Source organism: Nonomuraea sp. NPDC050310 (genome assembly GCF_040655795.1).
In the GTDB taxonomy this organism is placed as follows: Bacteria; Actinomycetota; Actinomycetes; order Streptosporangiales; family Streptosporangiaceae; genus Nonomuraea.
Window position 1 is genome coordinate 1 of sequence record NZ_JBFAKP010000023.1, and the last position, 55,671, is coordinate 55,671.

Consider the following 55,671-nt stretch of genomic DNA (forward strand, 5'->3'; position numbering starts at 1 on the left):
ACCGACGAGAGCTCGTTCTACCTGGGCATGAGCTACCAGATCAACACCGAGGGCCTGCTGCTGGCCAGTGTGATCATCGGCTCGCTGGGCGCGCCCCTCAACCTCCCGTCCAACCAATGCGGCGAGGGCCGGCGTCGGTGGGGGATGATCCGGTGCGGTGGAGAAGGGGGGTCGGCGAGCCTCAGGACTCCAACTGCCGCAGAAGGTCACGAGCGGTCGCCACAGCGTCCTCGGCCCCCAAGGCCTCGAACCGTTCCACAGCCTCCCCGCAAACCCGCAGTGCCTCCCCCTCCCGCCCGAGCGCGGCCAGATACCGCGCCCGGTCATATAGGACGACGGCCTGCTCGAAGGGGTCCTCGACCACGACGTTCACCGAAATGGCCAGCGCCCGCTCAGGGTCCCCGCCCCAGAAGGACGACAACGCCGCCCGCCGCGCCATGACCCCCGCGGTCTCGGGGTCGTCCTCGCGATACCGCTCGGCGGCCAGCGCGAAGTACCGCGCCGCCTCCTCGTCCCGGTCGACCTGGTCGAGGAGGCGCGCCGCCATGTCAGCGGCCCGCGCCGACTGGAGGGCGGTCGGGTACAGGGACACGAGCTCCTGGAACCCCTCCAAAGCCACATCGACGTCCCCAAGCTGGTGCAGGGCGTGGGAGCGCGCCCAGCGGGCCTGGTTGAGCGCCTCGGTCTCCTCGGGGTCGATCATCGCCAGCGCCTCCTCGGCGGCGACGGCGGCTTCGGCCGGACGGCCGCTGTCGAGGTAGGCCGAGGCCAGGTCGGCACGGGTGAAAGCGGCCCGCTCACGCTCGCCGACGGCGGTGAAGAGCGCGACGGCCTCGATGAGGTCCTCGGCCGCCTCCTCGCCCCGCCCGATCCCGAGCAGCACCTCGCCCCGGGCCGCGTGCGCCAGCGCCCGCAGCCGCGGCTCGCCGCGGACGGCGAGGGCGTCGCCGTAGGCCGCCAGCAGCTCGTCCAGGTCGCCGCCGTACCCCTTGCCGATCAGGTACGCGAGGAGCATGGCCGCCTCGGCGAGCGGCACCGCCGCCCCCTCGGCCTTGAGCGCCCGGCAGGCCCGGCGGGCGGTCTCCAGCGCCTGCGCGGGCGCGTACTCGCCCTGGACCTGGGCGAGCAGCAGCAGCGCGCCGCCGTCGTCCTGGCCTTCCAGCAGTGCCGCGGCCTCCCGCACCGACCCGTCCTGGGCCAGCATCCGGGCCATCCGGCGCAGCGAGCCGCCGCGCTGGCGGGGCGTGCCGTACTCGCTCAGATACGCGTGCACCCGCTCGGCCAGCTCGCGGTCGCCGGTGAGCTGGGCGACCCGGCCGAGCGACGCCTGCCCTTCGGCGGGGTCCTCGTGCTGCTCGGCCGCCGCGCGCCAGTGCCGCTCGGCCGCCTCACGGTCGCCCTGTACGGCTGCCGCCAGCCCGAGCCCGTCGAGGCGGCGGGCGGTCAGCGGCCCGCCCACGGCGTCGTAGCGCTCCCAGGCGGCCAGCGCGCCCTCCACGTCGCCGCGCTCCCAGGCCTGGTGCGCGGCGTCCATGAGCTCTTGCGGCGACCCGCCGCGCACGACCGGCGCGGGCGGCTGCGGCGTGGGCCGGCGCGCGTGCGGCACCAGCGGCACGTACTCGGCGATCGGCTCGGCGGCCAGCCGCGCCTCCAGCAGCGCGCCCTGCTCGCCGGTGCCGTTGCGGGTGTCGAAACGGGCGGCCAGCTCGCGGGCGCGCGCCTCCAGCCCGGCGGCCCGCGGGTCGGGGTGGCCGAGCTCCGCCAGCCGGCGCAGCAGCAGCGCGGCGCAGCCGGTGAACTCCAGCGCCGCCCTGGGCGAGGGCGCGCGGTCCAGCAGCGGCAGCTCGCGCTCCAGGATCTCCAGCCCGCGCGACTCGTTGCCGGACAGCGCGCAGAACTCCAGGTGCCGCCCGATCTCGGCGAGGTTGTGCACCTTGCCGGCGATGATCCGGTAGGCGCGCTGGTGGGCCGCGGCGGCCTCGGCGTGCCGTCCGGTGCGCAAGTAGGGCAGCAGCAGCTCGGTCAGGATGTCCTGCGGCTGCTCGGTGCAGGTCAGCTCGCCGGCCAGCACCGGGGCGGCCAGCTCGACCGCCTCCTCGTCGCGGCCGAGCCACACCAGGTGGGCGACCTTGCCGCTGGGGTCGCAGCCCACGCAGTCCGACAGCTCGTCGCGGGGCGTCGTGCACCACAGCCGGTAGTGGTGCTCGGCCTGCTCCCGGTCGCCCAGGTGCCGGGCCAGCGCCGAGCGTTGCGCGTGCACCGCGTGCGGGCCGTGCCCGGCCAGGACGTAGCGGCGTTCCATGTCGTCCAGCACGTCCAGGGCGCGGCGCAGCGGCACCTCGGGGAAGCTGCGGGTGTCGCCGGCGATCCACTTGAAGTGCCACAGGAGCGTGTCGGCCGCCTCGCGGCCGTAGCGGCCGGGCTCGGCGTCCAGGGCGGCGACGTTGCGGGAGAAGACCGCGAACGACTTGCCGGGCTCGCCGCCGTGCTGGTAGGCGCCGGTGAGGGCCAGGCGGGCGTCGAAGAGCCGCTCGGGGTCGCCTTCGGCCTCCGCCTCCTTGACCGCGCGCTCCAGCAGGATGGTCCTGGCCTCGCCGTACGGCAGGCCGTAGGCCTCGAAGAGGAGCTCTTCCGAGGTCATGCTCACTTCACCGCCCAGTCGAGGAGGCCGAGGAACGAACGGTTGAGCGCCGCGGTGTCGGCCGGGCGCAGGGGGTGGTGGCCGTGCAGCAGCGCCATGCCGTACAGGGCCTCCACCGCGGTGGCGGCGAGCTCGGGGTCGAGCCCGGCCAGCCGGCGCACCAGCGGGTTGCGGTGGTTGAGGACCAGGCGGGGCCGCTCGGCGGTGCGCTCCAGCGCGCCGAGCACGTCGGCCCACAGCTCGTCGGCCTCCTCGCGCGCCTGGCGCAGTTCGGCGGCCTGGTCGGCGGCGCGGCTGGTGACGTAGAGGGCGGGCAGCGAGGCCGGGTCGTAGTCGCGCAGCACCGCCTCGCAGCCGAGCGGCTCCAGGGCGCGGGCCGCGGCGGCCAGGAACGGGCGGGCGGCGAGCTCGGCGGCGGGGTCCACCGGGGCCAGGCGCGTGGTCAGCTCGGCCGGGTCGAGCGGTTCGATGCGGGCGTCGAGCCTGGCCAGGCCGCGCAGGATGTCGCCGTCGTAGACGTAGCCGCCGTTGACCAGGGCCACGCCCTGGGCCTGGCAGACCGCCGAGAGCTGGCGGAACTCCTCGACGCTGGTGGTGAAGCGGCCGCGCGGGTGCCGGGTGCGGAACTGGGCGAGGGTCATCGGCCCGTCGCTGGTCTCGTACTCCAGCCAGCCGTCCACCAGGCGCAGCAGGTCGTCGTCGTGCAGCGCCAGGGCCTTGACGCCGAGCGCGTGCAGGCGCAGGAAGCCGCGCAGCGCGGCGGGGTCGGTCTCGGCCAGGCGCACCAGCCAGTCGCGCACCTGCCGGCCGAGCTGCTCGCGCACATGCTCCAGCAGGTCGTCCTCGTAGAGGGCCTCGCGGCTGGCGGTCGGGCGCAGCTCGCCGGCGTCCACGACGCAGCGGGCGAAGAAGGCCCATTCGGGCAGCAGGCCCTCGGCGCGCTCGGTGAGGAGCATGCGCTTGAGGTAGACGCGGTGCGCGGCGCGCACGCCGGGGCCGGCTCCGGCGGGCAGGATGAAGGCGACGCCGGTCAGGCCCGCGCCGGGCACGTCCAGGTCGAGCACGTCGAAGGGGGTGAAGCCGAAGGTCTGCCGGCCGTACTCCAGGAGGCGGTGGCGGCGCTCGGCGGGCGACTCGTCGGCCTTGGCCCAGGGCAGGGCGGGCTCCGTGGTGCGGCGGCCGTTGACCGTCACCTCGATCGGCAGCAGCGAGCCGTACAGCCGGGCCAGGTCGGTCACGGTGGCCTCGCTGACCCATTCGTCCGCGCCGGGCCGCACCCGCAGGGTGACCGTGGTGCCCGTCTCCTCGCGGGTGGCGGGCTCGACGCGGTAGGTGCCGTCGTCGCGTCCGGTCCAGCCGACCGCCTGGCCGCCGCGCGCCGAGCGGGTCTCGACCTGGATCTCGTCCGCGACCAGGAATCCGGACAGCAGGCCGATCCCGAACTGGCCGAGGAACTCGTGGCGGGCGAAGCCCAGCTCGTCGCGCTTGGAGGAGCGGCCGATGGTGGCCAGCAGGGTGTGCACCTCGTCCTCGGTGAGCCCGATGCCGCTGTCGTGCACCCCGATCGTCCCGGGGCTCACCTCGATGCGCACCCGCGCCGGCGCGGCCGGGTCGAGCGCGCGCCGGGCGGTGATCGCGTCGGCTCCGTTCTGCAGGAGCTCTCGCAGGTAGACGCGGGGGCTGGAGTACAGGTGCCGGCTCAGCAGGTCGACGACTCCACGCAGGTCGACTTGGAACGCATTCTCCACCCGGGTCACCATAGTTCACATAAGGGACAAGCTCTCGCGTAATTCGGCCGCCCCGAGGAAGTGCACCCCGGTCAGGCCGGCCTTCTCCGCGCCCTCGACGTTCTCCAGCCGGTCGTCGATGAAGACGATCTCCCTGGTCCCGAGCTCGTCCGCCAGGTGGTCGTAGATGGCCCGGTCCGGCTTCACCAGGCCCAGGTGGGCGCTGTAGAAGCGGCGGTCCAGCGCGGAGATCCACGGCAGCCGGTCCCAGGCCTCGGCCAGCTCGGCGGGCGCGTTCGACAGCAGCCCGAGCGGGACGCCCCGGTCCTGGAGCTCCCGCATGATCGCCAGGGTGCCCTCGTTCGGCCTCGACCAGCTCTCGGCGTCGAGTTCCACCAGCCGGGCGTTCTCCTCCTCGTCCACCGGGCGGCCCAGCACCAGCTTCCAGTACTGCGGAGCCGTCAGGTCACCCCGGTCGAAGTCGAGGCGGTGCTCCCAGTAGGCCTGCTCGAAGCTCTCGGGGTCGGCGCCGGCGAGCTCGGCGATGGCGTGGTTGTCGGCTCGCGACTGGTGCAGGGAGATGACGTTGCCGTAGTCGAACACGATCCACTTCATGCCAGATATGGTCGCAGGTGGTCGTTGAGCACGCCGCACCCCAGGTACTTCTCCACCGTGTGGAAGTCGAGCCAGTCGAGGTTGACGAGCTGCTCCAGGTCGACGCCGGTGAAGCAGCCGGCGAGCTGCGGCGGGATGGCGGCGATGTCGTGCCGGTCGGCGATGTTCACCCAGCGCCGCACCCCCTTGGGCCGCTCGCCCCGGCCGTTGATCGGGGCCGGCAGCAGGTGCTCGAAGACGACGTTGCGCATGCCGAGCGGCGAGCCCAGGGTGATCAGCAGGTCGACGTCGAGGTCGGGGTTGGCCCACAGGGTCTCGTAGGTGACGACGCTGCCGAGCGAGTGGGCGATCACGACCTTGGGCCGGTTCCGGCGGATGACCTCGGCGACGGTGGCCTGGCAGTCGGCCCGGCGGGCCTCGTCGGTCAGGTAGGTGGCCACCTCCGGCACGAAGCGCAGGGCGAAGGCGGCGGCGGCCGGGCGGCGCAGGAGCCAGCCGGTGAAGGCCGACAGCGCCCCGGTGAGCTGCTCGCCGAGGCCGGCCTCCTTGGCCCAGCTCACGAAGAAGCGCTGGGTGCCGGCGTCCATGCGCTCCGGCGGCACCGGGGTCTCGTCGTCGCCGTCGTCGCGGCCGTCGCGCAGCAGGTGCGCGAAGTAGGCGACCTCGGTGATGTAGGCGGCCTCGCGGCTGCCGGCCTTGCCCAGGGCGGCGTGCAGGTAGCGGTCCCATTTCAGCCGCATGGCGTCGGCCGCGCCGGTGGCGGAACAACCGGCCGCCTTGTAGTACTTGTACTTGCCGATCCCGTGTACGCCGACGATGGCCCCCACGGCCACTCCCCTCGCCCTGTTCTGGTGTGCCCGTGATCATGGCATCAGCCGATTGCAGCCGGCTTAACACGAAATTTCGTTGCGCGAGGCATAGGTCGCCCGGATACGGTGACACTCGCATTCAGGAGGAGGAACCACGCCATGTCCGGCCCGCTGCACGTCACCGACTCGGTCGTCATCCCCGACGCCGAGCTCGCCTGGCGTTTCTCCCGTTCGTCGGGTCCCGGCGGACAGGGCGTCAACACCACCGACTCCCGCGTCGAGCTCATCTTCGACCTCGCGGCCAGCACCGCCTTCCCCGAGCCGCTCAAGGCCCGGGCGCTGGCCCGGCTCGGCACGCCGGTGCTCACCGTCGTCGCCTCCGAGCACCGCTCGCAGTTGCGCAACCGGGAGGCCGCCGCCATGCGCCTGGCCCAGCGGCTGCGCGAGGCGATCGCCCCGCCGCCCAAGCGCCGCCGCGCCACCAAGCCCAGCAAGGGCTCCGTCGAGCGCCGGCTGACCGCCAAGAAGCACCGCGCCGACCTCAAGCGCCTCCGCGGCGCCCCGTGACGACCGCAAGGTGACCCCGCTCCCCGCCGACAACCACGTGCACAGCGAGTGGTCGTGGGACGCCCCCCCTGGCGTCCATGATCGGCGCCTGTGCTCGCGCGGTGGAGCTGGGCCTGCCGGCGCTCGCCTTCACCGAGCACGTCGACCACACCGTCTGGACGGTCGACCTCGGCGCCCTGCACGGCACTGACCACCTGCTCCGGCTGAGCGGTCCCGACGGGCGGCTGACCCCGCCGGCGTTCGACGCCGAGGGGTATCTGGCGGCGGTGGCCGAGTGCCGTGAGCGGTTTCCGGGACTGCGCATCCTGAGCGGGCTGGAGCTGGGCGAGCCGCACTGGCATGCCGCCGCCATCGCGCCCGTCCTGGCGGCGGGGCGGTTCGATCGGGTGCTGGGCTCGTTGCACTGCCTGCCGGACGGGGACGGCTTCGCCGAACCGCCCGGTCTGTACGGTCACCGGGATCCGCAGGAGGTGGTCCGGGCGTACCTGGCGGAGATTCCGCGGCTGGTGGGCGGGAGCGACGTCTTCGCCGTGCTGGCGCACGTCGACTACCCCCTGCGGTACTGGCCCGGGGAGCCGGTGGAGGCGGGGGCGTTCGAGGAGGAGTTCCGGCACGCCCTGCGGGCCACCGCGCGGGCCGGGCGGGCGATGGAGGTCAACACCTCCCGGCCGTTGCGGCCGGAGCTGGTGCGGTGGTGGCGGGAGGAGGGCGGGCGGGAGGTGTCCTTCGGCAGCGACGCCCACGAGCCCTCGGGGCTGGCGCGGCGCTTCGGCGAGACGGCCGATCTGGTCGAGGCGCACGGGTTCCGGCCGGGGCGGCATCCGCACGATCTGTGGGCCCGCTGACCGGTCAGGGGGCGGTGACGCCGGTGAAGAAGGAGCGCAGGAGCAGGCGGGCGTGCCCGAGCATCGCCGGGTCCCCCTCGCGGCTGCCCTGGAAGGCCAGGCGGAGCGCCACCCCGGTGACCTCGATGGCCAGCCGTACCACCCGGAGCGGGTCGGGCAACGGCGGCAGCCCGGCCTCCTCGACGGCGAAGCCGTACAGCCGCTCGGCCAGGATGTCGCCGCCGCCCTCGCCCTGCCCGGGCGGCAGGAAGGAGGCGCCGCCGGGCCGGGTGTCGGCGAAGTCGACGACGGTGAAGCCGGGCACGGTGCGGCGCATCGCGGCGGTCTCCTCGACGACGATCTCGGCGGCGCGGGGCCAGGTGAGGCCGGGCTCGGCGGCGGCGCGGCGGCGCAGCCGCTCCAGGAGCAGGTCGAGGTTGCGCAGGGCCAGGGCGCGCAGCATGCCGGCCTTGCCGTCGAAGAACTGGTAGACGGTCGCGCCCGGCACGCCGGCGCGGCGGGCGACCTCGGCGGTGGCCAGGGCGTCGAAGCCGACCTCGTCGAGCAGTTCGGCGCAGGCGTCGAGGATGCGCTCGACGCGTTCGATGCTGCGCTGCTGGACCGGTGTCCGCCGTACGCCGGGAATCTCCACCCGGTTAACATAACACCGTTAACATAACACCTTGTCATGTTCTACCGTGGTGCTCCCCGAGGAATGGAGTTCCGGTGTCGCGTGAGTGGTGGCGCAGCGCGGTCGTGTACCAGGTCTACCCGCGCAGCTTCGCGGGCGGCGGCCGGGAGGGCACGCTCGCCGGCCTGCGGGCGCGGCTGGGCCACCTGGCCGGGCTGGGCGTGGACGCGGTGTGGCTCACCCCGTTCTACCCCTCGCCGCTGGCCGACGGCGGCTACGACGTGGCCGATCACTGCGGCGTGGACCCGCGCTACGGCACCCTGGACGACTTCGGCGCGCTGGTGGCCGAGGCCGGGGCGCTGGGCATCCGGGTGATCGTCGACATCGTGCCGAATCACTGCTCGGCCGAGCACCCGTGGTTCCGCCAGGCCCTGGCCGCGCCGCCGGGCAGCCCGGAGCGCGAGCGGTTCGTCTTCCGCGACCGGCCCAACAACTGGATCTCCAAGTTCGGCGGCCCGGCCTGGAGCCAGGCTCCCGACGGGCAGTGGTACCTGCACCTGTTCGACGCCGCCCAGCCGGACTGGAACTGGCGGCACCCGGACGTCGTCGCGCTCTTCGAGCGCACGCTGCGCTTCTGGCTGGATCGCGGGGTGGCGGGCTTCCGCATCGACGTGGCGAACATGCTGTTCAAGCAGGAGGGCCTCCCGGACGTGGCCGCGCCGGGGCTGACCCCGTTGCGGCCGGAGGCGGGGGCGACGCCGTACGAGAACCAGCCGGAGCTGCTGGAGCTGTACCGGTCGTGGCGGAAGATCCTCGACGGCTACCCGGGCGACCGGACGACGGTGGCGGAGATCTGGTTCGACGCGGCGGAGCACGCCGAGCCCTACCTCGGCGGCGACGGCCTGGCGCAGTTGTTCGACTTCCGGCTGATGCCGTGCCCGTGGGAGGCGGCGGCCTTCCGCGCGGTGATCGACGACTCGCACCGGCTGGCCCGGCGCAGCGGCGGGTCGATCCCGTGGGTGCTGGGCAACCACGACGTGCCGCGCATGGTCACCCGCTTCGGGATCGACCAGGACCTGGTCCGGCAGCCGACCGCCGAGGTGCTGCTGGGGCAGGTCGAGGTGGACGTGGCGCTGGGCACGCGGCGGGCGCGGGCGGCGGCGCTGCTGCAACTCGCCCTGCCCGGGTCGGCCTACCTCTACCAGGGCGACGAGCTGGGCCTGCCCGAGCATCTGGCGATCCCGGCGGAGCGGCGGCAGGACCCGATGTTCGAGCGCACCGGGCGGGCCTTCATCGGCCGCGACGGCTGCCGCGTCCCGCTCCCGTGGTCGGGCGAGGCCCCGCCGTACGGCTTCCCGGCCGGCGACTCCCCCGAGCTCGGCACCTGGTTGCCGCAGCCGCCGGGCTGGGGGCCGCTGACCGTGGCCGCGCAGGAGGCCGATCCCGGCTCCACGCTCGCCCTCTACCGGCGCGCGCTGGCCGAGCGCCGCGCCCACCCGGCGCTGGGCGACGGCGACCTGGAGTGGCTGGACCTGGGCCCGGACCTGCTGGCCTTCCGCCGCGAGCCCGGCTTCACCCTGGTCACCAACTTCGGCCCCGGCGCGGCCGAGCTGCCCGCGCACGAGGCGGTCCTGCTGGCCAGCGGCCCGCTCGACGGCTCGCTCCTGCCCGCCGACACCACCGTGTGGCTGCGATGATCGTCTCGGCCGGGCGGCTGTGGCTGCTCACCACCGCGAGCAGCGGCTATGTCGTCCGCCTCGACGCGGACGACACGCCGCGCTGCGCCCACTGGGGCCCGCCCCTCACCCTCGACCAGGCCCGCGACCTGCCGCCGGGCGCGGAGGAGCTGCCGGTGGAGGGCGGCGAGCGCTTCGGCGTGCCGGCCCTGCAGCTCCGGTACGCCGACGGCGTCCGCGGGGCCGAGTGGCGCTTCCTGGGTGAGGAGCTCGACGGCGAGCGCCTGGTCCTGCGGCTGGCCGACCGGCACTACCCGCTGGAGATCGGCCTGCACTACCGGCTGCGCGGCGAGGTGCTGGAACGGCACACCACGCTGGTCAACCACGGCGACACCCCGATCACGCTGCTGCGCTGCGACTCGGCCGCGTGGAGCCCGCCGGGGCGGGAGGCGTGGCGGCTGACGCACGTGAGCGGCGAGTGGGGCGGGGAGTTCCGGCTGCGCCGTACCCCGCTGCCGGTGGCCGAGACGGTGCTGACCAGCCGCCGCGGGCACAGCGGCCACGAGGTCAACCCGTGGCTGATGCTGGACGCGGGCGAGGCCACCGAGGCGCACGGCGAGGTCTGGAGCACCGCGCTGGCCTGGAGCGGAAGCTGGCGGATGACGGTGCGCCGCGAGCACGGCGGCGGCCTGACGTGGAGCGGCGGCCACGGCCACGACGGCCTGACCTGGCGGCTGGAGCCGGGCGGGCGGGCCGAGACGCCGGTGTTCGCCGGCGTCTACTCCCCCGACGGCTTCGGCGGCGCGAGCCACCGCTGGCACGACTACCTGCGCGACGACCGGCTGCGGCCGGTGGTCTACAACTCCTGGGAGGCGACCGGGTTCGCCATCTCCCCCGGCCAGCAGCTCGCGCTGGCCGAGCGGGCCGCCGCGCTCGGCGCCGAGGTCTTCGTGGTGGACGACGGCTGGTTCGCCGGCCGCTCGAGCGACCGCGCCGGGCTGGGCGACTGGCACGCCGACCCCGGACGCTTCCCCGACGGCCTGGAGCCGCTGGCCGACGCGGTGCGGGCGCTCGGCATGGGCTTCGGCCTGTGGGTGGAGCCCGAGTCGGTCAACCCGGACAGCGAGCTGGCCCGCACCCGCCCCGAGTGGATCCTGGGCCAGCCGCACCGCCGCGCCACCCAGGTCCGCAACCAGCTCCTGCTGGACTTCTCCCGCGACGAGGTGGCCGAGTGGGCGCTGGGCCGGCTGGACCACCTGGTCGGCCGGTACGGCGTGGCGTTCCTGAAGTGGGACATGAACCGCCCGGTCACCGAAGCGGGCGACGACGTCTGGATCCCCTACATCCGCAACGTGTACGCCGTCCTCGACCGGCTGCGCGCCGCCCACCCGGGCCTGCTGGTCGAGGGCTGCGCCAGCGGCGGCGGCCGGGCCGACCCGGGCATGCTGGCCCGCACCGACCAGATCTGGACCTCCGACAACACCGACGCCGCCCAGCGCCTGGCCATCCAGCACGGCTACGGCCACCTGTACCCGGCCGCCACCATGGGCGCCTGGGTGACCGACAGCCCGAACGCGCAGACGGCCAGGATCACCCCGCTGGCCTTCCGCTTCCACGTGGCCATGGCCGGCGCGCTCGGCCTGGGCGGCGACCTGCTGCGCTGGAGCGAGCAGGAGCTGGCGGAGGCGGCCGGCCTGGTCGCCCGCTACAAGGAGATCCGCCCGGTGATCCATCGGGGCCGGCTCGACCGGCTCGGCGAGCACGCCGTGCAGTACAGCCACGAGGACCGGGTCGTGGTCCTGATCCGCCGGCCGAGCACGCTGCTGCCCGCCACCGCGCCGGTACGGCCGCGCGGCCTGGAGCCGGGCGCGGCCTACCGGGACGAGGACACCGGCGCCGTGCACCACGGGGCCGTGCTGCTGAGCCACGGCCTGCCCCAGCCCCTGCCCTTCGACGCGACCAGCACGCTGACCCGGCTGCGCCGCCTCCGCTGACCACCCGCCGAGCCAGGAAGGCCGTCATGACCCACGAGCGCGAGATCACCGAGCCCGTCGACCTGTGCCTGCCCGGCGGCCGGCTCAACCCCGAGGCGGTGGGCTGGACGCGCCGGCCGCTGCACCGGGCGAACCTGCGCGGCTGGGGGCGGGGCAAGCGCTGGGAGTACTGGGGTCTGGTCACGCCCACGCACATCGTCGGGCTGGTCGCCTCCTCCCTCGACTACGCCGGCGTGCACGGCCTGTACGTGCTCGACCGGGCGAGCGGGCAGGAGCGTTCGGCCGACGCGGTCGTGCCGCTGGCCGCGGGCACGCGCTTCCCCGACCGCAGCGGCGCGGGCGAGGTGGCGGTGCGGGGCGGCGGGCTGGCGATCGGCATCCGGCAGGACGCGAACGGCACGGCGATCCGGGCCAAGGCGCCGGGCATCGAGCTGTCGGCCGAGGTGCCGCTGCCCGCCGGGCACGAGTCGCTCGGGGTGGTCGTGCCGTGGAGCGCCACTCGCTTCCAGTACACGGTCAAGGACGTCGGGCGGCCCGTGCACGGCGTGTTGCGGCTGGACGGCGTCGAGCACGCCCTGGACGGGTTCGCGGTGCTCGACCACGGGCGGGGACGCTGGCCGTACTCGGTCACCTGGAACTGGGCGGCCGGCGCCGGGGACAGCGTGGCGGTGCAGCTCGGCGGCAAGTGGACCGACGGCACCGGCTCGACGGAGAACGCGGTGTTCGTCGGCGGCCGGCTGCACAAGATCGGCGCCGAGCTGACGTGGGAGTACTCGCGGCGGGACTGGCTGCGGCCGTGGCGCATCCACGGCGAGGGCGTGGAGGTGGACTTCACGCCCTTCCACGAGAAGGTGGCCAGGACCGACCTCGGGATCGTCGCCAGCGAGACGCACCAGTGTTTCGGCACCTTCTCCGGGCGGGTCCGTGCCGATGGGGGCTGGGTGGAGCTCGACGGGCTCACCGGCTGGGCCGAGGAGGCCCGCAACCGCTGGTGAACCCGCCTCCGGGGTCAGCCGCCCTGGGTGTAGATGGTCTTCCAGCGCGAGCACTTGTTCACCGGGCGCTTGGAGGTGCCGCGGCAGGCCATGGCCTTGATCTGCAGCACCCCGCCGACGCTCTTGCGGAAGGTGCCCGAGCCGGTCTGGCAGTTGTAGACGCCGTGCGTGCGCCAGCGGCCGTTCTGCGAGCTCATGTACTTGAGCAGCAGCCAGGAGCAGGTCTTGCCGTAGGAGTCGTCGAGGTTGCCGGTGACGACGAAGCCGGACTGGCCGACCGAGACCTTGCCCCAGGCCGTGGCCCAGCCGTCGGTGGACTGGATCTTGCCCCAGCGCCACACGGTCGGGTCCGCCGAGGCGGCGGGGGCGGACAGGCCGAGGGTGAGCAGGGCGGCGGCGGTCAGGACGCCGAGCGAGCGGGCGCGCATGAGGGGACTCCAGGATGGGACGGGAACGGGACCCGTCCAGGAATACGCCCGCTCGCTTGCGGCCCGCTTGGAGATGACTGCGCGGCAGGTCAGTAGCTGAAGGTGGTGGCCCCCTCGTCGCCGATCCACTCCCACATCGGCACCGTCCCGCCCAGCTCGGCCCCCTCGATCAGGGTGGTGCGGTCGAGCCGGCGCGCGTCGAAGCAGAGCGGGCAGACCAGGTAGGCGCCGCCCGCCTTGGCGTAGCGGGCCAGCAGATCGGCCAGCGGCGGGCAGCCGTCGCAGGCCACGCCGGTCGCGACGCCGGGCAGCGCGAGCCGGGCGGCCTCCTTGGTCAGGAACATCAGCGTCGGGCGGCCCTGCTCGGCCGCGCCGACAGCGACCAGGAAGGCCACGGTGACCTTCTCGGGATCTTCCAGCCCGGTGGTGAGGCTGATGACGGCCTTTCCGGCCATGGGCGTGCTCCTCTCTCCTCGCACTCGTCTCTCCTCGCACTCGTCGTGCTCCGCCCACTGTCCGGGTCCGGCGGGTGAACGACCGTGTGAGAGGTGCGCCACATTCGCGGGGATCCCGTCACGTCCGGCGGCCGGGAGCGCTCTCAGGTGGTGTTCGATGCAGCCGCCGGAAGGGGAACGACATGATCTTGGTGACCGGAGCGACCGGGACCGTCGGGCGCAGCGCCGTGGACCTGCTGCTGGAGGCCGGGCAGGAGGTGCTCGCCGGCACCCGCGACCCGGGACGGGCCGGCTTCCCGGAGGGGGTGCGTCCGGTGGCGGGCGAGGTGGCCGGGCTGAAGGCGGACCTGGCCGGGGTGAGCGGGATCCTGGTCAGCCCGCGGGCGGTGGGGCGCGACCTGCCGGAGCTGCTGGCGCTGGCCGCCGAGCACGGGGTGGCGCGGGTGGTGCTGCTGTCGGCGGCGACCGTCGTGCACCCGGCGGGCCGGCCCGAGTTCGCCGCCGCCTTCCGGGCCGCCGAGGAGGCGGTGCGGGCCTCCGGGGCGGACTGGACCCTGCTGCGCTGCGCCGACTTCGCGGCCAACGCCCTGGCCTGGGCCCCGCAGGTCCGCTCGACCGGCGTGGTCCGCGGCGCGTACGGCGGCGCGGCGACCTCGCCGATCCACGAGCGCGACCTCGCCGAGGTGGCCGTGCGGGCGCTGCTGGCTCCCGGGCACGCGGGCCAGGCCTACCTGCTCACCGGCCCGCAGTCGCTCACCCAGCGGGACAAGGCCCGGATCCTCGGGCAGGCGCTCGGCCGCGAGCTGCCCTTCGAGGAACTGCCGCCCGAGCGGGTACGGCAGGCGATGCTCGCCCAGGGCCTGGCCGAGGAGATCCCCGAGCGGCTGCTCGGCTCGCTGGCCGACCACGCCCGGCAGCCCGGCCCGACCACGGACACCGTGGAGCGGCTCCTGGGCCGGCCCGCGCTCACCTTCGCCGCCTGGGCCGCCGAGCACGCGGCGGCCTTCCGCGGCTGACCCCGGCTCACACTTGTCCGGGCCGCCTCGTCGGATCATCGAGGCCGCCGGGGACCTGCCCGGCGGCCGCTGACGAGAAGGAGAACGTGATGAGTTCGACCGATGCCGCGGTGCGGACGCTGCTGGCGAGCCGGGTCGAGGCCGCCCGGGTGAAGGACATCGATCGCCTGATGGCCCACTATGCCCCCGAGGTCGTCTACTACGACGCGGTTCCCCCGCTGCGGTTCGCGGGCACCGAGGAGGTCCGCCGCAACTTCCTGCGCTGGTTCGACGGCTACGACGGCCCGATCGGCCTGGAGACGCACGAGCTGACCGTCGCGGTCGGCGGCGACGTCGCCTTCGCGCACATGCTGCACCTCGACTCGGGCAAGCGCGCGAACGGGGTCGAGTCCTCGATCTGGGTCCGCTCGACCGTCGGCTGCCGGCGGGTGAACGGCACGTGGCTGATCACGCACGAGCACATCTCGCTGCCGATCGACATGGAGACGCTGCAGGCCTGGTTCGCGCCGGTGGACTGAGGCCGGTCGCCGGTCCCTGCCCGACGGCTCCTAGCCGAGGGCGCTCGAAGCCAGGGCGTCCCATTCGCGGTCGGGCAGGGTCCGGTTGAGCTCCAGCAGCCGGTCGGCCAGGTAGCCGACGGCGTAGCGGGTCTGCGGCCGGGCGGCTTCGGCCGCCTCGCGGATGACCGCGGCGACCTCGCCGGGGTCGGAGGCCGGCGACCCCTCGCCGAGCTGCGTCTCGCTCCTGCGCGCCATCGCCTCGGCCATGGCGCCGTAGGCGGTGCCGCCGGAGATCTCCCGCAGGTCGCCGGCGGTGTGGTCCTCGAACTCGGTCTTGATGATGCCGGGCTGGACGACGACCACGTCGATGCCGAACGGCGCGACCTCCAGCCGCAGCGTGTCGGAGTAGGCCTCCAGCGCGTGCTTGGAGGCGTAGTACCAGCAGCCGAGCGGGAGCGCGATCTCGCCGCCGACGGAGGAGACGTTGACGATCGTGCCGCTCCCCCGCTCCCGCATGTACGGCAGGGCGAGCTGGACCAGCCGGGCCGGGCCGTACAGGTTGACCTCGAACAGGTCGCGGGCCCGGTCCAGGGGGACGTCCTCTGCGGCGCCGTGCAGGACGGCGCCGGCGTTGTTGACCAGGACGTCGATCCGGCCCTGCTCGGCCACGACGGTGTCGATCACACGGGCCGGGTCGTCCGGCTCGCGCAGGTCGAGGGGCAGGATCCGGCCGCCCGCCTCGCTGATCGGGGCCATGTGCCCGAGACGGCGGGCGGCGCCGTAGACGATGTGCCCGGCGCGCAGCAGTTCGAGCGCCGTGGCCTTGCCGATCCCGGACGACGCGCCGGTGACGAGCACAACCTTCATGATCAGACCTCCATCGTGGTTCTCGCGTCGGTGAGCAGGCCGAGCAGGACCGCCTTGCCCGCGGCGAGCTGGTCCTCGTCCCCGGGGGGCAGCGCGCGGTCGATCATCCGCTCCAGCACGGTCAGCACCGCGGCGGGGGAGGGAACCTGCCCGCCGGGCGCGGCGCCGAAGGTGCGCCGGACGGCCGGGGTGAGCGCGTCGAGGACGTAGGCCACGGCCCGCACGTCGACGTCGGGGCCGACGGCTCCCGCCGCCTGCATCGCGCGCAGGAAGTCGTGGCTGCCGCTGATCTCCGGCAGGCGCTCGAAGACGCTGCCGCGCTTGCGCAGGTACTTGCCGAAGACGTCCTCGGCCCGGGCGACGACGGCCGCCGCCAGCGGCAGGTGCTCCAGCGTGCCGATCATGCCCCGGTAGACGGCGGCCACGCTGCCGGCCCGCGGGTCGGCCTCCAGGTGCTCGCGCCAGGCGTCGGCGTAGCGGCGCAGCGCGTCGCGGACCACCGCCTCGACGAGCTCGTCCTTGCTCTTGAAGACCAGGTAGACCAGCCCGCGGTGCAGGGCGACCGCCTCGGCGACGTCGGCCATCGTCAGCTTGTCGTAGCCGAGGCGCAGCAGCAGGTGCTCTGTCGCGTCGAGGATCGCTCGCGTGCGGTCCGGGTCGCTGGTGCTCACGTTCTCCAGATTGACATATTTGGTCAATTTGTCAAAACCCATAACGCTGGAGGCATGAGGACATAGCGATATTCGTCTTGGACGCCATGAAGGGTGCGGCCCGAAGGTGGATCGCATGACGAGAACTCCACCGATCGGGCTGTTCCGCGCGGTCGTGTCCGTGCACACCGTCGCGGCCTTCGCGCAGCCGGCGCTCGCCGGGGTCTACCTGAGCGGGAACATCGACGGGCTGACCTGGCACGCCCGCATCGCCGACGTGGTGTCCTACGCCGGCCTCGCCCAGGTGGTGCTGGCCGTGGTGGTGTCGGCGCGGACGCGGCGGCGGTGGCCGGTCGCGGCGTCGGCGCTGATCGTGGTGGCCGAGTTCGGGCAGTACGTGGTGGGGATGAACGGCCTGCTGTGGGCGCACCTCCCGCTGGGCGTCACCGTCGTCGCCGCGCTCGCCGTCCTGTTCACCGTCGTCTGGGTCCGCCCGCCGGCCCGTGCCCTGGTGGGCGTCGATGGCTGAACGGGCGGGCAGGTGGACGGGCAGGTGGGCGGGGGCCGAGGTGTCGCGCCGTCGCGTGTTCGAGATCGGCGGCAGCCTCGGGCTGGTCGCGGCCGGTGGGCTCACGCTCTCCGGCGGGCTGGCGCACCGGCCCGCGAGCACCGGCCGCGAGCTGCGCAGTGCCGTTCCGCTGCCCGAGCCGTACACCCTGCCCCTGCCGGTCCCCCGCGTCCTCAGCCCGGTCGCCACCGCCGGCGGCGCCGACCGTTACGAGATCACCCAGCGGGCGGTGACGGCGGAGATCGTGCCGGGCGTGCCGACTCCGCTGTGGACCTACGACGGCACCTTCCCCGGTCCGACGATCGAGTCCAGGCGCGGCCGCCCGGTCACCGTGCTGCACCGCAACGAACTGCCGGTGCCGACCGTGGTGCACCTGCACGGCGGCCGCACCCCGGCCGCCTCCGACGGCTACCCGACCGACCTGGTGCTGCCGCACGGTTGGCCGGACACCGGGCAGGAGCAGGAGCACGGGCAGGAGCACGGGCAGGAGCACGGGCAGGAGCACGGGCAGGGGCAGGGGCAGGAGCACGGGCAGGGGCAGGGGCAGGGGCAAGCGCACGGGCAGGGGCACGGCGGCCGGCACCCGGCGATGCACGACCCGCGCGCGGTGACCAGCCGCCTCACCCGCGAGTACACCTTCCCGCTCGACCAGCGGGCCGCGCTGCTGTGGTACCACGACCACCGGATGGACTTCACCGCACCGGCGATCTGGCGCGGCCTGGCCGGCCTGCACGTCGTGCGCGACGACGTCGAGGACGCCCTCGACCTGCCGCGCGGCGACCGCGAGCTGCCACTGATGATCACCGACCGGGCCTTCGCCGCCGACGGCTCGATGCCCTACCCGTCGCTCGACCCGCTGCTGCGCGGCCGGCCCGGGGTGAGCGAGCCCTTCTCGGCCGGGGTGCTCGGCGACGTCATCCTGGTCAACGGCGCCCCGTGGCCGGTGCACGAGGTGGACGCCGCCCGCTACCGGCTGCGGCTGCTCAACGCCTCCAACGCCCGCCACTACGAGCTCGAGGCCGTCGCCGCCGACGGCCGCCGTCTCGACCTCGTGCAGATCGGGGGCGACCAGGGCCTGCTCGCCGCTCCGGTGACGCACGCCCGGCTGCCGATCGCGCCGGCCGAGCGTTACGACGTGCTGGTCGACTTCGCCGGCCTGCCGGTCGGCAGCCTGGTCCGGGTGCTGAACCGGCTCGGCGTCGGGCGCACCCGCGATGTCATGGCCTTCCGCGTCGCCCGGACGGCCCGCGACACCTCCCGCCTCCCCGCGCGGCTCGCCGGGGACCTGCCGGAGTGGCGGCGCGACGAGGCGAGCGTCGTGCGGGACTTCTCCTTCCGCGCCGGGCACCTGGAGCACGGCCGCGGCTGGGTGATCGGCGGCCGGCCGTTCGACCCGGCCCGCACCGACGTCGCCGCCCGGCTCGGCGCGGTCGAGGTGTGGCGGCTGGTCGCCGACGTCCACCACCCGATCCACCTGCACCTGGCCGCCTTCCGGGTGCTCTCGCGCGGCGGCGGGGCGCCGCTGCCGCACGACGCGGGACTGAAGGACACCGTGGCGCTGCGGCCGGGCGAGTCGGCCGAGATCATCACCCGTTTCGACGGCTATCGCGGCCGGTACCTGTTCCACTGCCACAACGCCGAGCACGAGGACATGGGCATGATGGCCAACCTGGAGATCGTCTAGCGCGGAATTGGGCCTTCTCGGCTTGACTGCTTGGCCTCACCGTCGAGTCAGGCCTCATTCACACCCCCCACGAAAGAGACGCCCATGAGACGCCGACTGATCGTCGTGCTGACCGCCCTGCTGGGGCTGGCCCTGCTGGGCGGGATCCCGCCCACCTCGGCCACCTCGGCGACCGCCGAGCCGCCGCCGAACAAGCAGTACCGGGTGGAGGGCCCGGCCGACAACCGCCAGCGCAGCGCCGTCGCCGCCACCGGTGCGGCCATCGACGAGGTGAGCGCGGGCGCGGTGGTGGTCACCGCCAGCGCCGAGGAGATCGCCGCCATCCGCAAGCTCGGCTTCCGGGTACGTGAGCTGCCCCGCTTATCGGCGCCGGACGTGCGGGCCTTCGACTTCCCGCCGGCCGACTCCGGCTACCACAACTACGCGGAGATGAACGCCGACATCAACGCGCTGGTCGCCGCCAAGCCGGCCATCGCCAGCAAGTTCGTCTACGGCAAGTCCTACGAGGGCCGCGACCTGGTCGGCATCAAGATCAGCGACAACGTCGGCACCGACGAGAACGAGACCGAGGTGCTGTTCACCGCGCACCAGCACGCGCGCGAGCACCTCACCGTCGAGATGGCGCTGTACATCATGCACCTGCTGGCCGACAACTACGGCACCGACAGCCGGATCACCAACCTGGTCAACAGCCGCGAGATCTGGATCATGCCCGACCTGAACCCCGACGGCGGCGAGTACGACATCGCCACGGGTTCCTACCGCTCCTGGCGCAAGAACCGCCAGCCCAACCCCGGCTCGGCCAGCGTCGGCACCGACATGAACCGCAACTGGGCCTACAACTGGGGCTGCTGCGGCGGCTCGTCCGGCTCCACCTCCAGCGACACCTACCGCGGCTCGGCCCCCGAGTCGGCGGTCGAGGTCAAGGCGGTGGCCGACTGGGTGCGCAGCCGCGTCGTCGGCGGCGTGCAGCAGATCAAGTCGCACATCGACTGGCACACCTACAGCGAGCTCATCCTGTGGCCCTACGGCTTCACCTACAACGACACCGCGCCCGGCCTGACGCAGGACGACCGCGACGCGCACGCCACCCTCGGCCAGAACATGGCCTCCACCAACAACTACACCCCCGAGCAGGCCAGCGACCTGTACATCACCGACGGCACCATCGACGACTGGATGTGGGGCCAGTTCAAGATCTTCACCTACACCTTCGAGATGTACCCGGCCAGCGGAGGCGGCGGCTTCTACCCGCCGGACGAGCAGATCGTCCCGCAGACCACCCGTAACCGGGAGGCCGTGCTGCGCTTCCTGGAGTACTCCGACTGCGTCTACCGCATCATCGGCAAGGAGGCCCAGTACTGCGGCGGCACGCCCGGCACCACGATCTACTCCGACACCTTCGAGACCGCCACCGGCTGGACGGTCGTGCCCGGCACCGCCACCACCGGCCTGTGGGAGCGCGGCGACCCGGCGGCGACCACCTCCTCCGGGACCAAGCAGCTCGGCACCACGGTCAGCGGCGTCAACGACCTGGTGACCGGCCGGCTGGCCGGGACCGCGGCGGGCGACTACGACGTGGACGGCGGGCTGACCTCGATCCAGTCACCCGCCATCGCGATCCCGGCGACCGGGACGTCCACGCTGAGCTTCTCCTGGTACCTGGCGCACGGCTCGAACTCCTCCACCGCCGACTACTTCCGGGTCAAGGTCAACGGCACGCAGGTCTTCCAGCAGCTCGGCGCGGCGAGCAACCGCAACGGGGCCTGGGCGGTGGCCAGCGTGAACCTGTCGGCCTACGCCGGGCAGAACGTGACGATCACCTTCGAGGCGGCCGACGCCTCGACCGCCTCCCTGCTGGAGGCGGGCGTGGACGACGTCAAGATCGTGCACAACCCGTGACCCCGGTCGGGTGAACTCACCGCCGGGTCGCCGTCAATGGCGGCCCGGCGGGCTCCCGGTCACTGGCGCGGGCGGAAGACCAGGATGAGCACGCGCAGCACCAGGATCACGCTGATCACCAGCAGGTTGTAGCCGATCAGCTCGTACAGCCGCATCACCTGGGGCAGCACCACCGGGCCGCCGGGCGTGCCGATGAGCAGCACGCCCATCAGCCCGGACGTGGCGCCCAGCACGGTCAGCACCACCTGGTGCAGCAGGCCGGTGACGAAGCGGCGGTCGCGCTCGTCGGCCAGCAGCCGCACGTTGACCGACAGCCGCCCGTGCTCGGCGGCGCTGGCGATGCGCTCCAGGCGGCGCGGCAGCCGGCGCACCATCGGCAGCAGCGCCGCCGCCTCCTGCAGCAGGCTCTCCTTGAGCGTGCCGCTCTGCAGCGCCGAGGCCAGGTGCGCGCCGGCGAAGGCGCGGGCCTCGTCGACCAGGTTGAAGCCGGGCGCCAGCCGTACCAGCGTGCCCTCCAGGGTGGCCAGCGCGCGGAAGACCGCGGCCACCTCGGGCGGGATGGACAGCCCGTAGGTCGAGATGATGCGGAACAGATCGGTGAACATCGCGACGCTGTTCAGGCCGGGGCCCAGGTGGCGGGCCATGAACTGGCCGAGCGCGCGCTGCAGGCCGGCCTCGTCGATCTCCTCGGGGCGCGGCACGACCTCCAGCAGCGCGTCGGTGACGGCGAGCGGGTCCTGGCGGTTCATGGCCAGCAGGAAGCGCTGCAGCGCCGAACGCATCGCGCCGTCGAGGCGGCCGACCGAGCCGAAGTCGAGCAGGCCCAGGCCGCCGCCGGTGAGCACCATGATGTTGCCCGGGTGCGGGTCGGCGTGGAAGACGCCGTCGACGAGGATCTGCCGCAGCAGGCAGTCGAGCAGGTCGCGGGCGAGCGCGGGGTCGGCCGGCGCCTGCGCGAGCGGCTTGCCCTCCAGGCGCTGCATCACCAGGACCCGCTCGGTGCAGTGGCGCGGGTAGGGCACCGGGTAGACGATGGGGCCGGGCGGCGCGGCGGCGACCGCGGCCATGTTGGCCGCCTCGATGCGGAAGTCGAGCTCCTCGCGCAGCGCGACGGCGAAGCCCTCGGCCAGGTCGCGCAGGCCCAGCGAGCGGCCCCAGCGGGTGCGGGTCTCCAGGGTGGCGGCCAGCCGGGCGACGATGTCGAGGTCCTTGGCCACCACCGAGCGGATGCCGGGCCGCTGCACCTTGACCACCACGTCCTCGCCGCCCGGCAGGCGCGCGGTGTAGGCCTGCGCGATCGAGGCGGCGGCCAGCGGCACCCGGTCGAAGGCGGCGAACACCTCGTCCACCGGGGCGCCGAGCTCGGCCAGCAGCACGGGCTCGATCTCCGACCAGGGCGCCGGGGTGACCTTGTCCTGCAGGCTGCCCAGTTCCTCGACGAACTCGGCGGGCAGCAGGTCGCGCCGGGTGGACAGCACCTGGCCGAGCTTGACGAAGGTCACCCCGCCCTCGTCGAGGGCCTCGCGCAGCGAGCGGGCCAGCCGGACGCGGCCGCCGCGGTCGTCCACCCGGTCGCCGCGCCCGCGCAGGTAGGGGCCCAGGCCGTGGCGGACGGCGATGCGGGTGATCTGCGAGTAGCGCCGGCCACGCGACAGCCGCCCGCGCAGCGAGCGGAAGAACTCCACCGGTCCCGGCACCGAGCCCGGCGGCACCAGCGCCTCGGCGATCACCAGGACCACCATCATGATCAGCGCGACGACCATCATGAGCAGGAACACGACCCACAGCGGCCCGGTCCCCGGATCGCGCTCCGGATCGGTGGACCGGAACACGCTGAGCACCGGGATCAGCACCGGGCCGGCCAGCCCCAGCGTGACCACCGTCGCCACCAGGATCCGGACCAGGCCGAACCGCACGCCCAGCAGCCGTTGCGCGGCGATGGCCAGCACCGCCACCACGGCCGCGAAGCTCAGCGTGCCGGAGATGATCAGCAAAGGGGATTCGATCACATCGCTACCCTAGGCTGTCGGAATGCGCCCCAGTGTCCGTGGCCTGCTGTTCGACTCCGCCGACCGGCTGATCCTGTTCCGCCGCACAGTTCCGGGCCGTCCCGTTTATTTCAGCGTGCCAGGCGGGCACGTCGAGGACGGCGACGCCGGCCTCGAGGGCACGCTCCGCCGCGAGCTGCTGGAGGAGCTCGGCGCGACCGTCGAGCGCGTCACGCCGCTCACCACGCTGGCCTACCCCTGGCGCGGCCGGATCAAGGTCCAGCACGTGTACGGCTGCCGCCTGCGCACGATGGATCCGGCGCTGCGGCACGGTCCCGAGGTGGACGACCCGGCGCGCGGCGACTACGAGGTGGTGCGGCTGGCGGCCGACCCGGCGGAGATCATCTCGCGCCCGATCGTGCCGCCCGCGCTGGCCGGCTACCTCGCCGCGCGCATCGAGCTGCTGCCCGCGCTCATCGGCTCCGGTCCTGCATCTCCCACAGATGATCCAGGACGTGCCAGGTGACGCGCCGCACCGCGTAGCGCGGCGCCCACTTGCCCAGCGGCGTGCCGTCCCAGGCCCGGCCCAGCACCTCGGCCAGCTCCGCGCGCAACGCGTCGCGGTCGCCGGGCTCGCGGTAGGGCGGGTGCCGGACGCCGACCTGGCGGGCGTAGTTGCGCTCGGCGTCCTCGACGTGGGCGACCATCTTGTCCCGGTCGCGCCCGCCGCCGCGCGGACCCTTGCGCAGTTCCTCCGGGCTGGCGGCCGTGACCTCGTCGAACAGCTCCCAGGCGGCGCGCATCAGCTTCACGTCCCGGGTGGCGACTTTCACCGGGTACGGCTCGGCGTCGGCGTCGGGCTGGGCCTCGGGGGCGCCGAAGTCGGTGGTGGCGCCGCCCTTGACCCGCTCGGTCACGCTGACCTTCCCCGGGCGGAACGCCAGGCCGGCGCGCTCGGCCACCACGGCGTAGCGCGGGGCGTAGTCGAGCAGCCGCTCGACGGCGAGCTCCTCGGACTTGTCCACCCGGCACCAGCCGGGCCAGTCCAGCGAGCAGGCGAACACCCTCTTGCTGCCGAGTTCGAGGTAGATGCGGTGCATGCCTCCAGCGTGCCACGCATACCTGCCAGATCCCGTCAGGTACGGCGTCGCGTCCCCGGCCCGCGGGCGGCCTCGCCGTACGGTGGGATCATGGAACCGCATCCGGCGTGGGCCGAGCACACGCACCTGTTCCCCGGCGCGCAGGTGCGGGTGGACGGGCTGACCGAGCCCGAACCGGCCGCGCTGCACCTGCGCCTGTCCGACGGGACCGAGGTCGAGGCCGAGCTGCTGACCGGCCCGCACGGCGCGCTGGTCGAGGTGGCCGGCTACACCAGCGCCGCCGGCACCCGGCTGCCGGCCCGGGGGTGGCCGGTGCGTTCGTGGGAGCGGGCCGGGGACGGGGTGGTGCTGCGGCTGGGCCGCGCGTCGGGCTAGACGCGGGCTGGAGGCGGGCTAGATGTGGTCGATCAGGTCGGCGACCGAGTTGACCACCAGCGAGGGCCGGTAGGGGTAGCGGTCGATCTGGTCGCGCTGCACCACGCCGGTGAGCACGAGGATGGTGTAGAGCCCGGCCTCCATGCCGCAGACGATGTCGGTGTCCATCCGGTCGCCGATCATCGCGGTGGTGCCGCTGTGCCCGCCGAGCAGGTTCAGCGCGGTGCGCATCATGATCGGGTTGGGCTTGCCGACGAAGTAGGGCTCGACGCCGGTGGCCTTGGTGATGAGCGCGGCGACCGCGCCGGTGGCCGGCAGCGCGCCGTCGATGGACGGGCCGACCGGGTCGGGGTTGGTGGCGATGAAGCGCGCGCCGTTGTCGATCAGCCGGATCGCCTTGGTCACCTGGGTGAAGCTGTAGGTGCGGGTCTCGCCGAGCACCACGTAGTCGGGGTCGAGGTCGGTCAGCACGTAGCCGACCTCGTGCAGCGCGGTGGTGAGCCCGGCCTCGCCGACCACGTAGGCCGAGCCGCCGGGGCGCTGGTCGTCCAGGAACTGGGCGGTGGCCAGGGCGGAGGTCCAGATCGACTCGGGCGGCACATCCAGCCCGGCCGCGCGCAGCCGTACGGCCAGGTCGCGCGGGGTGTAGATCGAGTTGTTGGTCAGCACCCGGAAGGCCTTGCCGGAGTCGCGCAGCCGTTTGATGAACTCGTCGGCCCCCGGGACCGGCCGGCCCTCGTGGACCAGCACGCCGTCCATGTCCGAAAGCCAGCTGTCGATGCGTTCACGCTCCGTCACGGATCAATGGTACAGATCCGTGCACGGCCTCCTACGACAGGAACCCCGGCAGGGTGCCGTTGGCGGTGGCGACGACGCACCAGGCGGCGAAGCCCAGCAGCCCGAGCAGCACGACGACCTGGGTCACGCTGATCTTCTTCTTCATCTCTCGCTCCTCGATCGACCCTGCTCCCGAGCGTACGCACAGGTCAGCGACGGATGGCAGGCGAGCTTAGCCGACCTGCCGCGCGCCCCGCCGAGCTGACCCCCCTCCTCCTCGCAATCGTGACATCCATGGTGATTTCATGTCCTCATGTCGTTCACCGAAGCTGCCCAGGACCTGCGCGAAGAGCTCACCCGCCTGCGTCACTCGCTGCACCAGACCCCGGAGATCGGGCTCCACCTGCCGGTCACCCAGGAGAAGGTGCTGGCCGCCCTCGACGGTCTTCCGCTGGAGATCACCACCGGCCGGGCGCTCAGCTCGGTCACCGCGGTGCTGCGCGGCGGGCGTCCCGGACCCGCCGTGCTCCTGCGCGGCGACATGGACGCCCTGCCGGTCACCGAGCGCAACGCGCTGCCGTACATCTCGCAGTACGAGGGCGCGATGCACGCCTGCGGGCACGACCTGCACACCGCGATGCTGGCCGGGGCGGCGCACCTGCTGGCGGGGCGGCGGGAGGAGCTGGCCGGTGACGTGGTCTTCATGTTCCAGCCCGGCGAGGAGGGCCACGAGGGCGCCAAGTACATGATCGACGAGGGCGTCCTGGACGCGGCCGGCGAGCGGGTGGTGGCGGCGTACGGCATGCACGTGACCTCCTCGCTGTTCCCGCGCGGGCGCTTCAACACCCGCGGCGGGCCGCTCATGGCCGCGGCCGACACCTTCAACGTGGTGGTCAAGGGCCGCGGCGGCCACGGCTCCGCGCCGCACCGCGCGCTCGACCCGATCCCGGCGGCCTGCGAGATGGTCGGCGCGATCCAGGCGCTGGTGACGCGGGAGTTCGACACCTTCGAGCCGGTCGTGGTGAGCGTCTGCAACTTCCACTCCGGGACCACCGACAACGTCATCCCCGACGACGCGATGTTCCAGGCCACCGTGCGCACCTTCAGCGCGGCCAACCGCACCAAGGTCAAGCGGCGGCTGGTGGAGCTGGTCACCGGCATCGGCGCGGCCTACGGCCTGCCGGTCGAGGCGGGCTTCGGCATGGGCTACCCGGTCACCGTCAACGCCCCGGCCGAGGCGGACTTCGCCGGGGAGCGGGTGACCGAGCTGTTCGGCGAGGGCCGGTACATGATCACGCCGCAGCCGATCATGGGGGCCGAGGACTTCTCCTACGTGCTGGAGCAGGTGCCGGGGGCCTTCGTCTTCCTGGGCGCCTGCCCGGCCGACCGCGACCCGGGCAGCGCGCCGTACAACCACTCGCCGGAGGCGGAGTTCGACGACGCGGTGCTGCCGGACGGGGCCGCGCTCTACGCCGACCTGGCCCACACCCGCCTGGCCCAGCTCGCCGCCGCCCAGAACTGATTCCCTGCCCGCCCGGCGGGCGGTCCCGGCGGGGCCGCTCGTCCGGGGCGGTTTCGCCGGGGCGGGCACGTAAGCTGGCCCGGTGACAGAGCGTGCGGTCGTCGACGGCAGGCCCGCGACCGGTGCCGATCTCGGCCTGGCCCTCGCCGCCAGGGCGGGCCACTTCACCGCCATGCAGGTCAGAGGCGGGCGCGTGCGCGGCCTCGACCTCCACCTGCAGCGCCTGGCGCGCGCCACCGAGGAGCTGTACGGCGAGCCCCTCGACCACGACGTCGTGCTCGCCTCGCTGCGGGCCCTGGCCCCGCACGACGCCTCGGTGCGGGTGCACGTGGTCCGCACCGGCGCCCTGCACGTGCTGGCCGTCGCCGACGCCCCGGTCGAGGCCCCGGCCTCGCCGCGCCGGCTGAAGACGGTGCCGTTCGCCCGTTTCCTGCCGCACGTCAAGCACGGCGGCGGCTTCCCCCAGGCGCACCTGGCCCGCCAGGCGGCCCGCGACGGCTTCGACGAGGTGCTGCTGACCGACGCCGGAGGCCGGATCAGCGAGGGCGCGGTGACCAACCTGGGCTGCCTCGACGGCGAGCGGCTGGTCTGGCCCGACGCGCCGATGCTGCCCGGCATCACCATGCTCCTGCTCTCGCGCGCCTGCCCGCACGAGCGCCGCGCCTTACGCGTGCCCGACCTCCAGCACTTCGACGCCGTCTTCGTCTGCAACTCCTGGGGTGTCTCCCCGGTCGGCGCCGTCGACGGCCTGGAGCTGCCCCAGGAGGCCTTCGCCCAGGTCCGGGCCCGGTTCGACGCCCTGCCCTGGGACCCGCTCGGCTGAGTGACGCTCAGCGCCATCGAAGGCGGTCGTGAAGGAAAGTTACATTAACTTCACAACTCCTGGAGATTATTGACGCGGCCCCCACCCGGCCATACGGTCGGGGTCAAATCTCAAGGTCCCCCACTCGGAGCAGAGCATGAAGCGACTAGCAGCCGTTGTGGCGCTGCTCGGTATCGCCGCCGTCTCGGCGTGCAGTAGCACTGATAGCTCGAGCAAGCCCGCGGCCTCGGCCGGCGGCGGCAGCCCGGCCGTCTACACCACGATCGACGTCAACAAGCCCGGCATCGACGTGAACGGCCCCGCCAACCCCTGGGCGCCCAAGGGCAACTCCTTCGTCGGGTTCAACTCGATGAAGCTGGCGTGGACGAAGAACCACCTCACCGACGCGAACGCGTTCTACCCCGGCATCGCGGAGAGCTGGGAGATCGCGCCGGACGGCTCCTCCATCACCATCAAGCTGCAGCCCAACAACAAGTGGTCCGACGGCAAGCCGGTGACCGCCGAGGACGTCAAGCTCTCCCTCGCCATCGCCTACACCCAGGGCAGCACCGCCTTCGCCCTGCAGCCCGGCGCGGCCGGCGCCGCCGCCGAGGTCACGGTGGTGGACGAGAAGACCATCAAGGTCTCGCAGGACATGTCCAACCCGAGCGCCACCTTCGCCCGCGGCGTGCTCGACTGGGCGGTCATCCCGGCGCACATGTGGCAGGGCGTGCTGCCCGCCGACATCTGGGACAAGATCAAGGCCGCGCGCGGCACCGGCCCCGAGGCCGAGGCGGTCCGCACCGAGATCACCGAGCTGGGCAAGAAGGTCATCGCCTTCAACCCCGGCAAGGACGTCTCCGCCGGGCCGTACGTGCTGGAGCGGGTCAACCCGGGCGCGGCGCTGCTGAAGAAGAACCCCACCTTCTACAACGCCGCCAACGTCGGACCCGACGCGGTGCAGCTGCTCAACTACACCGGCAACGAGCAGGTGTGGAACTACCTGATCACCGGCAAGCTGGACAGCTCCGGCTTCGTCGCCGTCCCGGCGGACACGATGGCCAAGATCAAGGGCGCCCCCGGCAACGTGGTCGTCAAGGGCTACTCCCCCGTCGCGGTGGGCCTGGCGTTCAACCAGTCCAAGAAGCCGTACGACAACGTGCACGTGCGTAAGGGCCTGGCCTACCTGATCAACCGCGAAGAGGTCCAGAAGATCGCCTCGCCCGAGGGCGGCATGCCGGCGCTCACCACGACCGGCATCCACCAGACCGCGGCCAAGGAGTGGCTGGGCGCCGAGCTCGACACCCTGGAGAAGTACAACACGGACCTGGCCAAGGCCGAGGAGGAGTTCAAGGCCGCCGGCCTGACCAAGAAGGACGGCAAGTGGCACCTGGCCGACGGCAAGCCGTGGAAGCTCTCCATGCACGCCCCGGCCGGATTCTCCGACTGGCTCGCCGCCCAGGAGAACATCAAGAGCCAGCTCATCGACGCCGGCATCGACGCCGAGATCGTGACCGCGGCCGACTTCCCGCTCTACCAGACCGAGATGGCCGAGGGCAAGTACGACACCGGCTTCTGGCTCATCGCCCTGGGCCCGGCGCCGTACAACATCTTCCAGCGCCTGTACGGCTCGGCCAACGGCTGGGTCAACGTGGCCGGCAAGGTCACGCACAACGCGCCCGGCAAGAACGGCAACTGGATGGGCTCGCCCGAGCAGATCGAGGTCGAGGGCCTGGGCAAGGTCAACCCCGGTGAGCTCACCGCCAAGCTCAACTCGGTCACCGCCGAGGAGCAGAAGCCGCTGATGGCCCAACTCGCCAAGGTCGCCAACCAGGACCTGCCGGTCATCCAGATGTGGGACTACGTCAACACGCAGTTCCAGAACCACAGCCGCTTCACCGGCTTCCCCGGTGACGACCACGACCTGCTGCGCCAGCCGCCCGGCGTCTGGATCCAGCTCGGAATGGTGAAGAAGAAGGCATGACGGTAGTCGTCAGAAAGCTCGCGGGCCACCTGGCCCGCGGGCTCGTCATGATCTTCGTCGTCGCCTCGATCAGCTTCTTCATCATCCGCAACATCCCGGGCGACCCGATGCTGGCCGCCTACGAGAAGTTCGTGGCCTCCGGCATGGACCCGGCGGCCGCCACCCAGCAGGTCAAGGTGATCTACGGCTTCCAGCCGGAGGGCTCGGTCTGGTCGCAGTACCTCGACTACCTGGCCGGCCTGGCCACCCTCGACCTGGGCCAGACGGTGCTCAACCCCGGTGTCGCGGTCACGACGGACCTGTTCGAGGCGGCCAAGTGGACCGTCATCCCGGTCCTCACCGGCACCCTGCTCAGCTTCCTGGTCGGCGTCACGATGGGCGTCTACGCGGCCATCAAGCGCTCGGGCAAGCTCGGCGACATCCTCAACATCTCCGGCTCGCTGCTGCACGGCGTGCCGCAGTACGTGATGGCCCTGCTGCTGGCCGCGATCTTCGCCACCACCCTGCAGGTCCTCCCGCTGGACGGCGTGGCCGACATCCTGGTGGAGCCCGGCTTCAACGGGCCCTACATCGCCTCGCTGGCGCAGCACGCCACCCTTCCGGTGCTGACCTACTGCCTGGCCAGCTACGGCGGCTGGACGCTGGCGATGAAGTCGAGCGTGGTCACCGTGCTGGGCGACGACTTCATCCTCGCCGCCGAGCTGCGCGGCATGAAGCGGTCGATCGTCTTCCGCTACATCGCGCGCAACGCGATCCTGCCGCTGTTCACCATCCTGGCGCTCTCGCTGGGCCTGCTGTTCGCCGGCGCGGTCTTCATCGAGAAGATCTTCAACTACCCCGGGCTCGGCCTGAAGCTGATCGACGCCGTCACCAACCGCGACTACTCGCTGATGGGCGGGGCCTTCCTGCTGATCACCGTCGCGATCGTGGTGGCCAACATCTTCGCCGACCTGCTCTACACCGTCATCGACCCCCGGGTGCGGGCCGGGAAGGAGGGCGCATGAGCACCATCGTCCTGGAGACCTCCAGCGCGTCGATCCGCCGCGACTTCTGGCGTGGCGTGTGGCGCGTGATGAAGCGCAAGCCGAGCCGCATGGTGGGCGTGGTCATCCTGCTGGCCTTCGCCTTCATGGGCATCTTCGGGCCGCTGTTCTACCCCGAGCACCTGCCGCGCGACGTGAGCAACACCTACGGTCCGATGACCTGGGCGCACCCGTTCGGCACCGACGGCCAGGGCAAGGACGTCTTCGCCCAGGTGGTCACCGGCTCGCGGTACGTGCTGCTGAGCGCGCTGGTCACCGCGGTGATCACCGTCGTGCTCGGCGCGGCCATCGGCCTGTTCTCCGGCTTCAAGCGCGGGCGCTGGGACACCGTGCTCATGCGGCTCACCGACATGAAGCTCACCATCCCCGGCCTGCCCCTGCTGCTGGTGCTCACCACCGTCTGGCAGTTCGGCAGCGCGGTGGAGATGGGCCTGGTGCTCGGCCTGCTCGGCTGGGGCTCGGTGGCGCGCGCGGTGCGGGCGCAGACCCTGTCCCTGCGCGAGCGCGGCTTCATCGAGGCGGCGCGCGGGCTCGGCCTGTCCACGACGCACATCGTGGGCAAGGAGCTGCTGCCGTCGATGGCGCCCTACATCGCGATGAACATGCTCATCGCGGTCACCGGCGCGGTCTACGCGCAGGTCGGGCTCTTCTTCCTGGGCGTCCTGCCGTACGAGGCGGACAACTGGGGCGTCATGCTCAACCTCGCCGTGTTCGGCGGCGGCGCGATGACCACCCCGTCGGCTCTGCCGTACCTGCTGGCTCCGCTGCTGGCCATCCTGCTGCTCACCCTGGGCATCGTGCTCGTGGTGGACGCCATGGACGAGATCTTCAACCCCCGGCTGCGCGAGGAGTAACAAGCCGTGTCGAAGCAAGCGCCGGGAGTGCGCATCGACGGGCTGACCGTCACCTACAACAACCTGCCCGCCGTCCGCCAGGTCAGCCTGGAGCTGGCGGCCGGGACGATCACCGGCATCGTCGGCGAGTCCGGATCGGGCAAGTCGACGCTGGCGCTGAGCCTGCTCAACGCGGTCCAGCCACCGGGCAGGATCGCCGGCGGCAGCGTCGAGATCGACGGCCTGGGCGACGTCGTGGCCCTGCGGGGCGAGGACCTGCGCAAGGCGCGGGGCGCGAAGATCGGGTACGTCTTCCAGGCGGCTCAGAACTCGCTGAACCCGCTCAAGACCGTCGGCAAGCAGTTGCTCGACCTGGGCCGCTCGCACGGCGTGGACGACCTGCGCGGCCTGGTGCGCGACGCCAAGGAGCTGCTGGGCCGGATGGGCCTGGACGGCAACCGGGTGCTCGACTCGCACCAGCACGAGCTGTCGGGCGGCATGCGCCAGCGCGTCGGCATCATGCTGGCGCTGGTGCTCAACGCCCACCTGGTCGTCCTGGACGAGCCCACGACCGCCCTCGACATGATCACCCAGGCCAACATCCTGAAGATCATCCGCGAGGTGCACGAGGAGCGCGGCCTCACCACGATGGTCATCACGCACGACATCGGCGTGGTCGCCGAGGTCGCCGACCGGCTGGCCGTCATGTACGGCGGGCGCCTGGTCGAGCAGGGCCCCACCCGCGAGGTGCTCGCCTCGCCCCAGCACCCGTACACGCGCGGCCTGATCCGCGCCATTCCCCGCCTGACCGGCGACATCGACGAGGCCCGCGCGCTGCCCGGCCGCCCGCCCACGCTGGCCACCGTGCCGGCCGAGGGCTGCGTCTTCCGCGAGCGCTGCCCGCTGCGGATGGAGGTCTGCGACACCGTCGACCCCGAGACCCAGTCGATCGGCGGCCGCCTGGTCGCCTGCCACGCCGTCAAGGTCAAGGAGCACGCGTGATCACGGGCGAGAACATCACGAAGACCTTCAAGCAGCGCGGCAACGTGCTGGACAAGCGCGAGGTGCGCGCGCTGCGCGGGGTCGACTTCAGCATCCCCCGCGGCGGCGCGGCCTCCTTCATCGGCGAGTCCGGCTGCGGCAAGACGACGCTCGGCCGCATCCTGGCCGGGCTGGAGAGCTACGACGGCGGCGAGATCACCATCGACGGCGTGCCGATGTCGGGGCTCAAGCCGAAGGCGCGCCAGCCGTACTTCCGCCGGATCCAGATGATCCACCAGGACCCCTACTCGGCGCTCAACCCCACCCGCACCATTCAGCAGACGCTCTTCGCGCCGCTGCAACTGCGGGCCAAGCAGACCGGGCGCGACGCCAAGTGGATCGAGGAGCGCGCCGCCGAGGTGCTGAGCCTGGTCGGGCTCGACCCGGGCACCGTGCTCGGCCGCTATCCGCACCAGCTGTCCGGCGGCATGCGCCAGCGCGTGGTCATCGCCCGCGCGCTCACCGTCGACCCGGAGATGCTGGTCGCCGACGAGGCCACCTCGATGATCGACGTCTCGCTGCGGCTGGGCATCCTCGCCCTGCTGAAGGACCTGCGCGAGCGGCTGAACGTGTCGGTGCTGTTCATCACGCACGACGTGGCCACCGCCCGCTACATCGGCGACGACGGCGACCTGTACGTGATCTACCGCGGCCAGGTCGTCGAGCAGGGCAAGGTGGACACCGTGATCGCCGATCCGGTGCACCCCTACACGCAGGCGCTGCTGTCGGCCATCCCGGTCCTGCACGGGCTGGAGGTGCCCGGCGAGGAGCCGGTCGTGCCCACCTCGGGCCTCGACGAGTCGAAGGAGGACACCGGCTGCCTGTTCGCCCGCCGCTGCCCGTTCGCGACCGAGGCGTGCACCGCCGCGCCGCCGCCGCTGCAGCTCACCGAGGGCGTCCCGCAGCGGCACGCCTGCATCCACCCGCGCCGGCGAAGCGTCGTCGCCCGGGAGGTGTGATGGCGGCCGGCCAGAACGCCGAGGAGATCGCCGAGGCGGCGCTGACGCTCGACCCCGGTGAGGGCGCGGCGCTGGTCCGGCGGCTGTCCAGCCCGCCCAAGGAGCGGGTCTGGACCTCCGTCGAACTGGACGGCGGTGTCGTCTTCGCCTCCGTCTCCGGCAAGGACCCGTCCATCGGGCATCTCGACCTGCTCGCCGTCCATCCGGACGAGCGGGGCCGCGGCCTGGGCAAGGAGCTGGTACGGCAGGCGGAGACCTGGCTGCGCGGCCAGGGCGCCGCCGAGGCGCGCTTCGCCGGCAACCCGCCCTGCTACGCCTGGCCCGGCATCGACGTGCGCTACACCGCCGCCGCCTGCCTGGCCGAGCGGCTCGGCTACGAGCGCTTCCACGTCGCCTGGAACATGACCGCCGACCTGGAACGCGCCGACCTGGACACCGAGGCCGACGTCGAGCGCCTGGCGCGGGCCGGCGTGCGGGTGCGCTCCGGCGTCACCGACGCGGTCGTGGCCTTCGTCGAACGCGAGTGGAACGAGCGCTGGGCGTGGGAGGCCGCCTCGGCGGCCGGGCTGCACTACGCCGAGCGCGACGGCGAGGTCGTCGCCTTCGCCGCCTGGGGCGCCCGGCCGTCCTGGTTCGGGCCCATGGGCACCGCGCCGCACGCCGAGGGCCTCGGCCTGGGCCGCGTGCTGCTGCGCCGGTGCCTGGCCGAGCAACGGGCGGCCGGCCAGGCGCAGGCGCAGATCGGCTGGGTGGGACCGCTCCGGTTCTACTCCAGAGCGGTCGGCGCCCGTGCCGAGCGGGTCTTCTGGCTCTACCGCCGCGAGCTGGGGTAGAGCAGGTGACCGACGGGGCGGGAGGGGTCGGGGCACAGCTCTCGCGGGTCGCGCGGAGCGCCGGTGAGCGTGCCCGAGCCCCACAGGTGTTCCTCGAACCGGTCGGGACCCCACCAGGCGAAGTCGTCCGGGTACAGGGTCCTGGCCAGGTGGAGCACCCAGACGCCGGTGAGCACGGGGCGGAAGGCGGCGGCGTCGGTGACGTGGAGCTGGACGCCGCGCACCGGCACCCCGGCGTGCTTGTGGAAGGTCGGGGTGAACCACGCCTCGCGGAAGCGCACGCCGGGCAGCTCGAGCTCCCGGAGCGCGGGCAGGAACCGCTCGTCGAGGTACGGCGCGCCGATCAGCTCGAACGGGCGGGTCGTGCCGCGGCCCTCCGACAGGTTCGTGCCCTCCAGCAGGCCGGTGCCCGGATAGACCAGGGCGGTGTCGGGAGTGGGCATGTTCACCGAGGGCATGATCCACGGCAGGCCGGTCGCGGCGAAGTCCATGTCGCGGCGCCAGCCGTCCATCTCGATCACCTGGACCGACGGGTCGAAGCTCAGCGCGAGCTCGCCGGCGGTCAGGCCGTGCCGGATCGGGATCGGCGCCTTGCCGACCGGGCTGGCGTAGGCCGGGTCGAGCAGGGGGCCTTCGGCGATCTCGCCGCCGAGCGGGTTGGGGCGGTCGAGCACGACGAAGCGCACGCCGAGCTTGCGGGCCGCGGCGAGGTAGTCGTACATGGTCCAGATGAAGGTGTAGAAGCGGGTGCCGATGTCGGCGATGTCGAAGATCAGGGTGTCGGCCCCGGAGCGCTCCAGCACCTCCACCGGGTCGGCCTCGTAGGTCTCCAGCACCGGCAGGCCGGTCACCGGGTCGGTGGAGTCCTGCTCGGTGAAGCCCGCCTGGGCGGTGCCGCGCAGGCCGTGCTCGGGGCCGAGCAGGACCGCCAGCGGCAGCCCGGCGGCCGTCAGCGCCTGCGCGGTCGGGGTGAGGTCCGGCAACACGCCGGTGGGGTTGGTGATGAGGCCGATGCGTTCCCCCTGCACCAGGGTGGGATCCGCGGCCAGCCGCTCTGCTCCGATTCGCATGGTTAATATTCTCTGAAACTTATTGCCAAAACAAACCCAGAGGGTGGAAATTAGCGTCATGGTTGATCCGCTTCCCGAGATGTCCACGGAGCAGAGCGATCCGCGCTTCAGCCAGATCGATCGGCTGCCGACCGAGCAGATCGCCAGGCTCATGAACGCGGCCGACGCCGCCGTGCCCGTCGCCGTCGCGGTGGCGATCCCGGCGATCTCGGCCGCCATCGACGCGATCGCGAACCAGATGGCCGCCGGAGGACGGCTGCTCTACGTAGGCGCGGGCACCTCAGGGCGGCTGGCCGTCCTGGACGCCTCCGAATGCCCGCCCACCTTCGGCACCGACCCCTCCCTCGTGCAGGGGATCATCGCCGGCGGTCCCGACGCCCTGACCCGCTCGGTCGAAGGCGCCGAGGACGACGCCGACGCCGGCGCGGCCACCATGGCCGAGCTGGAGGTCGGCCCGCTCGACTCCGTCGTCGGCATCTCGGCCAGCGGCCGGGCGCCCTTCGTGCTCGGCGCGGTCACCGAGGCCGGCCGGCGCGGCGCGCTGACCGTCGGCCTGTCGTGCAACAGCGACTCGCCACTGTCGGCGGCCTCCGCGCACGCGATCGAGGTGGTCGTCGGCGCCGAGGTGGTCACCGGCTCCACCCGGCTCAAGGCCGGCACGGCGCAGAAGCTCGTGCTCAACATGATCTCGACCATCTCGATGGTCCGGCTCGGCCGCACCTACGGCAACCGGATGATCGAGGTGTCGGCCATGAACTCCAAGCTCGCCGACCGGGCCGCGCGCATGGTGGGCGACATCACCGGCGCCGACCTCGACACCGCCCGCAAGGCCCTCGACGAGGCGGGCGGGCAGGCCAAGGTGGCCGTGGTGATGATCCAGCACGGCCTGGACGCCGGCGGCGCCCGCGCCCGCCTGGAGGAGCACGGCGAGCGCCTGGGCGACGCCCTGGAGAAGGTGAACGGCACTTGACGGCCGGCCACCTTCCCGGGGCCGGTGCACCTGGGGCGGGAGCGGGCGGCGCGGGTCTTACGAGGGCAGGCCTGACCGAAGCCGCCTCCACGGACCCGACGGACGCCACGCCCCGCACCTCGGACGCCGAGGGCCCCGCTCCGGGCCTCCCGCGCCTCCCATCGGAGACCGCAACCCCCCCGGCGGGCACCCCGCCGGGCGGCGAGGGCTCCGGGGACGGGGTGCAGGGCCGGTTGGAGGACGTGCTGGCGGAGGCCGTGCCGGCGGTCTGCCCGGCGGCGGTGGCGCTGATCGCGGTGGACGGCACGGTCGTGGCCGCCGCCGCGGCCGGCGAGCTCGTCCGCTACACCGACGAGGACGGCACCCTGGCCACCCAGCGCCCGCCCGCCCAGCGGGACTCCCTGTTCGACCTGGCCTCCATCAGCAAGCTGTTCACCACCGCCGCCCTGCTCTCCCTGGCCGAGGAAGGCCGGCTCGACCTCGACGAGCCGGTCGTGCGGTGGCTGCCCGAGCACTACGCCGAGCGCCGCCACATCACCCTTCGCCACCTGCTGTCGCACACCGCCGGCCTGCAGCCCACCCGCCGCCCCGACCTCGAACTGCCCCAGGGCGGTCACGACGAGCGGCTGGAGCTGGTGCTGTCCACCCCGATCACCCAGCCGGTGGGCGGGCCGTACCTCTACACCGACGTGGGCATGGTCACCGCCGGCCGGATCGCCGAACTGGCCGGGCGGGCGCCGCTCGACCGGCTGGTGAGCGAGCGGGTCACCGGCCCGCTCGGGCTGGCCGACACCTGCTACCGGCCCGGACCCGAGCTGCTGCCGCGCGTGGCGGCCACCGAGTGCCGCCCGCACGGCTGCACCCGGGGCGTGGTGCACGACGAGACCGCCGCCTCGCTCGGCGGCGTCGCCGGGCACGCGGGGCTCTTCTCGACCGCGGACGACGTACTCCGCTTCGGCGAGATGCTGCGGCTGGGCGGAGGGCCGGTGCTCAAGCCGGAGACGGTGGCCGAGATGGTGCGCGACCAGGGGGCGACCGGGGCGGCCTTCCGGCAGGGACTGGGCGTGCGGCTCGGCGATCCGGCCATCGTGGGGCCGCTGACCGGGGGGTTCGGGCACTCCGGATTCACCGGGACCTCGCTCGTGGTCGAGCCGTCGCTGCGGCTGACCGTGGTGGTGCTGACCAACGCCGTGCACCCGTTGCGGGGCCGGCCCGGCATCCGCGAGCTTCGCCACGCCGTCGCCACCGTGGCCGCCGTCGCGGCAGTCGCGACGCAGGAGGCGGCCCGCTGACGGCCGCGCCGGGGGCGGGCGTGGAAGCCGCCCACCCCCGGCCTCCGGCCCGCCCCCGGCGTCGGGTCCTCCGCCGACGTCCGATCCTCCCCCGGCCTCCGGTCGCTACGATCCGGGTCCTGGGGGGGCGAGGGCGTCCAGGGTCTCCTCGGCGCGGCGCAGGGCCTCCTGCGGCGCGGCGGTGACCACGTCGGCGTCGAAGTTGAGGTCGTGGAAGACGTCGGTCACGCCCTGGCCGAACAGATCGGCCACGTCCTGCCGGATCTGGTCCGCCGTACCCACGAGAGGCGCGCGCTCGCGCCCGCCGAGCTTGGTGACCCCGCGGACGACGATGCGGAGCGCCTCGGGATCACGCCCGGCCTTCTCGGCCGCCGCCTTTACAATGTAGATTTTTTCCCCGATCCCCGACAGGTCCTCCCGGCTGGAGCTGATCCAGCCGTCGGCGATCCGCCCGGCCCGGCGCAGCGCCCGGTCGGCCGCGCCGCCGAGCAGCACGGGCGGCGGCCCGGGCAGCGGCTTGGGATCGAGGTAGGACTCGGGCACGGAGTAGAACTCCCCCTGGTGCGCGACCACCTCCTGCTCCCAGCAGGCCCGCAGCACCTGCACGAACTCCTCCCCGCGCCGCCCCCGCCCGTCGAAGCCGACGCCGGCCGCGGCGAACTCCTCGGGCAGCCAGCCGAGCCCGATACCCGCCAGGAGCCGCCCGCCGGACAGGGTCTGCAACGTGGCCAGTTGCTTGGCCAGGACGACCGGCTGGACGAAGGCGTTGACCACCGCGACCCCGAGCTCGGCCCGCGAGGTCAGCCCCGACAGGTGGGCCAGGGTGACCACCGGGTCCTGGACGCTGCGGTAGGTGGGGCCCATCGGGTGCCCGACCGGGTAGAGGAGGCGCTGGAAGGTCCACAACGACGCGTAGCCGAGTTCCTCGGCCCGCTGGGCCACCCGGCGCAGGTTCTCCGGCGTGGCCCAGGGACCGGACACCGGGACGGCGAAGCCAGTTCTGCTCATGGCAATAGTCTTGCCCAGTGGGTCAGGAAGCACAGGGTCAGGAAACACTCAGCGTGGGGCGGATGCTGGCCGAGGTGGCCGGCGAGTACGGCGGCACCGGCGAGCCGGTCGCCTTCCCCACCCGCACCGACGTGCTGGTCGTCCGGCGCGGCGAGGTGGTGGCCAAGGCGCACTCGGTGCGCGAGGACCCCGGCGAGCTGCCGCTGCGGCTGCGCGCGGCGGCCCGGCTGGGCGAGGTGATGCTGGCGCCGCTGAGCGAGGAGGTGCTGGTACGGCAGGGCCGCAACGTGACGGTGTGGCCGGCGGGCCGGCCGATCTCCGCTGACGACGATCCGGCCGACGCGCCGTGGGAGGAGGGCGCAAGGCTGCTGGCGCGGCTGCATGCCGTACCCCTCACCTCGCTGCCGCCGCTGCCGCCGGCAGGCGGGCCCGCGCGGGCGGCCCGCGCGGTGGCCCGGCTGACCGGCGACTCCCCCGCCGAGAAGCTGGTACGGCAGGCGCTGGCCGGCCTGCCCGACCCCGATCAGGCGTCCGGGCCGGCCCCGGCCCGGCTGACGCACGGGGACTGGCACCTGGGCCAGCTCGTGCTGCGCGAGCGCTGGCTGCTGATCGACGTGGACGACCTCGGCGCGGGCGACCCGGCCTGGGACCTGGCGCGTCCGGCCGCGTGGTACGCGGCGGGCCTGCTGGAGCCGGCGATCTGGGAGCGGTTCCTGGGCGCCTACCTGGCCGCGGGCGGCCCGGCGCTGGGGACGGGCGACCCCTGGGCCCGGCTGGACGTCCCTGCGCGGGCGCTGACCGCGCAAGTGGCCGCGGTGGCGGTGGACAAGGCTCTGCGCGAGCGCCGGGAACTCGACGAGGCGGAGCAATCGTTGATCGAGGCGTGCGGCAGGATTGTCGGGCTTCAGGAAAGCCTGAGATAGTGGCGCACGCAGTTGGTTCCCCTATTCGGGCAAGGAGAGCAAGATGCAGTGCCCCAAGTGCCGCGGCAATATGCGGACATATGAGCGTAACGGGGTTCACATCGAGCAGTGCGACAACTGTCGGGGCATCTTCCTCGACTATGGCGAGCTCGAGACCCTGACCCGGATGGAGGCGAGCTACAACGCCGCCCCGCCGCCTCCCCCGCCCGCGCACGGCGCGCCCGGCTGGGGCGCCCCGCACCACGGCGGCGGCCACTACGGCCACCACAGGCAGCGCAGCTGGGTGAACATGCTGTTCTCGTCCTGACCTGACGGAAAGGGGCCGCACGGAGCACTCCGTGCGGCCCCTTTCCACGTCCGGGCCCGAAGGTGGCGCGAGGTCAGCCGGGGAAGTCGCCGGGGTCGACCGTGGAGGTCTTGGCGGTGCCGCCGGAGATGGCGTGCAGGGTGATCCGCCAGTCGTGCCACAGGATGCGGGTGGAGGTGTAGGTCGTCTTGAACCGCACCTTGTCCTGGAAGCGCTCGAAACTGCAGTCGCGGGTGAAGGCGCGGGCCTTGGAGTCCCAGTCGACGCCGTGGGTGAAGAAGATGCGGTACGTGCCGTCCCGCACGCCGCGGACCTTGAACTTGGCCTTGCGGCGCACGTAGATGCTGAAGGCCCGGCTGTCGCCGCGCATCAGCGTGACCACCGCGTCCCGGCTCGCGCCGTTGTGGATCTGCAGCGAGCTGCGGCCGTTGAGGGTGCCGGAGCGGACGAAGGAGCCGTTGCCCAGGCGGCGGCTGAGCTTGCCGGCCGCCTTCACCGAGACGACGTCGGCCGGGTAGCCGCCGGCCTTCTGCAGGGCCTGCCCGGCGCTGTCGAGGGCCTTCAGCTTGCCGCCGAGGTCGGTGAAGACCGCCGACGGCGTGCACACCGCGCGGCTGCCGACCTTGCCCAGCGTGGAGCCGAGCGCGGCGGAGAAGTCCCGCATCGCGCTCACGTAGGACTGGTGCTGGGCGGCGACCTCCGCCGGCGGCACCAGCGCGGCCAGGCCGTCGGCGGCCTCGCGCAGCTCGCGCTCGGCACGTTCCACCCGCTGGTCGAGGGTCTTGACGGTCCGGGCCGAGGCGATGCCGTCCAGCGACTCGCGGACCGGGCCGCCCACGCCGCGCAGCTTGCCCTTGTAGTCCTCCGGGGCCAGGGCCGCCGCGCTGGGCGGGGCCGAGGACTGCGGCCCGGCCGGGGAGGAGGAGGGCTGGGCGCCCTGCGCACCTCCCTGACCGGCGACGCCGCTGATCTCCGGGGAGCCGGTCACGGAGACCGGACTGGTACATGCGCTCAGGGTCAGCGCCGCGAGAACGAGCGCTGAGGTTTTCAACCGGGGGCCAGCCATCTGCCACACTATCGCCCGATTGATCCCTGGCCGTCAATTCAGGACTCGGTCAGCCCCCTCTCCCGGTCCTGCTCCAGCCAGCGGGTGATCCCGAGCCCTTCCAGGAACGGCAGATCGTGGCTGACCACGATCAACGCGCCCCGGTAGGCGTTGAGCGCCTGCGAGAGCTGCCGCACGCTGGCCAGGTCGAGGTTGTTGGTCGGCTCGTCCAGCAGGAGCAGTTGTGGCGGCGGCTCGGCGGCCAGCAGCGCGGCCAGGGTGGCGCGGAAGCGCTCCCCGCCCGACAGCAGGCCGGCCCGGCGCATGACGGTCTGCCCGCGGAACAGGAAGCGCGCCAGGCGGGCGCGTACCTCGGTCACCGGGGCCGTCGGAGCCAGGGCGCGCACGTTGTCGAGCACGCTCCGCTCGTCGTCGAGCAGGTCGAGCCGCTGCGGCAGGTAGCGCACGGGCACGTGCGCGCCGTGCTCCAGGATGCGGCGCAGCAGCGTCGTCTTGCCCGAGCCGTTGGCGCCCAGCACCGCGATCCGCTCGGGACCGCGCACGAGCAGCTCGGTCAGGACCCGCACGGCCTCGGCCGGCTCCTCGCCTGGCTCGCCGACGGCCTGCCCGGCCTGCCCGGCCTCCCCTGCCAGCCCGGCCTGCCCGGACTGCCCGGTCTCCCCGGCCGGTACGGCTTGCGCCGGGTCGAGCGGGAGGGTCAGGACCGTGCGGCCGGCCGGGACCTCGGTCTCGGGCAGGTCGACCCGGATCTCCGCGTCCTCCCTGACCGCCGCCTCGGCCTCGGTCAGCCGCTCGCGCGCCTGCTCGAGCTTCTCCCGGTGCGTCGTGCGCAGCCGGCCCGCCGAGACCTGCGCGGCCCTCTTGCGGCTGCCGGCGACGATCTTCGGCACCCGCTTCTGCGCCTGCATCTTGTCGCCGAAGCGCTTGCGGCGGTCGAGCTTGGTCGCGTTCTCGACCAGTTCGCGCCGCTCGCGGCGCACGTCGGCCTCCGCGCTGCGCACGGTGCGCTCGGCGGCCTCGCGTTCGGCGGCCAGCATCTCCTCGTAGTCGGACAGGGTGCCGCCGTAGAGACGGACCCCGCCCTCGTGCAGGTCGGCGATCTGATCGACCAGCTCCAGCAGGAGCCGGTCGTGGCTGATCACGACCAGCACCCCCGGCCACGACTCCACGGCGGCGTACAGCCGCTCGCGGGCCGCGAGGTCGAGGTTGTTGGTCGGCTCGTCGAGCAGCAGCACGTCCGGCCGGCGCAGGAACCGCGCGGCCAGCGCGACCATGACGGCCTCGCCGCCGGAGAGCGTCTCGACCGGCCGGTCGAGGCCCACGTGGGCGAGGCCCAGGCGGTCGAGTTCGGCGCGGGCGCGCTCCTCGACGTCCCAGTTCTCGCCGACCGCGGCGAAGTGCTCCTCGGCGACGTCGCCGGACTCGATGGCGTGCAGCGCCCGCCGTACCTCGGTGAGGCCGAGCAGTCCGGAGACGTCCCGGCCGGCGGCGGGCAGGTGTTGCGGGAGATAGCCGATCTCCCCGGCGACGGCGACCGCGCCCGACCGGGGGCGCAGCTCACCGGCGATGATCTTCAGCAGGGTGGACTTCCCGGCGCCGTTGCGGCCGATCAGGCCGGTACGGCCGGCGGGGAAGGCGGCGTCGAGGCTGCGCAGCACCGTGGTGCCGTCGGGCCAGCCGAAGGACACGCGGTCCACGACGATGGAATATGACATGAGGCGGCTCCCAAGATCACGAATGGTCAGTGATGCTTGGCGGGAACACCGCAGGCGCGCCTGAACAGGCCGAACGGCCGAGACCGGACGTGAGGTGACAGGTGCGCCGAAGACAGGCGCGGTTCCCGCGACCTCAGATCCTCACTCGTGCCCTCCAGGGCTAGGCGATAAGACCTGGTCATGATAGGGGAAGAAGATCCGGCAGGCAACAGGATCGACTCACGGCGGGTAGGCAGCCTAGAGTCGGCACAGCGTCACCCAGAGGGAGGCCCCCCATGTCAAGCATTCCCGCCCTGCTGCGCGACCGGGTCACGTCGACCCCGGACGCCGAGGCGTACCGTTATCCGGGCGAGTCCGGCTGGACCTCGCTGACCTGGAGCGAGGTGGACCGCCGGGTCCGGCCGCTCGCGCTGGGTCTGGCCGCCCTGGGCGCGAACCGCGACCACCGCGTCTCGCTGCTGTGCTCCACCCGGGTGGAGTGGATCATCGCCGACCTCGCGGTCCTGGCGACCGGGGCGGCGACCACCACGATCTACCCGTCGAACACCGCCGACGAGTGCGCGTACGTGATCAACGACTCGGGCACCCGGCTGGTCATCGCGGAGAACGACGAGCAGGTGGCCAAGCTGCTCTCGGTGCGGAAGGACCTGCCCGACGTCGCGCACGTCCTGGTCATCGACGGCTCGGCCAGCGACGACGGCTGGGTGCTGCGGCTCGACGAGGTGAGCGGCGAGGGCGACTACGACGCCCTGGTCGAGGCCATCGCCCCCGAGGACCTCGCCACGCTGATCTACACCTCCGGCACCACCGGCCGGCCCAAGGGCGTGGAGCTGACCCACGCCAACTGGCTGGCGACCGGCGACAGCGTGGCCAAGCTCGACCTGCTCGGCCCCGCCGACCTGCACTTCCTGTGGCTGCCGCTGTCGCACTCCTTCGGCAAGCTGCTGCAGGTCACGATGATCTCCTGCGGCGTCCCGACCGCGGTCGACGGCCGGCTGGACAAGATCGTCGAGAACCTCGGCGAGCTCAAGCCCACCTTCATGGCCGCCGCGCCGCGCATCTTCGAGAAGGTGCACAACACCGTCGCCGCGACCACCGCGCGCGAGGGCGGCGCCAAGGCCAAGATCTTCGACTGGGCCAAGAAGACCGGCCTGCGGGTCAGCCGGGCCCGCCAGCGCGGCCAGTCGGTTCCGCTGACCACCAGGGTCGAGCACGCGATCGCCACCAAGCTGGTCTTCAGCAAGCTCCAGGCGCGCTTCGGCGGCCGGATCCGCTTCTTCATCTCCGGCTCGGCGCCGCTGTCCATCGAGATGGCCGAGTTCTTCGACGCCGCCGGGCTGCCCATCCTGGAGGGCTACGGCCTGACCGAGTCGTCGGCGGGCAGCTTCATGAACCGCCCCGAGTCCAACGCCTTCGGCACCGTCGGGCCGCCGCTGCCCGGCGTCGAGGTGAAGATCGCCGAGGACGGCGAGGTGCTCATCGGCGGGCCCGGCATCATGCGCGGCTACCACAACCTGCCCGAGGCCACCGCCGAGGCGCTGACCGAGGACGGCTGGCTGCGCACCGGCGACATCGGCGAGCTCGACGACCAGGGCCGGCTGCGCATCACCGACCGCAAGAAGGAGCTCATCAAGACCTCCGGCGGCAAGTACGTCGCGCCGACGCACATCGAGGGCAAGATCAAGGCGGCCTGCCCGTACCTGTCGCACGTCTTCGTGCACGGCGACCGGCGCAACTACTGCACCGCGCTGGTCACCCTCGACCCCGACGTGGTCAAGCCCTGGGCGCAGGCCGAGGGGCTGCCCGAGGAGCCGGAGAAGCTGCGCGACCACGAGCGGATGCGGGCCGAGGTGCAGAAGGCGATCGACTCGGTCAACGCCGGGCTGGCCAGCTACGAGACGATCAAGAAGTTCGCCATCCTGCCCGCGGACTTCTCTGTCGAGACCGGCGAGCTCACCGCCTCCCTCAAGGTCAAGCGCAAGGTCGTCGAGACCCACTACGGCGACACCCTGGACGACTTCTACACCGACGCCAACCCCCGCTGACGCGCTACCCCCCCGCGGGTCCCCAGCCCGCGGGGCTTTCCTGCATCTATGCGGCGAGCCCTCGTAAGACGGCCCATGCCCCCGCCGACCGACCAGCCGACGTCGGCGATGGCCAAACCCTCACCGCAACACCTGCAACGCCCGAGCCCGCTTCCCCACCACCAACGGCCCCTCCCCCCGCCACTCCCGCCCGTCGCAGGCCACCACCTCCGCCCCCGCGACGTGCAGCGTGTCGGCCTGCCAGCGCCGATAGTGCCGCGACAACCCGAGCCGCGCCCCCACCAGGCTCACCAGCACCCGCACCCGGGGCAGCGAATCGGCCGCGGTCAGCAGCCTGATGTCCAGCAGCCCGTCCTCCAGCCGCGCCCGATGCCGGGGCACCGGCCCGCCGCCCTCGTGCCGGCAGTTGCCCGCCACCAGCAGCCACGTCCGGTACGGCACGCCGTCGATCACCAGCTCCTCCGGCGCGGCCCCGTCCCGCAGCAGCTTGGCCATCGACCACAGCAGCGCCGGCCAGGTCCCCACCGCCGGCCGCGCCGCCTCGACCCGCCGCGCCAGCTCGGGGTGGAGCGCGAAGGCCGCCTGGTTGACGAACGCCCGCCGCCCGGCGCCGGAGACCACCTCGCCCACGTCCACCGCGACGACGTCGCCGGTCCGGTAGGCGGAGACGGCCTCCTCCACGTCCTCGATGCCGAGCTCGACCGGGAAGCGCGCGCCCGGCGCCGGGACGGTGAGCAGCGGCACGCCGTGCCCGATGGCCAGGCCCGCGGCCTCGGCCACCGCCGCGTCGTCGCCGGCCACGCCGAGCACCTTCACCCCGTCGGGGATCGGCTCGCTGGGCCGTACGTCCTGGTGGGTCCGGGCGGCGGGCAGGGCGGCCAGCAGCGCGGGCGGCGGCGAGCCGAGCACGAGCAGGCCCTCGCCGGCCGGGTCGTGCTGAGCGGCGGGGGCGGTGGTGGCGGCGCGGGCGCGGCCGGGCTCGCCCGGCTCGGGCCAGATGCGGCGGGTGAGCAGGCCGGTGACCACGCCCACCGCCGCCCCGGCGAGCACGTCGCCCGGGTAGTGCACGCCGGTGTAGACGCGCGAGAAGCAGACGCCGGCGGCGGCCAGGCCGACCGGGATCGCGATCCGCGCGGGCGCCTCCAGCGCGACGGCGGTCGCGAAGGCGGCGGCCGAGGCGGAGTGCCCGGAGGGGAAGGAGGCCGACAGCGGCGTCTTGAGCAGCCGGGCCAGCGGCAGGTCGTCGGGCGTGGGCCGGCGCCGGTTGAAGGCCTGCTTGCCGACCAGGTTGACCAAAGGGCTGGCCAGGCCGACGGCGAGCATGCCGCGCGTCGCGGCCCGGCGCAGCCGCCGCCGGCCGCTGAGCGCCAGCACGCCCGAGACGCCCGCCCACAGCAGCGCGTTGTCCGCCGCCCGCGACAGCCGGGGCAGCACGTGCTCCAGGCCCGGCAGGCGCGCCCCGGCCACCGCGGCGAACAGCGTCTTGTCCAGCTTGTTCAGGTGTGATCGCAGCCGCATGCCCGCCACGTACCCGCTCAGATCTCGTGGAAGCCCGCGGCGTAACCCCAGGTGCGGCCCGCCGCCAGGTGGTCGGCCACGGCCCGCTCCAGCGCGGTGCGCCGGGGCAGTTCCTCCGGCGGCAGGTCGCGGCCGTAGATGAAGCCGATCAGCCCGTTGTCCTCGCGGTGGTAGAGCTCGCGGAAGCGGCGCTGGAAGGCGACGATGTTGGACTCGGCCGGCAGGTACTCGGCGAGCTGCCGGTCGAGCAGCCACGAGTAACAGACCGCGAGCACGTGCCGCTCGTCCGGGAAGTGGGCGGGGAAGAACTCCCTGGCCCAGGCGTAGGAGGCGTCGCACGCCTCCGGGCTCATCGGGCCCATGAAGTCGGGGATGTGCACGCTCAGCACCGGATCTCCCTCCCCGTACGGCAGGCCGGCCGCACGCACCCCCTCGGCGGTGGTCTTGCTCATCACCGCGCGCTCGAACTGCAGCCGCCCCAGCGAGTACAGCAGCCCGCGGTGGTGCAGCGAGTGCCACCAGGGGGCGTGCAGCCCCGCCGTGCCGAACTTGCGCCGGTGCACCGCGAGGTGGCGGCCCAGGTCGGTCAGGGTCAGCCAGCTCACCTCGTCCGGGACGCCGTGCTCGCGGTGGTAGGCGCGGGTGTACGGGAGGGCGGCGAGGTAGACGTAGGCGTAGAAGTACGGGCCGTGCTCGGCCGTGGCCTCCTCGGGCAGCGTGATCTCCGACCCTGGGCGGCCCGTCCCGGCCACGAGCTGCCCCGCGTAGCTCTCGACCTGCCGCCACGTCTCGGAGCCCGGCCTGGGCGCTCCGGCGAGCAGGGGGTTGACGTCCTCGTGCGGTACGGCCAGCCGCAGGAGCTCCTCGGCGGTCAGGTGCTTGAGATCCATACGGCCTAGCTTGCCAGCAGCAGCGTGGACGCGGCGTCCCGGATCTCCTGGCTGAACGGGGTGGGGCGGAAGGTCGCCGGGTCGAGGTTCACGTTCACCCGGTGGCCTTCGGCGTGGACCACCGAGCGGTCGGCCGACAGCACGCGGAAGCCGTACACGCCGCTGGTGGTGCCCATGCGGTCCATCCAGAACTCCACCAGCACCTCGCCGACGCCCACGATGGGGGCGTTGTAGAGGATCTTGAACTCGCGCACGGCCATGAACACGTCCTTGAACGCCGAGACCGACGGGTCGAAGGCCCAGCCCTGCTCGGTCCAGAACGTGGTCACCGCCCGCTCCACCAGGAGGGCGTAGCGGGAGTTGTGCAGCAGTCCCATGGCGTCGAGGTCGTCGAAGTGCACCTGGACGGGGCGAATCTGGGTCATCTCAATCCTCCGGTAGCAAAGCGGGGTCGGTGGCCAGCGCGCGCAGGCGCTGGAGCACGGCCTGGCGGCCGTGCCGGAAACTGGGCTCGCACTCGAGCAGCCGGGCGGAGGTGACCACCGCGGCGCCGATCGCGTTGATCTCGAACACCAGCAGCTCGGGGTCGGTCTCGGGGACGAGGTCGCCCTGCGCCACGGCCTCGGAGAGGACGCGCAGCAGCAGCCCGTGCCAGTCGCGCTTGGCCTCGGCGATCCGCTCGCGGACCGGGCCGGGCAGGTCGTCGAACTCGGCCTCGGCGGCGAAGAAGAAGCAGCCGCCCGGGAGCACGCCCTCGGCGTAGAAGCGCAGCCGTTCCTCGTGCAGGGCGAACAGGCGGCGCACGCCCCTGGGGCGGCGCAGCGCGGGCACGACGATCCGGTCGCGCCACTGGGCCGCCGCCCACTCGACCGCGTCGAGCTGCAGCTCGGTCTTGTCGCGCCAGTGCGAGAAGAAGCCCGACTTGCTCATCCCCGCGGCGGCGGCGAGCTTGCTCAGGGACAGGCCGTCGAGCCCGTCCACCGAGGCCAGCTCGACCGCGGTGGCCAGGATCGCCTCCCGGCTGCGCTGCCCGCGCACCTTCCGGCCGTCTGTCATGCCTACGAGGCTAGCAGACAATAAGACCGACCGGTCGCTTATATTTGCCCGGCCGTCAGAGGCGGGCCCGGAGGGCCTCGATGAGCCGGTCGGCGGCCAGGGCCGGGGTGAGCTCGCCCGCCAGGACCGCCCGCTCGATCCCGGCCGCCGCCGGGGCCCGCCGCACCTCGTCCAGCAGGCGATTCTCCACCAGCGTCCACACCCACCGCACCTGCTGCTCGCGGCGCTTGGCGACCAGGTCGAGCCCGTCCTGGTGCGCGACGACCTGCCGCCACACCTCCGCCAGCCCCGCCCCGGTCAGCCCGCTGCAGGTCAGCACCTGGGTCGAGGCGTGCACCATGCGCAACGCCCCGGCCAGCTCGCGCGCCGCCTTGCGCGCGGCCAGCTCGTGCTCGCCGTCGGCCTTGTTGACGGCGATCACGTCGGCCAGTTCCAGCACGCCCTTCTTGATGCCCTGCAACTGGTCGCCGGTGCGGGCGAGGCTGAGCACCAGGAAGCTGTCCACCATGTCCGCCACGGCGGTCTCGCTCTGCCCGACGCCGACCGTCTCGACCAGCACCACGTCGTACCCGGCCGCCTCGACCACGACCATCGCCTCGCGCGTGGCCTTGGTGACCCCGCCGAGCGTCCCCCTGGTCGGCGACGGCCGCACGAACGCCGCCTCGTCCGCCGACAGCCGCGCCATCCGGGTCTTGTCCCCCAGGATGCTCCCGCCGGTCCGCGTCGAGCTCGGATCCACGGCCAGCACGGCCACCCGGCGGCCCTCGCCGGTCAGCATCGAGCCCAGCGCGTCGATGAACGTCGACTTGCCCACGCCGGGCACCCCGCTGATCCCCACCCGCCGCGCCCCGCCCGCCAGCGGCGTCAGCTCGACCAGCATGCGCTGCGCCAGCTCCCGGTGATCGGGCCGGGCCGACTCCACGAGTGTGATCGCCCGGGCGATCCAGGTACGGGAACCCGCCTTCACGCCCTCGACGTAGTCCTCCAGCGAACGCATGGGTTCGATGCTATGCCGCTAGGCTGTCCGCCATGGTCATCGACGGGCGCTTTGAGCTGCTTGAGCAGCTCGGCAGCGGCGGCATGGGCACGGTCTGGCGTGCGCGCGACGTCGCACTCCACCGGGAGGTCGCGCTCAAGGAGGTCCGCGACGGCGGCTCCCCGCAGATGCGGGAGCGCGTGCTGCGCGAGGCTCGGGCGCTGGCGCGGCTGCATCACCCGAACGTGGTGACCATCCACCACATCGTGGACATCCCTGGCGGGCATCCGTGGCTGGTGATGGAGCTGGTCGCCGGGCAGTCGCTGGCGCAGCGGCTCGCCTACGGGCCCATGCCGCCCGCCGAGGCCGCCCGGGTGGGCCGGGGCATCCTCGCCGCCCTGCGCACCGCGCAGGCCGCCGGGATCCTGCACCGGGACGTCAAGCCGGCCAACGTCCTGCTGCGGCCGGACGGCACGCCGGTGCTCACCGACTTCGGGATCGCCTCGCTCGGGGACGCCCCCGGCCTCACCGGGACCGGGGAACTGGTCGGCTCGCCCGAGTACATGGCGCCCGAGCGGCTTCGCGGGCTGGAGGGGCATGCCGCCTCCGACCTGTGGTCGCTGGGGTTGCTGCTGTACGTGGCGGTCGAGGGGCGCAACCCGTTCCGGCGCGACACCACCATGGCCACGCTCGCCGCCGTCCTGGCCGCGAACATCCCGCCCGCCACGAACGCCGGTCCTTTGGAGCCGGTGTTGCGGGCGCTGCTCACGCCCGACCCCGATGCGCGGCCGCCGTTCGAGTGGCTGGAGCGGGAGCTCGCCCGGGTGACCGGCGAGAGCCCTGCCCCGTGGGCGACGTCCGCCTCCGGCCCCCACCCGTCGTACGGCGGAGCACCCCCGGCACCCTCCGGGCAGCCGGCCTTCGGACCCGGAGGGCCACCGGCCTTCGGGGGCACCGGGACCTCGCCCGGGTTCGGCGGGGGCAAGACGTTCGCCTCGGGCGACCCGGGCCGGCACGGCTCGCCGTACAACCAGGCCACGCAGACCGGGTCGAAGTCCAAGGCCCCGGTGGTCGCGGTGCTCGCCGTCGCGGTCGCCGCCACCCTGGTGGTGGGCGGCGTCGTGCTGGTCCCCCGGCTCATCGGCGAGACTCCGGGCACGACCAGCACGCCCCGCGCGGGCTCCTCTCCCGTGACCTCCCGCGACGCCAAGCCCGATGACGACCCCACCCCCGAGCCGAGCGCCGAGCGCGAGACCCCGCGCCAGCCCGCCGACCTGATCACCCCGGAGGGCATCCGGGCCATCACCGCGGCGGTCAAGCAGGAGACCGGCGGCACCAAGGTGTGGGAGCTGACGATCTATCCGGAGTACGCCAGCGTCAACATCCCGGTCCGCGGCCGTCCCAAGGCCTACGACTCCCTCAACTACCGCGACGGGGCCGTCACGCCCGGCGTCCTCGACGGCCCGTGGCCCTACGGCGGCCAGACCTTCGACGTGACGAAGATCGACTGGTCGGTGCTGCCGGTACTGCTCAAGAAGGCCGACCAGACGCTCAAGGTGAAGAAGCCGACCTCGCGCTACGTCATCGTCAAGCCGACCTGGCCCACCTTCTCCACCGCGAGCCGCCCGACGATCATGGTTTACCTGTCCGACAAGTACGGCGGCGGCTACCTCGCCGCCGACGCCAACGGCAAGGTGCACACCACCCACCCCGCCGACTCCTGAGATATCCCCGCAGGTCAGGAGCAATCCGGACGACTTGCCGATCGGCTGAGCGCGGTCCGGGGGCCGTGCCATCCTGGCTCGGACATGGCGGAGCATACGGCCGCGCTCGCGGCGTTCAACCGGGGTGCGGCGCTGGCGGCCGGGTGCCGGGACCGGCTGGATCCAGCCGTCCGGCTCATGAACGGGCACGCGTGGGTGGGCGGCGGCGCTCCGGCGTTCGGCGCGGAGCTGGCCGGGCGGCGGGCCGCCCTCCAGGCCACGCTGGGTGAGGCCCTGGCCGCGCTGGCCACCCAGGTGGTACGGCACGGCGGAGCGGCCCCGGTGGTCCCGCGGCTCGGCACGTCCGTGGCGGTGGCCAACCCGCCATCGGGCGCGTATCGCGGCATCGAGCCGGAGGCGATGACCTCGCTGATCACCGCCCTCGGGACCGGCGGTGAGGCGCTGGCGGCGGCCGGGACCCGGCTGGCGGCCGAACTGTCCGGCGCGGGCGCGGACCCCGGGCCCGGGAGCCGCCTCGGGCAGGTGGCGGCCTGGTGCCACGCCCAGGCGGACGACCTGCGGCGGCGGCTGGCCCGCATCCGGCAGCAGGCGCCCGGCGGGGCGCTGTCCGGGAGCGGGGTGGCGTACGGCCTGTTCGGCGGCTTCGCCCCCGACACCGCCGGGACCCAGGCGCTGCTGGGACGGCTGTCCGGAGGCGACGCCGAGGCGCTGCGGCAGTTGCTGGCCGGGCGCGATCCCGGCCAGGCCGGGCGGGTCAGCGCGTGGTGGCAGACCCTGGACCTGCCCGCCCGTTCCCGGGCTGCTGGGCTCCCCGGCTTCGGGCTGCTCGACGGGCTGCCCTGTGCGGTCCGAGACCGGGCCAACCGGGAGTACCTGGCCGCCGAGAAAGCGCGCCTCCTGCGCGAACGGGACGCCGGGGTGGCCGAGGTGGCGCGGGACCCGCGGCTGCTGGGCGGGTGGGAGCCGCTGAACGACCGGCTCCGGCGGATCGAGCTCATCGAGCGGGTGTTGCGGCCGGTGGCCGGGCACCCGCCCCAGTACCTGCTGGCCTTCGACCTCACCGGGCTGGGGCGGCTGGTCCTGTCATGGGGCGACCCCGACGCGGCCGACATCACCGTCACCAGCGTGTCCGGGCTCAGCTCCTCGCTGGACGGGGCGGCCGGGGAGGTGCAGCGGTCGCGGGCCCTCTGGCAGCAGGCCTCCACCACGTCCGGGGGGCGGGCTGTGGCTTCGATCACCTGGCTGGGGTACGACGCGCCGCAACTCGACCCCGGGGTGTTCCACGCCTCCCGGTCCGTCACCCTGGACCGTGCGGCCGCTCTCGGTGGGGTGGCTTTGGCGGGATTCGTGGACGGGCTCCGCGCCTCGCACCGGCCCTCCGGGACGGCTCGGTCCGTGGTGGTGGGGCACAGCTACGGCTCCTTGACCACGGGCAAGGCCGCCGTCCTCCGGCCCGGGCGGCTGGCGGACACGTTGGTGTTCGTGGGGAGCCCGGGGGTGGGGGTGTCGCATGTGTCCGAGCTGGGGATGCGGGGGTCGCAGGTGTGGGTGGGGGAGGCTGGGACGGATCCGGTGGCGATGCTGGGGCGCTTCGGGCGGGATCCGGGGCGGCCGGAGTTCGGGGCACAGAGCTTTCCGGTGGCGCCGGGGGTCCCACTGGCTTCGCACAGCAGTTATTGGGATCCGTACTCGGCGTCCCTCCGGAACCTCGGCCACATCATCACCGGTAACTGCGACAAGATCACTTACCTTCGCCCGCAGCTTCTCATGCCCCAGCTCGCGCCCGACATCATCCTCCCGGACAAGCAGGTGAGCCCACCGTGCACCGACTCCTCGCCCTCGCTCTACTCGCCGCAGGATGTGCGGTGACACCGATGGGCCAGCAGCAGGCGATCAGCCGAGCCGAGCACCTCGTACGCGACACAGCGGCCGCCCTTACCCCGACACCCCGGCTCGAAATGATCGCCTCGTCAGTCGAGCCCAACGCGTGCCTGGACGGCGACGACGGGGTGGTGATGAGCCGGGCCTACTGGCTGCGGGACGTGCCGAAGGGACGCACCATGGAGCTCTCCCGCCAGGTCCAAGCCCACTGGCGCAAGCGCGGGTACACCGTCACGGCGGTGGGCACCGGCGACAACCCCGAGCTCAGCGGCGAGTCGACCACCGACTCCTTCACCCTCGCCCTGGGATGGGCCGAAGGTGACGACCTCTATCTCGCCGCCACCTCCCCCTGCGTCACCCCCGATGCCCCAACCGCCCCCGCAACTCCTCCAGCAACCCCAGCGCCGCCTCAGCGATGACCGTCCCCGGAGGAAAGATCGCCGAGGCCCCGGCAGCCCGAAGGGCCGGGAAGTCCGCAGGCGGGATGACCCCGCCGACGACCACCATCACCTCCGAAGCGTCCAGCTCAGCCAGCGCCGCCCGCAACGCAGGCACAAGCGTGAGGTGCCCCGCGGCGAGGGTGGAGACGCCGACGATGTGGACGTCGGCCTCGACCGCCTGCCGGGCGACCTCCTCGGGCGTCTGGAAGAGCGGCCCGACGTCGACGTCGAAGCCGAGGTCGGCGAAGGCGGTGGCGATCACCTTCTGCCCGCGGTCGTGCCCGTCCTGTCCCATCTTGGCCACGAGGATGCGCGGCCGGCGTCCCTCGGCCTCCTCGAAGGCGGCGCAGGCCTGCCGTACGCGCTCGATGTTCTCCACCGGTCCTGCCTCGTCGCGATACACCCCGGAGATGGTACGGATCTGCCCGGCATGCCGACCGTACACCTTCTCCAAGGCATCGGAGATCTCTCCCACGGTGGCCTTGGCGCGGGCGGCGCGGATGGCGAGGTCGAGGAGGTTGTCGTCGCCGGCGGCGCCCTTGGTGAGGGCGTCGAGGGCGTCGGCGACCGCCTGGGGGTCGCGTTCGGCGCGCAGGCGGCGCAGCTTGTCGAGCTGCTGGGCGCGGACGGCGCTGTTGTCGACCTTGAGGACTTCGATGGGCTCGTCGGCGTCGGGGCGGTACTTGTTGACGCCGATGACCGGCTGGCGGCCGGAGTCGATCCGGGCCTGGGTGCGGGCGGCGGCCTCCTCGATGCGGAGCTTGGGCAGCCCGGCGTCGATCGCGCGGGCCATGCCGCCGGCCTGCTCGACCTCCTGGATGTGCGCCCAGGCCTTCTCGGCGAGGTCGTGGGTGAGGCGTTCGACGTAGTAGCTGCCGCCCCAGGGGTCGATCGGCCGCGTGGTGCCCGACTCCTGCTGCAGGACGAGCTGGGTGTTGCGGGCGATGCGGGCGGAGAAGTCGCTGGGCAGCGCGAGCGCCTCGTCAAGGGCGTTGGTGTGCAGGGACTGCGTGTGGCCCTGGGTGGCGGCCATGGCCTCGACGCAGGTGCGGGCGACGTTGTTGAAGACGTCCTGGGCGGTGAGAGACCAGCCGGAGGTCTGGCAGTGCGTGCGCAGCGACAGCGACTTGGGGTTCTTGGCCCCGAATCCGGCGACGAGTTTCGCCCAGAGCAGGCGGGCGGCGCGGAGTTTGGCGACTTCCATGAAGAAGTTCATGCCGACGCACCAGAAGAACGACAGCCGCGGCGCGAAGGCGTCGACGTCCAGCCCGGTTTCGACACCGGCGCGCAGGTATTCGACGCCGTCGGCGAGGGTGTAGGCGAGTTCGAGGTCGCAGGTCGCCCCGGCTTCCTGGATGTGGTAGCCGGAGATGCTGATGGAGTTGAACTTCGGCATCTTCGCACTGGTGTAGGCGAAGATGTCGGAGATGATGCGCATGGAGGGCGCGGGCGGATAGATGTAGGTGTTGCGAACCATGAACTCCTTGAGGATGTCGTTCTGGATCGTCCCCGCGAGCTGCTCCGGCGCCACCCCCTGCTCCTCCGCCGCGACGATGTACAGCGCCAGGATCGGCAGCACCGCGCCGTTCATGGTCATCGACACGCTCATCCGGTCGAGCGGGATGCCGTCGAAGAGCTGGCGCATGTCGTAGATCGAGTCGATCGCCACCCCGGCCATGCCGACGTCGCCCGCGACGCGCGGGTGGTCGGAGTCGTAGCCGCGGTGCGTGGCCAGGTCGAAGGCGACGCTCAGGCCCTTCTGCCCGGCGGCGAGGTTGCGGCGGTAGAAGGCGTTCGACTCCTCGGCGGTGGAGAAGCCGGCGTACTGGCGGACCGTCCAGGGCTGGTTGACGTACATCGTGGGATAGGGACCCCGCAGGTACGGCGGAGCTCCCGGGTAGGTGGCCAGGAAGTCCAGCCCGTCGAGGTCGCCGGCGGTGTAGACGGTCTTGACCTCGATACCCTCGGGCGTCTCCCAGGGCTCGCCGGCGACGTCCGGGACGGTCTCCGCGGAGCTGAAGGAGATGCCGGAGAAGTCGGGAATCATCGGGCCACTCCCAGGTCGTCGAAGGTGGTACGGAGCACGTCCAGGGCGTCGCACCCGGCGTGGAGGGTGGCGTCGACGCCCTCGTAGCCGCCCTTGCCGGCCAGCCAGACCCGCCGGGCGCCGGCCTCGCGCAGGGCCTTGGCGACGGCTTCGGCGTGCTCGCCGTACAGCTTGTCGGTGCCGCACAGGCAGGCGACGGCGCAGCCGGAGGCGGTGAAGGCGGCGGCCAGCCCGGCCGGGTCGAGCAGCGGGCCGGAGGTCGTGGTGGCGATGCCGCCGGCGGCGAACAGGTTCGCGGCGAAGGCGGCGCGCGCGGTGTGGGCGGCGACCGGGCCGAGGGTGGCGAGGAAGACCGTGGGCCGCTCGGGCTGGGCGTCGGCGAGGTCACGCAGCGCCTCGAACTCCCGCGCGTACCGCAGCACACCCGCGGACCGGGGCGCCGATGGGGAGCCGGTGGCGATCGGGCCGGCGGGGTCCCCCGCCGAGCCGCCGGGGGATCCCGCCCGGACGGGCTTCTCGGCGAGGTCGGGGAACTCGCTCACACCGGTGATCGGGCGGCGGCGGTGGGCCACGTCGGCGTCGCGCCGCGCTCGGGTGCCCGCGATGCGGTCCGAGACCAGGGGCTCCGCCCGCTCGATCCCGCCCTCGCGCTCGATCTCCTGGAACCACTCCCACCCCCGAACCGCCAGCTCGTGCGTGAGCCGTTCCACGTACCAGGACCCGCCCGCCGCGTCGGCGACCCGGCCGAGCGACGACTCCTCCAGCAGGAGCACCTGCGTGTTGCGCGCGATCCGCCGCGAGAAGCCGTCCGGCAGCCCGAGGGCGGCGTCGAACGGCTGCACGGTCACCGAGTCGGCCCCGCCGACCCCGGCGCCGAAGCAGGCCAGCGTGGTGCGCAGCATGTTCACCCAGGGGTCGCGCCGCGTCATCATGGCCG

Annotated in this window: 51 protein-coding genes (1 of these 51 only partly in view); 28 read left to right on the top strand and 23 right to left on the bottom strand. The window is 73.1% G+C overall.

Features of this window, described 5'->3' with window-relative positions; translation table 11 throughout:
* Positions 1 to 181 precede the first annotated feature (181 nt).
* Genes AB0I67_RS35515 through AB0I67_RS35530 form a run of 4 tightly spaced genes read right to left on the bottom strand, consistent with a single transcriptional unit; the run spans position 182 to position 5,810 of the window.
* Positions 182 to 2,641 (bottom strand): hypothetical protein, encoded by a 2,460-nt coding sequence (locus tag AB0I67_RS35515; RefSeq protein ID WP_357932988.1) that lies wholly within the window; start codon positions 2,639 to 2,641, stop codon positions 182 to 184.
* A 2-nt stretch (positions 2,642 to 2,643) separates the two neighbouring features.
* A complete protein-coding gene (locus tag AB0I67_RS35520; protein ID WP_357932991.1) occupies positions 2,644 to 4,389 on the bottom strand; it encodes an HSP90 family protein in 1,746 nt (581 codons plus the stop codon).
* Between the two features lie 15 nt (positions 4,390 to 4,404).
* Entirely contained in the window at positions 4,405 to 4,983 is a 579-nt protein-coding gene (locus tag AB0I67_RS35525; protein WP_357932994.1) for an HAD family phosphatase, read from the bottom strand.
* Positions 4,980 to 5,810: a hypothetical protein gene (locus AB0I67_RS35530; protein WP_357932997.1), complete on the bottom strand. Its 831-nt coding sequence runs from the start codon at positions 5,808 to 5,810 to the stop codon at positions 4,980 to 4,982. The genes AB0I67_RS35525 and AB0I67_RS35530 overlap by 4 nt, the downstream gene beginning before the upstream one ends.
* A 141-nt stretch (positions 5,811 to 5,951) precedes the next feature.
* On the opposite strand from AB0I67_RS35530, the gene arfB reads away from it, so the two are divergent.
* Together arfB and AB0I67_RS35540 are read left to right on the top strand one after the other, a co-directional pair.
* Positions 5,952 to 6,359, top strand: coding sequence for an alternative ribosome rescue aminoacyl-tRNA hydrolase ArfB (gene arfB, locus AB0I67_RS35535; protein ID WP_357933000.1), 408 nt, complete (start codon positions 5,952 to 5,954; stop codon positions 6,357 to 6,359).
* 77 nt (positions 6,360 to 6,436) lie between these two features.
* Entirely contained in the window at positions 6,437 to 7,204 is a 768-nt protein-coding gene (locus tag AB0I67_RS35540) for a PHP domain-containing protein (protein ID WP_357933002.1), read from the top strand.
* Positions 7,205 to 7,208: 4 nt separating this feature from the next.
* On the opposite strand, the gene AB0I67_RS35545 is transcribed toward AB0I67_RS35540, so the two are convergent.
* Entirely contained in the window at positions 7,209 to 7,835 is a 627-nt protein-coding gene (locus tag AB0I67_RS35545; protein WP_357933005.1) for a TetR/AcrR family transcriptional regulator, read from the bottom strand.
* Positions 7,836 to 7,909: 74 nt separating this feature from the next.
* Here AB0I67_RS35545 and AB0I67_RS35550 point away from each other — a divergent pair, with 74 nt between their 5' ends.
* The 3 genes from AB0I67_RS35550 to AB0I67_RS35560 are packed head-to-tail and all read left to right on the top strand — an operon-like array spanning position 7,910 to position 12,479.
* Positions 7,910 to 9,511, top strand: a complete 1,602-nt coding sequence (locus AB0I67_RS35550) for a glycoside hydrolase family 13 protein (protein WP_357933007.1) — start codon at positions 7,910 to 7,912, stop codon at positions 9,509 to 9,511.
* On the top strand, positions 9,508 to 11,484 hold the full coding sequence (locus tag AB0I67_RS35555) for an alpha-galactosidase (protein WP_357933010.1): 1,977 nt from the start codon (positions 9,508 to 9,510) through the stop codon (positions 11,482 to 11,484). Before AB0I67_RS35550 ends, AB0I67_RS35555 begins: the two co-directional genes overlap by 4 nt.
* A 26-nt stretch (positions 11,485 to 11,510) precedes the next feature.
* A complete protein-coding gene (locus AB0I67_RS35560; RefSeq protein WP_357933012.1) occupies positions 11,511 to 12,479 on the top strand; it encodes a DUF2804 domain-containing protein in 969 nt (322 codons plus the stop codon).
* Between the two features lie 14 nt (positions 12,480 to 12,493).
* Here the strand turns inward: AB0I67_RS35560 and AB0I67_RS35565 are convergent, their stop codons facing one another.
* The gene (locus tag AB0I67_RS35565) at positions 12,494 to 12,907 is read right to left on the bottom strand and encodes a hypothetical protein (RefSeq protein WP_357933014.1); all 414 of its coding nucleotides are present in this window, start codon (positions 12,905 to 12,907) and stop codon (positions 12,494 to 12,496) included.
* Between the two features lie 89 nt (positions 12,908 to 12,996).
* Positions 12,997 to 13,362, bottom strand: a complete 366-nt coding sequence (locus AB0I67_RS35570) for a hypothetical protein (RefSeq protein ID WP_357933017.1) — start codon at positions 13,360 to 13,362, stop codon at positions 12,997 to 12,999.
* A gap of 182 nt (positions 13,363 to 13,544) precedes the next feature.
* On the opposite strand from AB0I67_RS35570, the gene AB0I67_RS35575 reads away from it, so the two are divergent.
* Both AB0I67_RS35575 and AB0I67_RS35580 read left to right on the top strand, forming a co-directional pair.
* Complete coding sequence (locus AB0I67_RS35575; protein ID WP_357933020.1) at positions 13,545 to 14,378, top strand: NAD(P)H-binding protein; 834 nt, start codon at positions 13,545 to 13,547, stop codon at positions 14,376 to 14,378.
* Positions 14,379 to 14,467: 89 nt separating this feature from the next.
* Entirely contained in the window at positions 14,468 to 14,896 is a 429-nt protein-coding gene (locus AB0I67_RS35580) for a nuclear transport factor 2 family protein (RefSeq protein WP_357933023.1), read from the top strand.
* A 30-nt stretch (positions 14,897 to 14,926) separates the two neighbouring features.
* On the opposite strand, the gene AB0I67_RS35585 is transcribed toward AB0I67_RS35580, so the two are convergent.
* On the bottom strand, positions 14,927 to 15,745 hold the full coding sequence (locus AB0I67_RS35585; RefSeq protein WP_357933026.1) for an oxidoreductase: 819 nt from the start codon (positions 15,743 to 15,745) through the stop codon (positions 14,927 to 14,929).
* A 2-nt stretch (positions 15,746 to 15,747) separates the two neighbouring features.
* The gene (locus AB0I67_RS35590; protein WP_357933029.1) at positions 15,748 to 16,416 is read right to left on the bottom strand and encodes a TetR/AcrR family transcriptional regulator; all 669 of its coding nucleotides are present in this window, start codon (positions 16,414 to 16,416) and stop codon (positions 15,748 to 15,750) included.
* A 115-nt stretch (positions 16,417 to 16,531) separates the two neighbouring features.
* Between AB0I67_RS35590 and AB0I67_RS35595 the strand changes: the two genes are divergently transcribed.
* The 3 genes from AB0I67_RS35595 (at position 16,532) to AB0I67_RS35605 (ending at position 20,549) form a co-directional block, all read left to right on the top strand.
* Positions 16,532 to 16,924: a hypothetical protein gene (locus tag AB0I67_RS35595; RefSeq protein WP_357933032.1), complete on the top strand. Its 393-nt coding sequence runs from the start codon at positions 16,532 to 16,534 to the stop codon at positions 16,922 to 16,924.
* The gene (locus AB0I67_RS35600) at positions 16,917 to 18,647 is read left to right on the top strand and encodes a multicopper oxidase domain-containing protein (RefSeq protein ID WP_357933035.1); all 1,731 of its coding nucleotides are present in this window, start codon (positions 16,917 to 16,919) and stop codon (positions 18,645 to 18,647) included. Before AB0I67_RS35595 ends, AB0I67_RS35600 begins: the two co-directional genes overlap by 8 nt.
* An 84-nt stretch (positions 18,648 to 18,731) precedes the next feature.
* A complete protein-coding gene (locus tag AB0I67_RS35605) occupies positions 18,732 to 20,549 on the top strand; it encodes a M14 family zinc carboxypeptidase (protein ID WP_357933038.1) in 1,818 nt (605 codons plus the stop codon).
* A gap of 59 nt (positions 20,550 to 20,608) precedes the next feature.
* On the opposite strand, the gene AB0I67_RS35610 is transcribed toward AB0I67_RS35605, so the two are convergent.
* On the bottom strand, positions 20,609 to 22,558 hold the full coding sequence (locus AB0I67_RS35610) for an AarF/UbiB family protein (RefSeq protein WP_357933041.1): 1,950 nt from the start codon (positions 22,556 to 22,558) through the stop codon (positions 20,609 to 20,611).
* Positions 22,559 to 22,580: 22 nt separating this feature from the next.
* Between AB0I67_RS35610 and AB0I67_RS35615 the strand changes: the two genes are divergently transcribed.
* Positions 22,581 to 23,063: an NUDIX hydrolase gene (locus tag AB0I67_RS35615; protein WP_357933044.1), complete on the top strand. Its 483-nt coding sequence runs from the start codon at positions 22,581 to 22,583 to the stop codon at positions 23,061 to 23,063.
* Here AB0I67_RS35615 and AB0I67_RS35620 read toward each other — a convergent pair.
* Complete coding sequence (locus tag AB0I67_RS35620) at positions 23,011 to 23,637, bottom strand: hypothetical protein (protein ID WP_357933046.1); 627 nt, start codon at positions 23,635 to 23,637, stop codon at positions 23,011 to 23,013. The two genes, AB0I67_RS35615 and AB0I67_RS35620, sit on opposite strands and share 53 nt — an antisense overlap.
* A 90-nt stretch (positions 23,638 to 23,727) precedes the next feature.
* Between AB0I67_RS35620 and AB0I67_RS35625 the strand changes: the two genes are divergently transcribed.
* Positions 23,728 to 24,012: a hypothetical protein gene (locus AB0I67_RS35625; protein ID WP_357933048.1), complete on the top strand. Its 285-nt coding sequence runs from the start codon at positions 23,728 to 23,730 to the stop codon at positions 24,010 to 24,012.
* A gap of 18 nt (positions 24,013 to 24,030) precedes the next feature.
* On the opposite strand, the gene AB0I67_RS35630 is transcribed toward AB0I67_RS35625, so the two are convergent.
* Positions 24,031 to 24,771 (bottom strand): HAD-IIA family hydrolase, encoded by a 741-nt coding sequence (locus tag AB0I67_RS35630; RefSeq protein ID WP_357933296.1) that lies wholly within the window; start codon positions 24,769 to 24,771, stop codon positions 24,031 to 24,033.
* Positions 24,772 to 25,102: 331 nt separating this feature from the next.
* Between AB0I67_RS35630 and AB0I67_RS35635 the strand changes: the two genes are divergently transcribed.
* The 8 genes from AB0I67_RS35635 (at position 25,103) to AB0I67_RS35670 (ending at position 33,806) form a co-directional block, all read left to right on the top strand.
* Positions 25,103 to 26,311: a M20 family metallopeptidase gene (locus AB0I67_RS35635; RefSeq protein WP_357933050.1), complete on the top strand. Its 1,209-nt coding sequence runs from the start codon at positions 25,103 to 25,105 to the stop codon at positions 26,309 to 26,311.
* A gap of 82 nt (positions 26,312 to 26,393) precedes the next feature.
* The gene (locus tag AB0I67_RS35640) at positions 26,394 to 27,134 is read left to right on the top strand and encodes an aminotransferase class IV (RefSeq protein ID WP_357933052.1); all 741 of its coding nucleotides are present in this window, start codon (positions 26,394 to 26,396) and stop codon (positions 27,132 to 27,134) included.
* Between the two features lie 136 nt (positions 27,135 to 27,270).
* Positions 27,271 to 29,097 carry an ABC transporter substrate-binding protein gene (locus tag AB0I67_RS35645; RefSeq protein ID WP_357933055.1) on the top strand — a complete coding sequence of 609 codons (1,827 nt, stop codon included), beginning with the start codon at positions 27,271 to 27,273 and terminating at the stop codon, positions 29,095 to 29,097.
* Positions 29,094 to 30,101 (top strand): ABC transporter permease, encoded by a 1,008-nt coding sequence (locus AB0I67_RS35650; protein WP_357933058.1) that lies wholly within the window; start codon positions 29,094 to 29,096, stop codon positions 30,099 to 30,101. The genes AB0I67_RS35645 and AB0I67_RS35650 overlap by 4 nt, the downstream gene beginning before the upstream one ends.
* Positions 30,098 to 30,994, top strand: a complete 897-nt coding sequence (locus AB0I67_RS35655; RefSeq protein WP_357933060.1) for an ABC transporter permease — start codon at positions 30,098 to 30,100, stop codon at positions 30,992 to 30,994. Before AB0I67_RS35650 ends, AB0I67_RS35655 begins: the two co-directional genes overlap by 4 nt.
* Before the next feature lie 6 nt (positions 30,995 to 31,000).
* Positions 31,001 to 31,975 carry an ABC transporter ATP-binding protein gene (locus AB0I67_RS35660; RefSeq protein ID WP_357933062.1) on the top strand — a complete coding sequence of 325 codons (975 nt, stop codon included), beginning with the start codon at positions 31,001 to 31,003 and terminating at the stop codon, positions 31,973 to 31,975.
* Positions 31,972 to 32,973: an ABC transporter ATP-binding protein gene (locus tag AB0I67_RS35665; RefSeq protein ID WP_357933064.1), complete on the top strand. Its 1,002-nt coding sequence runs from the start codon at positions 31,972 to 31,974 to the stop codon at positions 32,971 to 32,973. The genes AB0I67_RS35660 and AB0I67_RS35665 overlap by 4 nt, the downstream gene beginning before the upstream one ends.
* Complete coding sequence (locus AB0I67_RS35670; RefSeq protein WP_357933067.1) at positions 32,973 to 33,806, top strand: GNAT family N-acetyltransferase; 834 nt, start codon at positions 32,973 to 32,975, stop codon at positions 33,804 to 33,806. Before AB0I67_RS35665 ends, AB0I67_RS35670 begins: the two co-directional genes overlap by 1 nt.
* Here the strand turns inward: AB0I67_RS35670 and AB0I67_RS35675 are convergent.
* A complete protein-coding gene (locus AB0I67_RS35675) occupies positions 33,785 to 34,876 on the bottom strand; it encodes a DUF1343 domain-containing protein (protein WP_357933070.1) in 1,092 nt (363 codons plus the stop codon). The genes AB0I67_RS35670 and AB0I67_RS35675 overlap by 22 nt on opposite strands.
* 58 nt (positions 34,877 to 34,934) lie before the next feature.
* On the opposite strand from AB0I67_RS35675, the gene murQ reads away from it, so the two are divergent.
* Together murQ and AB0I67_RS35685 are read left to right on the top strand one after the other, a co-directional pair.
* Positions 34,935 to 35,846, top strand: coding sequence for an N-acetylmuramic acid 6-phosphate etherase (gene murQ, locus AB0I67_RS35680; RefSeq protein ID WP_357933073.1), 912 nt, complete (start codon positions 34,935 to 34,937; stop codon positions 35,844 to 35,846).
* Between the two features lie 221 nt (positions 35,847 to 36,067).
* Positions 36,068 to 37,138 (top strand): serine hydrolase domain-containing protein, encoded by a 1,071-nt coding sequence (locus tag AB0I67_RS35685; RefSeq protein ID WP_357933076.1) that lies wholly within the window; start codon positions 36,068 to 36,070, stop codon positions 37,136 to 37,138.
* A gap of 105 nt (positions 37,139 to 37,243) precedes the next feature.
* On the opposite strand, the gene AB0I67_RS35690 is transcribed toward AB0I67_RS35685, so the two are convergent.
* Positions 37,244 to 38,146, bottom strand: coding sequence for a TIGR03619 family F420-dependent LLM class oxidoreductase (locus tag AB0I67_RS35690; protein WP_357933079.1), 903 nt, complete (start codon positions 38,144 to 38,146; stop codon positions 37,244 to 37,246).
* Between the two features lie 62 nt (positions 38,147 to 38,208).
* Here AB0I67_RS35690 and AB0I67_RS35695 point away from each other — a divergent pair, with 62 nt between their 5' ends.
* Both AB0I67_RS35695 and AB0I67_RS35700 read left to right on the top strand, forming a co-directional pair.
* Entirely contained in the window at positions 38,209 to 39,069 is an 861-nt protein-coding gene (locus tag AB0I67_RS35695; protein ID WP_357933082.1) for a phosphotransferase, read from the top strand.
* Between the two features lie 43 nt (positions 39,070 to 39,112).
* Positions 39,113 to 39,376 (top strand): zf-TFIIB domain-containing protein, encoded by a 264-nt coding sequence (locus tag AB0I67_RS35700; protein ID WP_357933085.1) that lies wholly within the window; start codon positions 39,113 to 39,115, stop codon positions 39,374 to 39,376.
* Positions 39,377 to 39,449: 73 nt separating this feature from the next.
* On the opposite strand, the gene AB0I67_RS35705 is transcribed toward AB0I67_RS35700, so the two are convergent.
* On the bottom strand, positions 39,450 to 40,364 hold the full coding sequence (locus AB0I67_RS35705; protein WP_357933088.1) for a hypothetical protein: 915 nt from the start codon (positions 40,362 to 40,364) through the stop codon (positions 39,450 to 39,452).
* Positions 40,365 to 40,480: 116 nt separating this feature from the next.
* Positions 40,481 to 42,157, bottom strand: a complete 1,677-nt coding sequence (locus AB0I67_RS35710) for an ABC-F family ATP-binding cassette domain-containing protein (protein WP_357933091.1) — start codon at positions 42,155 to 42,157, stop codon at positions 40,481 to 40,483.
* A 275-nt stretch (positions 42,158 to 42,432) separates the two neighbouring features.
* Between AB0I67_RS35710 and AB0I67_RS35715 the strand changes: the two genes are divergently transcribed.
* Complete coding sequence (locus AB0I67_RS35715; protein WP_357933094.1) at positions 42,433 to 44,202, top strand: long-chain fatty acid--CoA ligase; 1,770 nt, start codon at positions 42,433 to 42,435, stop codon at positions 44,200 to 44,202.
* Between the two features lie 120 nt (positions 44,203 to 44,322).
* Here AB0I67_RS35715 and AB0I67_RS35720 read toward each other — a convergent pair whose 3' ends face one another.
* The 5 genes from AB0I67_RS35720 to meaB are packed head-to-tail and all read right to left on the bottom strand — an operon-like array spanning position 44,323 to position 48,663.
* Entirely contained in the window at positions 44,323 to 45,720 is a 1,398-nt protein-coding gene (locus AB0I67_RS35720) for a phosphatase PAP2 family protein (protein WP_357933097.1), read from the bottom strand.
* A 17-nt stretch (positions 45,721 to 45,737) separates the two neighbouring features.
* Positions 45,738 to 46,610 carry an acyltransferase domain-containing protein gene (locus tag AB0I67_RS35725; RefSeq protein WP_357933100.1) on the bottom strand — a complete coding sequence of 291 codons (873 nt, stop codon included), beginning with the start codon at positions 46,608 to 46,610 and terminating at the stop codon, positions 45,738 to 45,740.
* A gap of 5 nt (positions 46,611 to 46,615) precedes the next feature.
* The gene (locus AB0I67_RS35730; RefSeq protein ID WP_357933102.1) at positions 46,616 to 47,035 is read right to left on the bottom strand and encodes a thioesterase family protein; all 420 of its coding nucleotides are present in this window, start codon (positions 47,033 to 47,035) and stop codon (positions 46,616 to 46,618) included.
* Between the two features lies 1 nt (position 47,036).
* On the bottom strand, positions 47,037 to 47,666 hold the full coding sequence (locus AB0I67_RS35735) for a TetR family transcriptional regulator (RefSeq protein WP_357933105.1): 630 nt from the start codon (positions 47,664 to 47,666) through the stop codon (positions 47,037 to 47,039).
* 55 nt (positions 47,667 to 47,721) lie between these two features.
* On the bottom strand, positions 47,722 to 48,663 hold the full coding sequence (meaB, locus tag AB0I67_RS35740) for a methylmalonyl Co-A mutase-associated GTPase MeaB (protein ID WP_357933108.1): 942 nt from the start codon (positions 48,661 to 48,663) through the stop codon (positions 47,722 to 47,724).
* A gap of 32 nt (positions 48,664 to 48,695) precedes the next feature.
* Between meaB and AB0I67_RS35745 the strand changes: the two genes are divergently transcribed.
* The 3 genes from AB0I67_RS35745 (at position 48,696) to AB0I67_RS35755 (ending at position 52,666) form a co-directional block, all read left to right on the top strand.
* Positions 48,696 to 50,366 (top strand): serine/threonine-protein kinase, encoded by a 1,671-nt coding sequence (locus tag AB0I67_RS35745; RefSeq protein WP_357933111.1) that lies wholly within the window; start codon positions 48,696 to 48,698, stop codon positions 50,364 to 50,366.
* An 84-nt stretch (positions 50,367 to 50,450) separates the two neighbouring features.
* Complete coding sequence (locus AB0I67_RS35750) at positions 50,451 to 52,235, top strand: alpha/beta hydrolase (protein ID WP_357933114.1); 1,785 nt, start codon at positions 50,451 to 50,453, stop codon at positions 52,233 to 52,235.
* Between the two features lie 89 nt (positions 52,236 to 52,324).
* Positions 52,325 to 52,666: a hypothetical protein gene (locus AB0I67_RS35755; protein WP_357933117.1), complete on the top strand. Its 342-nt coding sequence runs from the start codon at positions 52,325 to 52,327 to the stop codon at positions 52,664 to 52,666.
* Here the strand turns inward: AB0I67_RS35755 and scpA are convergent.
* Both scpA and AB0I67_RS35765 read right to left on the bottom strand, forming a co-directional pair.
* A complete protein-coding gene (gene scpA / locus AB0I67_RS35760) occupies positions 52,602 to 54,734 on the bottom strand; it encodes a methylmalonyl-CoA mutase (protein ID WP_357933120.1) in 2,133 nt (710 codons plus the stop codon). The two genes, AB0I67_RS35755 and scpA, sit on opposite strands and share 65 nt — an antisense overlap.
* Positions 54,731 to 55,671, bottom strand: partial view of a methylmalonyl-CoA mutase subunit beta gene (locus tag AB0I67_RS35765; protein ID WP_357933123.1) — the 3' portion only. It continues 790 nt past the right edge of the window; 941 of the gene's 1,731 nt are visible here — the last part of the coding sequence; its start codon lies beyond the right edge, outside the window; it ends in the stop codon at positions 54,731 to 54,733. Before AB0I67_RS35765 ends, scpA begins: the two co-directional genes overlap by 4 nt.

Coding starts and splice junctions, on each gene's coding strand:
- AB0I67_RS35655 (WP_357933060.1), top strand. CDS start 30,098: ATGAGCACCATCGTCCTGGAGACCTCCAGCGCGTCGATCCGCCGCGAC.
- AB0I67_RS35730 (WP_357933102.1), bottom strand. CDS start 47,035: ATGACCCAGATTCGCCCCGTCCAGGTGCACTTCGACGACCTCGACGCC.
- AB0I67_RS35755 (WP_357933117.1), top strand. CDS start 52,325: ATGATCGCCTCGTCAGTCGAGCCCAACGCGTGCCTGGACGGCGACGAC.
- AB0I67_RS35690 (WP_357933079.1), bottom strand. CDS start 38,146: ATGAGCAGAACTGGCTTCGCCGTCCCGGTGTCCGGTCCCTGGGCCACG.
- AB0I67_RS35630 (WP_357933296.1), bottom strand. CDS start 24,771: ATGGACGGCGTGCTGGTCCACGAGGGCCGGCCGGTCCCGGGGGCCGAC.
- AB0I67_RS35750 (WP_357933114.1), top strand. CDS start 50,451: ATGGCGGAGCATACGGCCGCGCTCGCGGCGTTCAACCGGGGTGCGGCG.
- AB0I67_RS35580 (WP_357933023.1), top strand. CDS start 14,468: ATGAGTTCGACCGATGCCGCGGTGCGGACGCTGCTGGCGAGCCGGGTC.
- AB0I67_RS35560 (WP_357933012.1), top strand. CDS start 11,511: ATGACCCACGAGCGCGAGATCACCGAGCCCGTCGACCTGTGCCTGCCC.
- AB0I67_RS35525 (WP_357932994.1), bottom strand. CDS start 4,983: ATGAAGTGGATCGTGTTCGACTACGGCAACGTCATCTCCCTGCACCAG.
- AB0I67_RS35600 (WP_357933035.1), top strand. CDS start 16,917: ATGGCTGAACGGGCGGGCAGGTGGACGGGCAGGTGGGCGGGGGCCGAG.
- AB0I67_RS35635 (WP_357933050.1), top strand. CDS start 25,103: ATGTCGTTCACCGAAGCTGCCCAGGACCTGCGCGAAGAGCTCACCCGC.
- AB0I67_RS35725 (WP_357933100.1), bottom strand. CDS start 46,610: ATGGATCTCAAGCACCTGACCGCCGAGGAGCTCCTGCGGCTGGCCGTA.
- AB0I67_RS35700 (WP_357933085.1), top strand. CDS start 39,113: ATGCAGTGCCCCAAGTGCCGCGGCAATATGCGGACATATGAGCGTAAC.
- AB0I67_RS35695 (WP_357933082.1), top strand. CDS start 38,209: ATGCTGGCCGAGGTGGCCGGCGAGTACGGCGGCACCGGCGAGCCGGTC.
- AB0I67_RS35575 (WP_357933020.1), top strand. CDS start 13,545: ATGATCTTGGTGACCGGAGCGACCGGGACCGTCGGGCGCAGCGCCGTG.
- AB0I67_RS35565 (WP_357933014.1), bottom strand. CDS start 12,907: ATGCGCGCCCGCTCGCTCGGCGTCCTGACCGCCGCCGCCCTGCTCACC.
- AB0I67_RS35650 (WP_357933058.1), top strand. CDS start 29,094: ATGACGGTAGTCGTCAGAAAGCTCGCGGGCCACCTGGCCCGCGGGCTC.
- murQ (WP_357933073.1), top strand. CDS start 34,935: ATGGTTGATCCGCTTCCCGAGATGTCCACGGAGCAGAGCGATCCGCGC.
- AB0I67_RS35615 (WP_357933044.1), top strand. CDS start 22,581: ATGCGCCCCAGTGTCCGTGGCCTGCTGTTCGACTCCGCCGACCGGCTG.
- AB0I67_RS35715 (WP_357933094.1), top strand. CDS start 42,433: ATGTCAAGCATTCCCGCCCTGCTGCGCGACCGGGTCACGTCGACCCCG.
- AB0I67_RS35745 (WP_357933111.1), top strand. CDS start 48,696: ATGGTCATCGACGGGCGCTTTGAGCTGCTTGAGCAGCTCGGCAGCGGC.
- AB0I67_RS35670 (WP_357933067.1), top strand. CDS start 32,973: ATGGCGGCCGGCCAGAACGCCGAGGAGATCGCCGAGGCGGCGCTGACG.
- AB0I67_RS35625 (WP_357933048.1), top strand. CDS start 23,728: ATGGAACCGCATCCGGCGTGGGCCGAGCACACGCACCTGTTCCCCGGC.
- AB0I67_RS35620 (WP_357933046.1), bottom strand. CDS start 23,637: ATGCACCGCATCTACCTCGAACTCGGCAGCAAGAGGGTGTTCGCCTGC.
- AB0I67_RS35645 (WP_357933055.1), top strand. CDS start 27,271: ATGAAGCGACTAGCAGCCGTTGTGGCGCTGCTCGGTATCGCCGCCGTC.
- scpA (WP_357933120.1), bottom strand. CDS start 54,734: ATGATTCCCGACTTCTCCGGCATCTCCTTCAGCTCCGCGGAGACCGTC.
- AB0I67_RS35720 (WP_357933097.1), bottom strand. CDS start 45,720: ATGCGGCTGCGATCACACCTGAACAAGCTGGACAAGACGCTGTTCGCC.
- AB0I67_RS35735 (WP_357933105.1), bottom strand. CDS start 47,666: ATGACAGACGGCCGGAAGGTGCGCGGGCAGCGCAGCCGGGAGGCGATC.
- AB0I67_RS35555 (WP_357933010.1), top strand. CDS start 9,508: ATGATCGTCTCGGCCGGGCGGCTGTGGCTGCTCACCACCGCGAGCAGC.
- AB0I67_RS35595 (WP_357933032.1), top strand. CDS start 16,532: ATGACGAGAACTCCACCGATCGGGCTGTTCCGCGCGGTCGTGTCCGTG.
- meaB (WP_357933108.1), bottom strand. CDS start 48,663: ATGCGTTCGCTGGAGGACTACGTCGAGGGCGTGAAGGCGGGTTCCCGT.
- AB0I67_RS35675 (WP_357933070.1), bottom strand. CDS start 34,876: ATGCGAATCGGAGCAGAGCGGCTGGCCGCGGATCCCACCCTGGTGCAG.
- arfB (WP_357933000.1), top strand. CDS start 5,952: ATGTCCGGCCCGCTGCACGTCACCGACTCGGTCGTCATCCCCGACGCC.
- AB0I67_RS35570 (WP_357933017.1), bottom strand. CDS start 13,362: ATGGCCGGAAAGGCCGTCATCAGCCTCACCACCGGGCTGGAAGATCCC.
- AB0I67_RS35605 (WP_357933038.1), top strand. CDS start 18,732: ATGAGACGCCGACTGATCGTCGTGCTGACCGCCCTGCTGGGGCTGGCC.
- AB0I67_RS35515 (WP_357932988.1), bottom strand. CDS start 2,641: ATGACCTCGGAAGAGCTCCTCTTCGAGGCCTACGGCCTGCCGTACGGC.
- AB0I67_RS35710 (WP_357933091.1), bottom strand. CDS start 42,157: ATGTCATATTCCATCGTCGTGGACCGCGTGTCCTTCGGCTGGCCCGAC.
- AB0I67_RS35540 (WP_357933002.1), top strand. CDS start 6,437: ATGATCGGCGCCTGTGCTCGCGCGGTGGAGCTGGGCCTGCCGGCGCTC.
- AB0I67_RS35585 (WP_357933026.1), bottom strand. CDS start 15,745: ATGAAGGTTGTGCTCGTCACCGGCGCGTCGTCCGGGATCGGCAAGGCC.